At 62.3% G+C, this 55,217-nt stretch carries 57 protein-coding genes and 2 pseudogenes (2 of these 59 only partly in view); 47 read left to right on the top strand and 12 right to left on the bottom strand.

The features are described from left to right. Nucleotides 1–76 carry the final stretch of a type II toxin-antitoxin system prevent-host-death family antitoxin gene (locus tag C5J22_RS00570; protein WP_105436699.1) on the top strand. Its footprint begins 179 nt before the window's first position, so the window shows 76 of its 255 coding nt (coding positions 180–255); its start codon lies beyond the left edge, outside the window; the stop codon is at nucleotides 74–76. Continuing rightward, nucleotides 77–499, top strand: coding sequence for a type II toxin-antitoxin system VapC family toxin (locus C5J22_RS00565; protein ID WP_105436698.1), 423 nt, complete (start codon nucleotides 77–79; stop codon nucleotides 497–499). It abuts the gene before it with no gap. 21 nt (nucleotides 500–520) lie between these two features. Here C5J22_RS00565 and C5J22_RS00560 read toward each other — a convergent pair whose 3' ends face one another. Continuing rightward, entirely contained in the window at nucleotides 521–901 is a 381-nt protein-coding gene (locus C5J22_RS00560) for a VOC family protein (RefSeq protein ID WP_105436697.1), read from the bottom strand. Between the two features lie 199 nt (nucleotides 902–1,100). Between C5J22_RS00560 and C5J22_RS00555 the strand changes: the two genes are divergently transcribed. Both C5J22_RS00555 and C5J22_RS00550 read left to right on the top strand, forming a co-directional pair. Beyond that, on the top strand, nucleotides 1,101–2,912 hold the full coding sequence (locus C5J22_RS00555) for a methyl-accepting chemotaxis protein (protein WP_105437160.1): 1,812 nt from the start codon (nucleotides 1,101–1,103) through the stop codon (nucleotides 2,910–2,912). Between the two features lie 62 nt (nucleotides 2,913–2,974). Then, entirely contained in the window at nucleotides 2,975–3,481 is a 507-nt protein-coding gene (locus tag C5J22_RS00550) for a TIGR02444 family protein (protein ID WP_105436696.1), read from the top strand. Nucleotides 3,482–3,513: 32 nt separating this feature from the next. On the opposite strand, the gene C5J22_RS00545 is transcribed toward C5J22_RS00550, so the two are convergent. After that, on the bottom strand, nucleotides 3,514–4,098 hold the full coding sequence (locus C5J22_RS00545; protein WP_105436695.1) for a UbiX family flavin prenyltransferase: 585 nt from the start codon (nucleotides 4,096–4,098) through the stop codon (nucleotides 3,514–3,516). A gap of 420 nt (nucleotides 4,099–4,518) precedes the next feature. Between C5J22_RS00545 and C5J22_RS00540 the strand changes: the two genes are divergently transcribed. After that, nucleotides 4,519–5,010, top strand: a complete 492-nt coding sequence (locus tag C5J22_RS00540; protein WP_105436694.1) for a (2Fe-2S)-binding protein — start codon at nucleotides 4,519–4,521, stop codon at nucleotides 5,008–5,010. A gap of 17 nt (nucleotides 5,011–5,027) precedes the next feature. Further along, complete coding sequence (locus C5J22_RS00535) at nucleotides 5,028–5,843, top strand: xanthine dehydrogenase family protein subunit M (RefSeq protein WP_105436693.1); 816 nt, start codon at nucleotides 5,028–5,030, stop codon at nucleotides 5,841–5,843. Nucleotides 5,844–5,928: 85 nt separating this feature from the next. Here the strand turns inward: C5J22_RS00535 and C5J22_RS00530 are convergent, their stop codons facing one another. Both C5J22_RS00530 and C5J22_RS00525 read right to left on the bottom strand, forming a co-directional pair. Beyond that, on the bottom strand, nucleotides 5,929–6,429 hold the full coding sequence (locus C5J22_RS00530; RefSeq protein WP_172746464.1) for a MarR family winged helix-turn-helix transcriptional regulator: 501 nt from the start codon (nucleotides 6,427–6,429) through the stop codon (nucleotides 5,929–5,931). A gap of 231 nt (nucleotides 6,430–6,660) precedes the next feature. Further along, on the bottom strand, nucleotides 6,661–8,058 hold the full coding sequence (locus tag C5J22_RS00525; RefSeq protein WP_105437159.1) for an MFS transporter: 1,398 nt from the start codon (nucleotides 8,056–8,058) through the stop codon (nucleotides 6,661–6,663). 129 nt (nucleotides 8,059–8,187) lie between these two features. On the opposite strand from C5J22_RS00525, the gene C5J22_RS00520 reads away from it, so the two are divergent. From C5J22_RS00520 to C5J22_RS00405, 24 genes and pseudogenes are all read left to right on the top strand, one after another. Beyond that, the gene (locus tag C5J22_RS00520; protein ID WP_105436691.1) at nucleotides 8,188–9,150 is read left to right on the top strand and encodes a LysR family transcriptional regulator; all 963 of its coding nucleotides are present in this window, start codon (nucleotides 8,188–8,190) and stop codon (nucleotides 9,148–9,150) included. Nucleotides 9,151–9,279: 129 nt separating this feature from the next. Beyond that, a complete protein-coding gene (gene ggt / locus C5J22_RS00515; protein WP_105436690.1) occupies nucleotides 9,280–10,872 on the top strand; it encodes a gamma-glutamyltransferase in 1,593 nt (530 codons plus the stop codon). 108 nt (nucleotides 10,873–10,980) lie between these two features. After that, complete coding sequence (modA, locus tag C5J22_RS00510; RefSeq protein ID WP_105436689.1) at nucleotides 10,981–11,775, top strand: molybdate ABC transporter substrate-binding protein; 795 nt, start codon at nucleotides 10,981–10,983, stop codon at nucleotides 11,773–11,775. Nucleotides 11,776–12,071: 296 nt separating this feature from the next. Then, nucleotides 12,072–12,302, top strand: a complete 231-nt coding sequence (locus C5J22_RS00505; RefSeq protein ID WP_105436688.1) for a hypothetical protein — start codon at nucleotides 12,072–12,074, stop codon at nucleotides 12,300–12,302. 85 nt (nucleotides 12,303–12,387) lie between these two features. Continuing rightward, the gene (locus C5J22_RS00500; protein WP_105436687.1) at nucleotides 12,388–12,615 is read left to right on the top strand and encodes a hypothetical protein; all 228 of its coding nucleotides are present in this window, start codon (nucleotides 12,388–12,390) and stop codon (nucleotides 12,613–12,615) included. A gap of 214 nt (nucleotides 12,616–12,829) precedes the next feature. After that, on the top strand, nucleotides 12,830–13,531 hold the full coding sequence (gene modB / locus C5J22_RS00495; RefSeq protein ID WP_105436686.1) for a molybdate ABC transporter permease subunit: 702 nt from the start codon (nucleotides 12,830–12,832) through the stop codon (nucleotides 13,529–13,531). Then, entirely contained in the window at nucleotides 13,528–14,589 is a 1,062-nt protein-coding gene (gene modC / locus C5J22_RS00490) for a molybdenum ABC transporter ATP-binding protein (RefSeq protein ID WP_105436685.1), read from the top strand. Before modB ends, modC begins: the two co-directional genes overlap by 4 nt. A gap of 42 nt (nucleotides 14,590–14,631) precedes the next feature. Next, nucleotides 14,632–14,919, top strand: a complete 288-nt coding sequence (locus C5J22_RS00485; RefSeq protein ID WP_105436684.1) for a type II toxin-antitoxin system RelE/ParE family toxin — start codon at nucleotides 14,632–14,634, stop codon at nucleotides 14,917–14,919. A 1-nt stretch (nucleotide 14,920) separates the two neighbouring features. Beyond that, nucleotides 14,921–15,217 (top strand): addiction module antidote protein, encoded by a 297-nt coding sequence (locus tag C5J22_RS00480; protein WP_046632528.1) that lies wholly within the window; start codon nucleotides 14,921–14,923, stop codon nucleotides 15,215–15,217. 185 nt (nucleotides 15,218–15,402) lie between these two features. Then, on the top strand, nucleotides 15,403–16,749 hold the full coding sequence (locus C5J22_RS00475; protein WP_105436683.1) for an extracellular solute-binding protein: 1,347 nt from the start codon (nucleotides 15,403–15,405) through the stop codon (nucleotides 16,747–16,749). Between the two features lie 131 nt (nucleotides 16,750–16,880). Then, nucleotides 16,881–18,182, top strand: a complete 1,302-nt coding sequence (locus C5J22_RS00470; protein ID WP_105436682.1) for a carbohydrate ABC transporter permease — start codon at nucleotides 16,881–16,883, stop codon at nucleotides 18,180–18,182. A 2-nt stretch (nucleotides 18,183–18,184) separates the two neighbouring features. Then, entirely contained in the window at nucleotides 18,185–19,042 is an 858-nt protein-coding gene (locus tag C5J22_RS00465) for a carbohydrate ABC transporter permease (RefSeq protein ID WP_105436681.1), read from the top strand. Beyond that, complete coding sequence (locus tag C5J22_RS00460; RefSeq protein ID WP_105436680.1) at nucleotides 19,042–20,097, top strand: ABC transporter ATP-binding protein; 1,056 nt, start codon at nucleotides 19,042–19,044, stop codon at nucleotides 20,095–20,097. Before C5J22_RS00465 ends, C5J22_RS00460 begins: the two co-directional genes overlap by 1 nt. 11 nt (nucleotides 20,098–20,108) lie before the next feature. Beyond that, nucleotides 20,109–20,843, top strand: a pseudogene (locus C5J22_RS00455) (glycerophosphodiester phosphodiesterase); the annotation flags it as partial. 15 nt (nucleotides 20,844–20,858) lie between these two features. Then, nucleotides 20,859–21,848, top strand: a complete 990-nt coding sequence (locus C5J22_RS00450; protein ID WP_105437158.1) for a LacI family DNA-binding transcriptional regulator — start codon at nucleotides 20,859–20,861, stop codon at nucleotides 21,846–21,848. Next, nucleotides 21,849–22,673, top strand: a complete 825-nt coding sequence (locus tag C5J22_RS00445; RefSeq protein ID WP_105436679.1) for an inositol monophosphatase family protein — start codon at nucleotides 21,849–21,851, stop codon at nucleotides 22,671–22,673. A gap of 116 nt (nucleotides 22,674–22,789) precedes the next feature. Then, a complete protein-coding gene (locus tag C5J22_RS00440) occupies nucleotides 22,790–23,596 on the top strand; it encodes a class I SAM-dependent methyltransferase (protein ID WP_105436678.1) in 807 nt (268 codons plus the stop codon). A gap of 125 nt (nucleotides 23,597–23,721) precedes the next feature. Then, a complete protein-coding gene (locus C5J22_RS00435; RefSeq protein ID WP_105437157.1) occupies nucleotides 23,722–24,777 on the top strand; it encodes a LacI family DNA-binding transcriptional regulator in 1,056 nt (351 codons plus the stop codon). 89 nt (nucleotides 24,778–24,866) lie between these two features. Beyond that, nucleotides 24,867–25,535, top strand: coding sequence for an amino acid ABC transporter permease (locus C5J22_RS00430; protein WP_105436677.1), 669 nt, complete (start codon nucleotides 24,867–24,869; stop codon nucleotides 25,533–25,535). Nucleotides 25,536–25,551: 16 nt separating this feature from the next. Continuing rightward, the gene (locus C5J22_RS00425) at nucleotides 25,552–26,208 is read left to right on the top strand and encodes an amino acid ABC transporter permease (protein ID WP_105404968.1); all 657 of its coding nucleotides are present in this window, start codon (nucleotides 25,552–25,554) and stop codon (nucleotides 26,206–26,208) included. 52 nt (nucleotides 26,209–26,260) lie between these two features. Next, nucleotides 26,261–27,061, top strand: a complete 801-nt coding sequence (locus C5J22_RS00420) for a transporter substrate-binding domain-containing protein (protein WP_105425576.1) — start codon at nucleotides 26,261–26,263, stop codon at nucleotides 27,059–27,061. A gap of 43 nt (nucleotides 27,062–27,104) precedes the next feature. Beyond that, nucleotides 27,105–27,887, top strand: a complete 783-nt coding sequence (locus C5J22_RS00415) for an amino acid ABC transporter ATP-binding protein (RefSeq protein ID WP_105436676.1) — start codon at nucleotides 27,105–27,107, stop codon at nucleotides 27,885–27,887. A 68-nt stretch (nucleotides 27,888–27,955) separates the two neighbouring features. Continuing rightward, nucleotides 27,956–28,861, top strand: coding sequence for a 2-hydroxyacid dehydrogenase (locus C5J22_RS00410; RefSeq protein WP_105437156.1), 906 nt, complete (start codon nucleotides 27,956–27,958; stop codon nucleotides 28,859–28,861). A gap of 73 nt (nucleotides 28,862–28,934) precedes the next feature. Beyond that, complete coding sequence (locus C5J22_RS00405) at nucleotides 28,935–29,258, top strand: hypothetical protein (RefSeq protein WP_105436675.1); 324 nt, start codon at nucleotides 28,935–28,937, stop codon at nucleotides 29,256–29,258. Nucleotides 29,259–29,274: 16 nt separating this feature from the next. On the opposite strand, the gene C5J22_RS00400 is transcribed toward C5J22_RS00405, so the two are convergent. From C5J22_RS00400 to C5J22_RS00385, 4 genes are all read right to left on the bottom strand, one after another. Further along, nucleotides 29,275–29,697, bottom strand: coding sequence for a VOC family protein (locus C5J22_RS00400; RefSeq protein WP_105436674.1), 423 nt, complete (start codon nucleotides 29,695–29,697; stop codon nucleotides 29,275–29,277). An 84-nt stretch (nucleotides 29,698–29,781) separates the two neighbouring features. Next, entirely contained in the window at nucleotides 29,782–30,618 is an 837-nt protein-coding gene (locus C5J22_RS00395; protein WP_105436673.1) for an AraC family transcriptional regulator, read from the bottom strand. A 74-nt stretch (nucleotides 30,619–30,692) separates the two neighbouring features. Continuing rightward, nucleotides 30,693–31,532 (bottom strand): tryptophan 2,3-dioxygenase, encoded by an 840-nt coding sequence (kynA, locus tag C5J22_RS00390; RefSeq protein ID WP_105436672.1) that lies wholly within the window; start codon nucleotides 31,530–31,532, stop codon nucleotides 30,693–30,695. A gap of 24 nt (nucleotides 31,533–31,556) precedes the next feature. Then, nucleotides 31,557–32,210, bottom strand: a complete 654-nt coding sequence (locus C5J22_RS00385) for a glutathione S-transferase (protein ID WP_105436671.1) — start codon at nucleotides 32,208–32,210, stop codon at nucleotides 31,557–31,559. Between the two features lie 114 nt (nucleotides 32,211–32,324). On the opposite strand from C5J22_RS00385, the gene C5J22_RS00380 reads away from it, so the two are divergent. The 9 genes from C5J22_RS00380 to C5J22_RS00340 all read left to right on the top strand — a co-directional run bounded on the left by C5J22_RS00380 (nucleotide 32,325) and on the right by C5J22_RS00340 (nucleotide 44,032). After that, on the top strand, nucleotides 32,325–33,539 hold the full coding sequence (locus tag C5J22_RS00380) for a polyhydroxyalkanoate depolymerase (protein ID WP_105436670.1): 1,215 nt from the start codon (nucleotides 32,325–32,327) through the stop codon (nucleotides 33,537–33,539). Nucleotides 33,540–33,621: 82 nt separating this feature from the next. Then, on the top strand, nucleotides 33,622–34,995 hold the full coding sequence (locus C5J22_RS00375; RefSeq protein WP_105436669.1) for a malonyl-CoA decarboxylase: 1,374 nt from the start codon (nucleotides 33,622–33,624) through the stop codon (nucleotides 34,993–34,995). Then, the gene (locus tag C5J22_RS00370; RefSeq protein ID WP_105436668.1) at nucleotides 34,995–36,524 is read left to right on the top strand and encodes a malonyl-CoA synthase; all 1,530 of its coding nucleotides are present in this window, start codon (nucleotides 34,995–34,997) and stop codon (nucleotides 36,522–36,524) included. Before C5J22_RS00375 ends, C5J22_RS00370 begins: the two co-directional genes overlap by 1 nt. Nucleotides 36,525–36,612: 88 nt before the next feature. After that, on the top strand, nucleotides 36,613–38,280 hold the full coding sequence (locus C5J22_RS00365; protein ID WP_105436667.1) for a hypothetical protein: 1,668 nt from the start codon (nucleotides 36,613–36,615) through the stop codon (nucleotides 38,278–38,280). 2 nt (nucleotides 38,281–38,282) lie between these two features. Next, nucleotides 38,283–39,260, top strand: coding sequence for an NAD(P)/FAD-dependent oxidoreductase (locus C5J22_RS00360; RefSeq protein ID WP_105436666.1), 978 nt, complete (start codon nucleotides 38,283–38,285; stop codon nucleotides 39,258–39,260). Between the two features lie 4 nt (nucleotides 39,261–39,264). Then, nucleotides 39,265–39,954 (top strand): GntR family transcriptional regulator, encoded by a 690-nt coding sequence (locus C5J22_RS00355; protein ID WP_105420453.1) that lies wholly within the window; start codon nucleotides 39,265–39,267, stop codon nucleotides 39,952–39,954. Nucleotides 39,955–40,066: 112 nt separating this feature from the next. After that, nucleotides 40,067–41,116, top strand: a complete 1,050-nt coding sequence (locus C5J22_RS00350; protein WP_105436665.1) for an ABC transporter substrate-binding protein — start codon at nucleotides 40,067–40,069, stop codon at nucleotides 41,114–41,116. Nucleotides 41,117–41,213: 97 nt separating this feature from the next. Next, nucleotides 41,214–42,962, top strand: coding sequence for an iron ABC transporter permease (locus C5J22_RS00345; protein ID WP_105436664.1), 1,749 nt, complete (start codon nucleotides 41,214–41,216; stop codon nucleotides 42,960–42,962). Further along, nucleotides 42,962–44,032: an ABC transporter ATP-binding protein gene (locus tag C5J22_RS00340; RefSeq protein WP_105436663.1), complete on the top strand. Its 1,071-nt coding sequence runs from the start codon at nucleotides 42,962–42,964 to the stop codon at nucleotides 44,030–44,032. The genes C5J22_RS00345 and C5J22_RS00340 overlap by 1 nt, the downstream gene beginning before the upstream one ends. A 90-nt stretch (nucleotides 44,033–44,122) precedes the next feature. On the opposite strand, the pseudogene C5J22_RS31520 reads toward C5J22_RS00340, so the two are convergent. Beyond that, nucleotides 44,123–44,275 (bottom strand): annotated as a pseudogene (locus C5J22_RS31520) (EAL domain-containing protein); the annotation flags it as partial. Nucleotides 44,276–44,278: 3 nt separating this feature from the next. On the opposite strand from C5J22_RS31520, the gene C5J22_RS00330 reads away from it, so the two are divergent. Continuing rightward, complete coding sequence (locus C5J22_RS00330) at nucleotides 44,279–45,511, top strand: Xaa-Pro peptidase family protein (protein ID WP_105436662.1); 1,233 nt, start codon at nucleotides 44,279–44,281, stop codon at nucleotides 45,509–45,511. A gap of 109 nt (nucleotides 45,512–45,620) precedes the next feature. Beyond that, nucleotides 45,621–46,094 carry an Rrf2 family transcriptional regulator gene (locus C5J22_RS00325; protein WP_105437154.1) on the top strand — a complete coding sequence of 158 codons (474 nt, stop codon included), beginning with the start codon at nucleotides 45,621–45,623 and terminating at the stop codon, nucleotides 46,092–46,094. 43 nt (nucleotides 46,095–46,137) lie between these two features. On the opposite strand, the gene C5J22_RS00320 is transcribed toward C5J22_RS00325, so the two are convergent. Beyond that, the gene (locus C5J22_RS00320) at nucleotides 46,138–47,355 is read right to left on the bottom strand and encodes an SfnB family sulfur acquisition oxidoreductase (protein ID WP_105436661.1); all 1,218 of its coding nucleotides are present in this window, start codon (nucleotides 47,353–47,355) and stop codon (nucleotides 46,138–46,140) included. Nucleotides 47,356–47,626: 271 nt separating this feature from the next. On the opposite strand from C5J22_RS00320, the gene C5J22_RS00315 reads away from it, so the two are divergent. Both C5J22_RS00315 and C5J22_RS00310 read left to right on the top strand, forming a co-directional pair. Continuing rightward, nucleotides 47,627–48,946: an LLM class flavin-dependent oxidoreductase gene (locus tag C5J22_RS00315; RefSeq protein WP_105436660.1), complete on the top strand. Its 1,320-nt coding sequence runs from the start codon at nucleotides 47,627–47,629 to the stop codon at nucleotides 48,944–48,946. A gap of 172 nt (nucleotides 48,947–49,118) precedes the next feature. Beyond that, entirely contained in the window at nucleotides 49,119–49,301 is a 183-nt protein-coding gene (locus C5J22_RS00310) for a hypothetical protein (protein WP_105436659.1), read from the top strand. A 95-nt stretch (nucleotides 49,302–49,396) separates the two neighbouring features. Here the strand turns inward: C5J22_RS00310 and C5J22_RS00305 are convergent, their stop codons facing one another. Both C5J22_RS00305 and C5J22_RS00300 read right to left on the bottom strand, forming a co-directional pair. After that, nucleotides 49,397–50,056, bottom strand: a complete 660-nt coding sequence (locus C5J22_RS00305) for a peroxiredoxin (protein WP_037083730.1) — start codon at nucleotides 50,054–50,056, stop codon at nucleotides 49,397–49,399. A 317-nt stretch (nucleotides 50,057–50,373) separates the two neighbouring features. After that, complete coding sequence (locus C5J22_RS00300) at nucleotides 50,374–51,132, bottom strand: IclR family transcriptional regulator (RefSeq protein ID WP_245440239.1); 759 nt, start codon at nucleotides 51,130–51,132, stop codon at nucleotides 50,374–50,376. A 110-nt stretch (nucleotides 51,133–51,242) separates the two neighbouring features. Here C5J22_RS00300 and C5J22_RS00295 point away from each other — a divergent pair, with 110 nt between their 5' ends. The 4 genes in view from C5J22_RS00295 to C5J22_RS00280 are tightly spaced (at most 42 nt apart) and all read left to right on the top strand, a layout consistent with a single transcriptional unit that may run on beyond the window. After that, nucleotides 51,243–52,178, top strand: coding sequence for a polysaccharide deacetylase (locus tag C5J22_RS00295; protein WP_105437153.1), 936 nt, complete (start codon nucleotides 51,243–51,245; stop codon nucleotides 52,176–52,178). 42 nt (nucleotides 52,179–52,220) lie between these two features. Next, a complete protein-coding gene (locus tag C5J22_RS00290; protein ID WP_105436657.1) occupies nucleotides 52,221–53,714 on the top strand; it encodes an ABC transporter substrate-binding protein in 1,494 nt (497 codons plus the stop codon). An 18-nt stretch (nucleotides 53,715–53,732) separates the two neighbouring features. Next, complete coding sequence (locus C5J22_RS00285; protein ID WP_105436656.1) at nucleotides 53,733–54,653, top strand: ABC transporter permease; 921 nt, start codon at nucleotides 53,733–53,735, stop codon at nucleotides 54,651–54,653. 10 nt (nucleotides 54,654–54,663) lie between these two features. Beyond that, nucleotides 54,664–55,217, top strand: partial view of an ABC transporter permease gene (locus tag C5J22_RS00280; protein ID WP_105436655.1) — the 5' portion only. 310 nt of this gene lie beyond the right edge of the window; the window shows 554 of its 864 coding nt (coding positions 1–554); its start codon is at nucleotides 54,664–54,666; its stop codon lies off the right edge, out of view.

Genomic DNA, 55,217 nt, shown 5'->3' with positions numbered 1-55,217 from the left:
AGATCCGAACCCTGCAACCGATGATGATTTCGACCCTCCAAGGATGGACTTTGAGTGGCGAGAGGTCGAATTCTGAATGGCCTTCCTGTTCGATACCAATGTCGTTTCGGCTTCAAGGCGTCCGGAACGGCAGCATATGGAATTCCGCGCATGTCTGGACGGGATCGACAGCCAGGCAAGTTTTCTGTCGGCGATTACGATCATGGAGCTGCGCTTCGGCGCGCAACTGGAGCGGCATAGAAATCCGATTTTTGCAGATGATCTGGAAAAGTGGATCAACGAGGTCGTCCTTGTCGGCTATGCTGATCGCATTCTGCCTTTCGATACCATGATTGCTCTTCGTACCGGCACCCTCCCGACCCCGAATAAGCGCCCCTCTTCCGATGCAATGATAGCCGCGACAGCGCTGCATCACGGACTGACCGTCGTCACCCGCAACATCTCGGATTTCGAGCCGCTCGGCGTGCCCTGCCTCAATCCCTGGACTTTTCAAGGCTGAACCGGCCAGGCTTGCGCTCCACTACTCGGTGATCTCGACCGGATTGCCGTCGGGATCCGAGATCACCGCCTCGTAAAACCCGTCGCCGGTCATGCGCGCCGGGGAAAGAAGGATGCCCATGGCTGCCGCCTTGGTCGCCATCTCGTCGACCGCCTGCCGGCTGCCGAGCGAAATTGCCATATGTGCGTAACCGGCGCGCTCCCGCGGCGCTTCCGGCGCAATCCACGGGCCGCTCATGATCTCGATCGTCGCGCCTTCGGAAAGGGTGAGAAATTTCGAGGAGAAGCCAGCACGCCGACGGCTCTCATAGAGCGGGCTGGCGGTGGCGCCGAACATATCCTCAAAGAACGCGACGAGCCTGTCGAGTTCACTTGTCCAAAGCGCGACATGCGCAAGTTTCATAATCCATCTCCCTCATGCCAGATCCCGAACCGTTGCGGCCTGTCTTTCGTCAAACGCGGCATCGGTCCCGAGCGAAAAGACGCAACCGATGCCATCTCTGGTAGTGCCGTTAAACATATCCTCAGTATTTTCCGCAATCCTTAATCATAGCGGGCCAACAGGAATTGGCCATGACCTCAATGCAGCAATGGATCTTCCGATGACCATTAAATTGAAGCTTGTCGCCAGCGTCGTCGGCCTTGCGCTTGCACTTGCCGCAACCACGACCGTCGCCTTCATCGGAATGGATACGCTGTCGGCACGCACCCGCTCAATCGTCGAGGATCGGCTCGAGCCCGTGGCGCATATCAAGACGGTCTCCGACGCCTATGCGGTCACCATCGTCGATACCGCCCATAAGACGCGTAGCGGTGCGTTCAGCTGGGAACTGGGCGAGCAGACGGTCCGCGCGGCGCTCGTCACCGCCGACCGCGACTGGGCGGCCTATCAGGCAACCCACCTGACCGACCAGGAGAAAAGTCTCGTCCAGCGTTATCTCGGTGCTCGTACGGAAACCACAAAGGCGGTCGACGAGCTTCTGGCGATCATGGGCAAGCGTGATCAGGCGGCCCTCGATACCTATGTGACGAAGCGGCTCTACCCGGCGATCGAGCCGCTCGCCGAACCGCTGAACGCTTTGACCAAGCTGCAGCTCGATGTCGCCCACAAGAGTTTCGAGGATGGGTTGGACGACAAGGCCGCTCTCTCGGTTTGGATGACCGTGATCGGCGTGATTTCGCTGATCGTGGTCGGCTTCTCGATCCGGGTGGTGCTGTCGGGTGTCGTCGGCCCGCTGCAACGCCTGCAGGATTGCATGCGGCGCCTCGCGGGTGGCGAACTGACGCTGACCATCTTTGGCATGGACCGCAAGGATGAGATCGGCGGGATGGCGGCGGCAGTGGAGATTTTCCGCCAGGCGGCTATCGGCAACAAGCGGCTGGAAGACGAGGCGATCGAAGCCCGCAACCGGTCAGAAGGGGAGCGCATCGCTGCGCAGGAACAAGCCGAAGCCGACGCGTCCCAACGGCTCCGCGTCGCGACATCCGGCCTTGGCGGCGGCCTGCGCCGGCTCGCCGCAGGCGATCTCTCCTTCCAGCTTGACGAGACCTTCTCGGCGGACTTCGAAGCTCTGCGCCACGACTTCAACACCTCGATCGCCCAACTCGCCAGAACTTTGACACAGATCGCCGGCAGCGCCGAGGCGATCGATGGCGGAACCCAGGAGATCAGCCAGTCTGCCGGCGACCTGTCGCGCCGCTCGGAGCAGCAGGCAGCTTCGCTCGAAGAGACAGCCGCCGCACTCGATCAGATCACCGCGAATGTCAGCTCCGCATCGAAGAAGGTTGATGAGACCCGGAAGATTGCAGCGGAGGCCAATTCATCCGCCGCCCGTTCCGGAGAAGTTGTCGCCAACGCCGTCGAGGCAATGCGCCGCATCGAGGAAAGCTCCAACCAGATCTCCAACATCATCGGGGTGATCGACGAGATTGCCTTCCAGACCAACCTTCTGGCGCTGAATGCCGGCGTCGAGGCGGCGCGGGCGGGCGAGGCAGGCAAGGGTTTTGCGGTCGTTGCGCAGGAGGTGCGCGAACTCGCCCAGCGTTCGGCGAACGCGGCGAAGGAAATCAAGGCGCTGATCCAGAACTCGACCGTCGAAGTCGGCCATGGCGTGAAATATGTCCGCGACGCCGGCGAATCGCTGAAGTCGATCGAAGGCTATATCGTCACGATCAACAGCCATGTGGACGATATCGCCCGCTCGGCCCGCGAACAGTCGACCGGCCTTTCGGAGATCAATTCGGCCGTCAACCAGATGGACCAGGTGACCCAGCAGAACGCAGCAATGGTCGAGGAGACGACGGCTGCAAGCTCTGGCCTTGCCGACGAGGCATCGAAACTGCGCCAGATGGTCGGCCAGTTCCAGCTCGGCGCCGGCTCTTCCCAGCCTCAGCGGCGTCGCCGCGCCGCCTGAGGCGAAGCTTGCCTGTTTCTCCGCCAAACTGATAAGCCGTGGAAAGGCGATGGAGAGGCTGCATGGCTGCTGAGACCGGGCAGGGACTTTGGGATTTCGCGTTGCGGCTTTATGGTGCGCCCGGTGTCGGGGAAGCCTGCCTGCTGCTTCAGGACGAAAGCGGCGTCGACGTGCCGGTGCTGTTGTTCTCCGCCTGGCTGGCAAAAAATTCCGTGGCGCTTTCGCCAACAGAGGTCGCCCGCATCGACGGACTCGCCGCCGGTTGGCGCAATGAGGTGATCGAACCGCTGCGCGCCGTGCGCCGGCGATTGAAGAGCGGGCCGCATCCGGCACCCACCCAGGAGACGGAAACGCTGCGCAACAGCGTGAAGGCTGTCGAGCTCAGTTCGGAAAAGATCGAGCTGGCGGTGCTGGAGGCCGAAGGGCAGGCGCTGATAACAGCCGATGGTTCAACCGGCGATGCAGCTGGCAATCTCAGAAATGTCGTGATGTTTTTCCGTGGAGCGGAGCCGGACGGGCGGACCGCCACGGCACTTGCCGCGATCGAAAACGCGCTCTCGGCCCTTTGAGGTCAATGTCGGAGCACAAAATCAGTGCTGGATCAGTGCTGGCCGGGTGAACCAGGGCCGTCCTTCCAGCGCTTGACCATCGGCAAGTGGATGTCGAAGAGATCGAGCGCCCGGCCGACGGTCTGGGTCACCATCTCGTCCAGTGAGTTGGGCTTCGAATAGAAGGCGGGCACCGGCGGCATCACGATTGCGCCGTTGCGGGTTGCCTGGTCCATCAGGGCGATATGGCCGGCATGCAGCGGCGTCTCGCGAAACAGAAGCACGACACGCCGCCGTTCCTTCAGACAGACGTCGGCTGCGCGCACGATCAGCTCGTCATTGTAGCAATTGGCGATGCCGCTCAGCGTCTTTACCGAACAGGGTGCGACAAGCATGCCGGCAGTGCGGAACGAGCCGGAGGAGAGCGCCGCGCCGATATCCTTGTGATTATAGAGTACGTCGGCCAGGCTCTTGATCTCGTCGGCACTCATGTCGATTTCGTCGATCGCGGTGCGAAAGGCAGAGGGCGAGATCACCGCATGGGTCTCGATATCCTCGACTTGCCTCAAAAGCTGCAGGGCGCGAACGCCATAAACGACACCGGAAGCTCCGGTGATGGCGATGATGATGCGGCGCATGGGACTTTTCCCTGAACAATCTACCGCGACGCCTTAGCGCCACTTTCCGATGGGCGCAATGCGGCGATGGTCGATTGCTCGCATGTGTTCGGCCGCAGCCGCCCGGCGGTCTGATTCCATGGCAAAAACTCGCCCCTGAGTTCTCCGAAAAGCTTGCGATGCGAGGCGTGATGGTTGATCATGCGGCCGATGCCGGAGTAGCGGAGGCTATTGCGACGGCGGCTGTTGCCGCGCCAGTCATGTCAGCTGCACCATCGGCACCTATTTCCCCTGCGGCTCCTGAAGCTGCCGGACCGTCTGTCGCGCCTGCGGCAACGGCCGCGCGGCCTTTCAGCCGTGTGTCCTATATCGCCGCCGGCACCGCCGTCGCTGTCATTGTCATCGCGGCTCTCGCCGCCCGATTTTTAACAGGAGGGGCTCATGTCCCGCATCACCATCACCGTCAACGGCACGCCCCAGACGCGCGACGTCGAAGACCGGACGCTGCTCGTGCAGTTCATCCGCGAACATCTCGGCCTCACCGGCACCCATGTCGGCTGCGACACCACCCAGTGTGGCGCCTGTACGATCCATCTCGACGGCGTGGCCGTGAAGAGCTGTACGGTGCTTGCCGTCGCCGCCGACGGCTCCCAGGTGACGACGATCGAGGGGCTGGCCGAAGGCGGCAAGCTGCATGACGTGCAGCAGGCTTTCCGCGAACATCACGGCTTGCAGTGCGGCTATTGCACGCCGGGCATGATCATGGCCTCGGTGGACATGATCCGCCGCCATGACGGCATGCTCGACGAGCATACCGTCCGCCACGAACTCGAAGGCAATATCTGCCGTTGCACCGGCTACCACAACATCGTCAAGGCAGTGCTGGACGCCGCCGAGAAGCATCGCGCGGCGCACGCCGTCGCGGCCGAATAAGCGGGGAGGCTCACGCCATGTACGCAACGACCTACCACAAGCCGAAGACCCTGGCCGAAGCCGTCGAACTCTACGCCAATTCCGACGAGCCCTCCTATCTCTCCGGCGGCCACACGCTGATCCCGACGCTGAAGAGCCGGCTTGCCGCGCCCGCGCATCTGATCGACGTGCGCAGCATTCCGGAGCTTTCCGAAATCGAAGTCACCGCCGAGAGGGTGATCATCGGCTCGGCGACCAAACATGCCGTCGTCGCCGCTTCCAGGGAAATCAAGGCCGCCATCCCGGCGCTTTCAGGCCTTGCCGGCTCGATCGGCGACGTCCAGGTGCGCCATATGGGTACGATGGGCGGCTCGACCGCCAATAACGACCCGGCCGCCGACTATCCCGCCGCCGTGCTGGCGCTCGATGCCATCGTCCATACCGACCGCCGCGAAATCCCGGCCGAGGACTATTTCCAGGGCCTCTACACGACCGCATTGGAGCCAGGCGAAATTCTCGTCCGCGTCGAGTTCAAGATCCCGGATATCGCCGGTTACGCGAAATTCCGCAATCCGGCCTCGCGCTATGCGATGGCTGCTTCCTTCGTGGCCAAACATCGGGACGGTAATATCCGCGTGGCGATCACCGGCGCCGGCAACGAGGGGGTGTTCCGCTGGGCCGAGGCCGAGGCGTTGCTGACCGAGAGCTTTTCGGCCGAAGCGCTGGAAGGCCTCACCATGGACCCGTCGCGGATGATGGGTGACATGCACGCGCCGGCCAACTACCGCGCCCATCTCGTCGCCGTCATGACCCGCCGCGCGGTGCAGAACCTCGGCGGCACGCATATCCTTTGAGAGCAGATGCCCTGATAAAGGCCTGCGGAGCGATCCGCCGGCCAGAAACCGTTGCGGCAGGCCGCGCAACCGAAATACGGTATCCTCAACAATCCTGGGGCATGCCGAAGGTCGCGGCGATCCGGCCGAGTACGGCGATCAGAACCGCCTTGTCCTTGCCGGCGATCTCGTCAAGACGGCGGTCGTAGACGACGGCGATCGCGTGCAACTGCTTCTGCATCCTGCGGCCATTTTCGGTGAGCCGGACGCTGTAGCTGCGTTGATCGTCGGGGTTCGGCCGCCGTTCGATCAGTCCGCGATGGGACAATGCCTTGAGGCTTGAGGTGAGCGTCGAGCGGTCGCGACCGCAGATGCGGCTGAGCTCTGACGGCGTCATGCTCTCCCGTTCGGCAAGTACCGTCAGCAGCGAATACCACCCGGGCTTCAGATCCGCCTTGCCGGCCGCCCTGGCAAACGCCTGGAAGGAGGTCTCCTGCGCCACCCTCAGATGATAGCCGATCAGATTCTGGAACATGGCCGGGACAAGCATCTCGCCTTCCGCGGATGCCGCATGCGTGTCCGGCCGCGTCGATGTTTCCATCGCCATTTTTGCATTCCTCCCCATATGGAAACTAGTCGGAATGGGGGAGTGCAGCAAGATAGTTTGATATCAAATTACCTTGCTTTGACCCATTGTCCGACAAAGCCGGGCGGACTGCAAGCGAAGCGAGGGGCATAAGCCTGTCGCGGGACGATCTGTGACCGGGTCCAGGTACCAAAAGAAAAGCCGCGCCAGGCAGTGGCGCGGGGGGAGCGGGGTTCAGGTCGATGGGCAGATCTATTCGGCGGCCTGGTATCGATCGACGGCTGGCGAAGGTTTCGGCCCAAGTGCTGCGATCAGGGTGATCAGCACGGCGAGCGTCGCGACGAATGCGACGGCGGCGGAATAGGGTTCCCAGCCGAAGCTCGGAGCGCCGCTGAACACGGCAGACGTTGCCGCCAGCACCACGCCGCCGCCGATCTGGAAGGCGGCGAAGAACATGCCGGAGGCAAGGCCCGACTTATCCTCTTCGATATCGGCCAGCGCCGCGACCTGGATAGACGGGAAGGTCATGGCATAACCGAGGCCGAGCGGGATCTGCGACAGTATGACGAGCAGGATCGGGTCGATATGGCCGACCGACAGGACCCAGAAGATGTAGCTGATCGCCTGCAACCCGACGCCCGCCGTCATGAAGCCGGTCGTCCCGCGGTTCTGGGCAAGCGTCGCGAAACGAGGTGCGAGGAACATCACGAAGGCACCGGCGCCGGCAAAGCAGAAGCCGGTCGCAAAGGCCGACCAGCCATAGACGTCCTGGTAGTAGAGCGTCGCGGTGAACTGGAAGCCGATATAGGCGCCCTGGTAGAGAAAGCCGACGATATTGGCGTGGGTGAGCCTAGCCCGGCGGAACATCGCCAGCGGCACCATCGCGTCCTTATGGCGGGCTTCGATGGCGAGGAAGGCAATGATCAGCACGATTGCGGCCACCAGCGAGCCCCAGGTGAAGATATCGGCCCAGCCGGCGGAAGCCGCATTGGTGATGCCGAACACGAAAAGCAGCAGACCGGGAGTGATGGTGATTGCGCCGGCCCAGTCGAAGCCGGGACGCGGCCCAGTGCGGCGCGCGTCGAGCGGCAAGGCTATCGGCGCGAGAAGCAGGGTCAGGATTGCGACCGGCGCGCCCATCACCAGCGTTGCCCGCCAGCTGATCAGCGTCGCGGCCCCGCCGAGCACCATGCCGAGCACGAAACCGGCGGCCCCGGTGGAGGCGAAGAGGCCAAGCGCCTTGGCGCGCTGCGGACCTTCGCCGAAGACTGCCAGCAGAAGTGCCAGCGCTGCGGGTGCCGTGAAGGCTGCGGCAATGCCCTTGATAAGCCGGGCCGCGATCAGCGTCGGCCCGCTATCGACGAACCCACCGCCAATGCTGGCCGCCGCAAAGACCGCCAGCGACCAGAGGAAGACGCGGCGATGGCCGAAAATGTCGGCCACCCGGCCGCCGAGCAGCAGGAAGCCGCCGTAACCGAGCACATAGGCGCTGACCGCCCATTGCAGGGAGGTGGCTTGCATGCCGAGCTCGGCCTGGATGGCGGGCAGTGCGACGCCAATTGTGGAGACATCCATCGCGTCGAGAAAATTGGCGGTGCAGAGCAGCAGCAATGCAAGCCCCGCAGCCCCTCGGAATTGAGGATTGCTCATGGGATTGTAATCCTTGTTCATGCTGCCCCCGGAGCGGGGAGGTCGAACCGGGCCGGCAGAGGAACGAGAAATTGTCCATCTTCGTGACCTATTGCAAATTGATAATTGTCATGTCAGGTATTACTGGCGATGATGAATGATGCGACCCTTCGAAAGTTCGACCTCAACCTGCTTCTGGCCTTTGCGGTGCTGATGCAGGAACGCAACGTCAGTCGCGCCGCCGAGCGGCTGCTACTCGGACAACCGGGTCTGTCGGCGGCCTTGAAGCGGTTGCGAGAGGCGCTGGATGACGACCTGTTCGTACGTGTCGGACGTGGCTTGCAGCCGACGCCCCGAGCGCTGGCAATTGCGCCTGTGATCGAGGACGCGCTTTCAAACATCGAACGGGCGATCCGCCCGCCTGCCGCGTTCAATCCCAAAAGCTGGGAAGGCGAGTTCCGCGTCGGCATGTGCGACAATCTCGAATCGGCTTTCTTTGGCCCGCTCGCCGCCCGTCTGCGGCAGCTCTCGCCCGGATCGCGGCTGATCGGCGTCGCCTCGGAACGGCGTGACGTTTCGCGCATGCTGGATGACGGCGCCTTCGATTTCAGCGTCGCGGTGCATGGCGAGCCACCCTCCTGGCACGTCCGCGCGCCGCTCTTCACCCAGTCGTCCGTCTGCATCTACGACCCCGCGCAGATCAAGCTCAAGGCACCGCTCGGTCTTGACGCCTATGCCGATGCGCCGCATGTCGCTGTCTCCTTCGAGGGCAATTCCTCGACCAGCATTGACGTAGCACTCGCTGGTCACGGTAAAACCCGCAATGTCGTGGCGACGGTGCCGCGTTTCTCGGCACTGCCGACGGCGCTTCGGGCCATGCCGGCCATCGCCACCATTCCGGAATCGATCGCCCGCTGGATGGCCCAACTCCACAATCTGGCGATCGACCTGCCGCCGATCAACCTGCCGGCCGAGCCCGTGAGCATGCTTTACCGACGCGTCGACCATGCCGACAGCCGTGCCTCATGGTTCCGCGCCCTCTTCGTGGAAGTCGCCGGCGCGGCGCTCGAAGCCTCCGGCTGCAAGATGGGAATTTCGCAGATCGCGGCTTGAGCCCGGCAAGCGGCCAGCTTTCGGAAATCAAGACATGACGGCTTGATGCCAGGCGCCCGGCATGGTCTGTTGAGGAAAATGCTGTGCCGCCATAGGGCCTTGAGCCCGATTTTTCAGTGATGAGGTGATATGAGAGATTTCGAATTACCCGGCCGTTCACTCGCCGTCGGCCGCACTGCGATGGCCGCCACCTCCCAGCCGCTGGCGACGCTCACCGCCATCGACATCCTGCGTAGTGGCGGCAATGCCGTCGATGCGGCGGTTGCCGCCTGCGCCGTACAGTGCGTCGTCGAAGCCGGCTCGACCGGCATCGGCGGCGATTGTTTCGCTCTTCTCTCGCTCGGCGGCACGGACAAGGTGCTGGCCTATAATGGGTCAGGCAGGGCACCGGCTGCCGCAACCGTTGAACATCTCCGTTCGCTCGGCGTCACCAGCCTCACCCGCACCTCGCCGCACACGATCACCGTGCCGGGGGCGGTGGATGCCTGGACGCGGCTGGTAACCGATCACGGCCGCATGAAGATGGCCGATATTCTGGCCCCGGCCGTCAAGCTGGCGCGCGACGGCTATGTTCTGCCTCCGCGCACGGCACACGACCTTGCCGCCCAGGCAGGGATCCTGAAGGACGATCCGGCTGCGAGCCGTGTCTTCCTCGTCGACGGCAAGGCGCCGCCGGCGGGTTCGGTCCAGTATCAGAAGCAACTTGCCGATACGCTCGAAGCCATCGGCCGGGAGGGCAGGGACGCTTTCTATCGTGGCCCGATCGCGGAAGGCATGGTGAGCTACCTGAACGGCATCGGCGCGCTGCACACGCTCGAAGATTTCGCCAATGCCAAGGGCGAATACGTGACGCCGATCAAGACGACGTTCCGTGGCCACGAAATCCACGAATGCCCGCCCAACGGCCAGGGCATCATCGCGCTGATGATCCTCAACATCCTGTCGCATTTTCCGGGCAAAGGCGATCCGCTGGCGCCTGAGCGCCTGCATGTCGAGGTCGAGGCAACGCGCCTGGCCTATGCGGCGCGCAACCGTTTCCTCGCCGATCCGGCCAAGGTCGACGTGCCGGTCGATTACCTGTTCTCGGACGAACTTGCCAGGCAGTTGGCCGCCATGATCGATCCCGAAAAAGCGATCGACAACCTGCCGTCCTTCGACGAAGTGCCGCACAAGGACACGATCTATCTCTCGGTCGTCGACAGCGATCGCAATGCCATCAGCTTCATCAACTCGATCTTCTTCGTCTACGGCAGCGGCCACATGGATCCGAAGAGCGGGGTGATGTTCCACAACCGGGGCCTCAGCTTCTCGCTCGATCCGGACCATCCGAATGCGATCGCGCCAGGCAAGCGGCCGATGCATACGATCATTCCCGGCATGGTGACGAAGGACGGCCGTGCCGTCATGCCCTTCGGCGTCATGGGCGGCCAATACCAGGCCATGGGCCATGCCCATTTCCTCTCAAAGGTCTTCGATTACGGCATGGACCTGCAGAGCGCCATCGACCTGCCGCGCCTCTTCCCGCTGCCCGGGACCAATCAGGTCGAAATGGAAGCCCGGCTGCGCAACACGATCGGCCCGGAGTTCACCAGGCGCGGTTTCGAGGTGAAGGCGCCGGAATCGGCCATGGGCGGGGCCCAGGCAATCTGGATCGACTGGGAAACAGGCGTGCTGAAAGGCGGCTCCGACCCCCGCAAGGACGGCATGGCTCTCGGCATTTGAGCCAACCCCACCAACCGATCAAGATATCTTGCGGGATATAACGCTAGTCAAAACCTCGCCAGCGAGATATCCAAAGGAATATCTCGCTTAAGGATCGGAGAGGAAATCATGAACATTGATCGTCATTCCTGGATCAGGCTCGCGGTGAGGTCGGTGGCAGCCGCCTTCGTGTCGATCGCCTCGTTTGCCGCTCCCGCCGCAGCGCAGGAAAAAGTCACCGTCTTTGCAGCAGCCAGCATGAAGAACGCGCTCGACAACGCCAACAAGGCATGGGCGACCCAAGGAGGCGGGCAAGTCACCGTTTCCTACGCCGCAAGTTCGGCGCTCGCCAAGCAGATCGAAAGCGGCGCGCCAGCGGATATCTTCATTTCGGCAGATCTCGACTGGATGAAATATGTCTCCGACAAAAAGCTCGTCAAGGAAGACACCAGGTTCAACTGGCTTGGCAACCGGATCGTGCTGGTCGCCGCCAAGGACGCCGCCCAGCCGGTGGACATAAGGCCGGGCTTCGATCTCGCGGGCCTGCTCAAAGGCGGCAGGCTCGCCATGGGTGAGCCGAATGCGGTTCCGGCCGGCAAATACGCCAAGGCCTCGCTCGAAAAACTTGGGCTCTGGTCGTCGGTCGAAAAGAGCGTCGCAAGCGCCGAAAGTGCGCGCGCAGCACTCGCGTTCGTCTCGCGCGGCGAAGCTCCCTACGGCATCGTCTATCAGACAGACGCGGCGGCCGATCCGGGTGTTGCCATCGTCGGCACGTTCCCGACCGACACCCACCCGGCGATCATTTATCCGATCGCCATCCTGTCGGAATCGAAGTCCAAGGATGCGCCCGCCTATCTCGACTATCTGAAGTCGGACAAGGCAGCGCCATTCTTCGAGAAGCAAGGTTTTACGGTTCTGGAGTAACCGCAAGCACTCCGGCAATGCGCGTCGCAACGGCCCTTTCTGGGCTGTTTTTTGTTTTCGGCCGTGCCGTTGCCAACAGCGAGCTTCTCCCCCCCAGCGCTGTCCGAATCTCGATTTCAACCGGTCTCACGCGATCGTTTGTTCTCGAATCCCGAACATTCCGTTTGGAAATTATGCCCTAGCGACCTCGATTGGGTTTCCCCATCTCCATGACCGGAAGCAGACAACGCTTCCTAATACCACCTAGCGGATGCCGGCTCCCAAACGGCTCCGTTTAGCAACTGAGGAATACGATAATGAAGACAGTACTTTCCACTTTCGCCGCAGCCATGATCGCTTCGGCTTCCTTCGCCGGCGTCGCCCTTGCAGAAGGCGATTATTATCAGGGTGCGACCAAGGGACAGGCAACGGTGCAGACCAACGACAAGGTCGACAATGTCAGGACCGGCAGCATCGATCAGGTTCGCGCCAACGACAATCGCGGCGACCAGCCGATCTTCAAGCATGAAAGCCGCGACAATCGCTAACCGCAGCTCATTCAAGATACCGAACATCGTCCGGCAGGCAGGTCGCAAACTTGAGCCCCGGACGAACTCTGAAAGGACTAGGACAATGAAGACTTCCATCTCCGCTATCGCCGCCATGATCGCTGCTGCTTCCTTCGGAGGCTCGGCTCTTGCCGAGGGCGACTATTTTGAAGGCACCTCGAAGACGCATGCTTCCGCCCGGGTCAACGGCGGCAATGTGGACGACGTCCGCACCGGCAGCATCCAGATCCGCGATACCGATCGCCAGGAAAGCCGGTCGATCTTTGGCAACACGACCCGTGACAACCGCTAACCCGTCACGCATGAGAACCGAGGCTCCAGGGGCCTTCGTTCAGTAAATCATCTTGTGAATGCGATGGCGTAGGGAGAGCAACGGTAGACCCGGCGCTCTCCCTACGCCTTTTTCAGAACCCTCCAGTAACTTTTCCGCCAGGACCTAGCCATCAGACCCGTCTCGATATATCCAATGCGATATATTGCATGGCGGCTACGGATGGGATCGGCGTTTGGACTGGCTGGCATTGAGCGACGAGGAATGGACCGCGATCAGGCTCAGCCTGAAGGTTTCCGCCGTCGCGATGATCGTTAGCCTGCCGTTCGGCCTTCTCGTCGCCTACCTGCTCGCCCGCGGAAAGTTCTGGGGCAAGTCGATCCTGAACGGCATCGTCCACCTGCCGCTTATCCTGCCGCCGGTCGTCATCGGTTTCCTGCTGCTCGTCCTTTTCGGACGACGCGGCGTCGTTGGCGCCTTTCTCAACGAATATCTCGGCATCGTCCTCTCCTTCCGCTGGACCGGCGCAGCACTTGCGTGCGGCGTCATGGGCTTTCCGCTGATGGTACGATCCATCCGGCTGTCGATCGAATCCGTCGACCGCAAGTTGGAAGAGGCGGCCGGCACGCTCGGCGCAGGACCCGCCTGGGTTTTCATCACCGTGACGCTGCCGCTCATCCTGCCAGGCGTGATCGCCGGCATGATCCTCGCATTCGCAAAGGCGATGGGCGAGTTCGGCGCGACGATCACCTTCGTCTCCAATATTCCCGGTGAAACCCAGACCCTTTCAGCAGCGATCTACACGTTCACGCAGGTGCCGGGCGGCGATGCCGGGGCTATGCGGCTGACGCTGGTGGCGATCGCCATCTCGTTTGCAGCGCTGCTCGCCTCGGAGTTCCTGGCCTATCTGGTCGGCAAGAGGGTTGATATCGAATGACCCTCGTCGTTAAGGCACGGCAGGCGCTGGGAGAGTTTGTTCTCGACGCGGGCTTCACGTCGGATGGCGGCGTCACCGCGCTGTTCGGGCCTTCCGGCTCCGGCAAGACGTCGCTGGTGCGGGTGATCGCGGGACTGTCGAAGCCGGACCACGGGCGGCTGTTGGTCGATGGCGAAACGCTGTTCGACACCAAAAGCCGCATTTTCGTGCCAAAGCACAAACGACGTTTCGGTTACGTTTTCCAGGAGAGCCGGCTTTTCCCGCACCTCTCGGTGCGTCAGAACCTCGCCTATGGCCGCTGGTTCGCACCCAAGACTACGCGGCCGGAAAATTTCGATCGGATTGTCGAACTGCTGGGTATCGGCCTGCTGCTCGACCGGCGACCGGGGAAGCTTTCAGGTGGCGAAAAACAGCGTGTCGCGATCGGTCGGGCGTTGCTCTCCGCACCGCGTCTCCTTCTGATGGATGAGCCGCTCGCCGCGCTCGACGACCTGCGCAAGGCCGAGATCCTGCCCTATCTCGAACGCCTGCGCGACGAAACCTCGACGCCGATCGTCTATGTCAGCCATTCGGTCTCGGAAGTGGCGCGGCTTGCCGACAAGGTGGTGATAATGAAGGACGGCCGGGTCGAGGCCATCGGCACGCCGTCGGAAGTCCTCTCGATGCCTTCGGCGGATCGCCGCGATGCCGGCGCGGTACTGACCGGCACGGTCGAGACGATCGATATCCCGCACCGGCTGGCGACGATCCGGCTTTCGCAGGCGCAGATCGTCGTGCCCAACGCGCATGCCGAAGAAGGCCGGAGCGTCCGCGTGCATATCCCCGAACGGGACGTAATGGTCGCCACCCGGCGGCCGGAGGGCCTCAGCGCCCTCAATATCCTTGATGGTATAATCGCCGCAATCGAGCCCGACGGCGACGGCATGGCCCGCGTCCGCATCCGCTGCGGCGGAGATACCGTGCTCGCCCGCATCACCGCACTTTCCGTCGAACGGCTCGACCTCAAGCTGGAAAAGCCGGTTTTTGCGGTGATTAAGACGGTGGCGCTGGAACGGTAGGCGGGCATTGATCTTACGTCGAGTGTGAACTATAGATTACACATGGTCGAGGTTCGCAGAACGGCAACTTTCTCAAAGTGGTTCAGTTCGCTCAAGGACATTCGCGCTCAGGCCCGCATACAAACGCGGATCGACCGTCTCGGGCTTGGGCTGCTCGGAGATGCGAAGTTCTTCGACGGTATCGGCGAGCTTCGCATCGACTATGGTCCCGGCTACCGCCTCTACTTTGTGAAGCGAGGTAGTGAGATCATCATCCTCCTTTGTGGCGGCGACAAGAGCGCGCAGAGGAAGGACATCCAACTGGCCATCGAAATGGCGAAGGAGATCTGACATGGCGATTGAAACGAGCAAATGGGATCCGACCGAATTCCTCACCAGCGAAGAAGCAATCGCCGCTTATCTGGAAGCCGCCTTCGAGGATGGGGACCCGGCGGTCATTGCTGTTGTCCTTGGAAACATTGCACGAGCCAAAGGCATGACCAATGTCGCCAAGGAAGCGGGCATTACCCGCGAGGCGCTCTACAAGGCGCTGAGCGACAAGGGAGATCCGAAGCTCTCCACATTGCTCGGTGTCTTGAAGGCCCTCGGACTCCGAGTCACGGTGGTTTCCGCCAACGAAGCCGCATAGGGTCCTGTCCCAGCAGACGGCAGAACGATCCCGAAGAAATTTTGCACACGCGTACATTTGTCATCCGGGTGTTAAGGAGCCCCGCTAGACCGCTTCCTGTTGATGATCTTCAGCGCTTCCGCAGCCTCGGCCGACAGGTCTTTCAGGGTTCGGAAGAAGCCATTTCGCTCTTCGGGGAGTAAACCATGACTGTTCTTCCGATACTCAAGTCCGCCACGCTTGCGGCCGTTCTCTTTGCCTCGACCGCCGTCTTCGCGTCCGCCAAGGATGTCACCATTTCCGTCTGGTCCGGCGGTTCCGGGCCGAACGACAACTACCGTACCGATGCCTTCGATATCGCAGCCGATATTCTCGAGCGCGAAGCTGCCATCCGCGGCCAGCAGCTCAATATCATCGTCCAGAAGACGCCCTATTCCGGCTGGGAAGATTTCAAGCAGGCCCTGACGCTCGCCGCCGAAGCCAAGAAGGCTCCGAACATCGTCGCCACCGGCCATGAAGACATCGGCCCCTGGGCGCAAGCCGGCCTCATCGTTCCGGTCGAGAAGTTCATCGACCTCGACAGCTGGCCGATCAGCGACATCTATCCGAACCTGATGGAGATCACCTCCTTCAACGGTAGCGTCTACGGCATCCCGCAGGACGCAGAATCCCGCCCGTTCTTCTTCTGGAAGCCGTACATGAAGGCGATCGGCTATTCGGACGCCGATATCGAGGCACTGCCGGCCAAGGTCGAAAAGGGCGAATATACACTCAAGAACGTGCTCGAAGACGCCAAGAAGATGCAGGACAAGGGCCTCGTCCAGGCCGGCTACGGCTTTTATCCGCGCACCAATAACGGCCCGGACTACTGGCAGTTCTACACGTCCTTCGGCGGCGTGATGGAAGAGGAAGGCAAGCTCGTCTTCGACAAGGCCGCGATGAAGCGCACCTACCAGTATTTTGCCGATCTCGTGAAGGCCGGCGTCACCAAGAAGAACCATGTCGGCATGCCGGGCGACCAGTGGTGGAAGGAAGTTGCCACCGGCAAGGCCGGCATCTGGCACGGCGGCACCTGGCATTATGCCCGTCTCGTCAACCAGGAGGGCCTGAAGGACTTCTTCACCAACGTCCAGTTCACGCTGGTACCGGCCGGCGAGGGCGGCAAGGCCAATACGCTGACCCATCCGCTCGCTTACCTGCTGATGGCCGGCCATGCCGAAGAAGAAACCCAGATCGCTGCCGACCTGATCAAGATCGCCTCCGAGCCGCGCATCAATGCGCTGCATGCGATCAAGTCCGCCCATCTCGGCATCTCGCCGTCCGAAACGAAAGTCGACCTCTATGCGGCCGACCGCTGGGCTTCGGAAGCCACCGAACGCCTTCTGCCGCATGCCAACGCCATGCCGAACAATGCCGATTTCGGCAAGTACTGGACGATCATGTGGAAGAACTTCGAAGCCTCCTGGACGGGTGCCAAGACCGCCGATGCTGCAGTCAACGATGCCGAAACCGAGCTGAAGTCGACACTCGGCGCGGCGATCATCATCCGCTGATGCCAGGCGACTTACCCTGCTCGCACAGGGCGGGATAAGTCGTGGACTGTCCGGGCGAAACTCCTCGCCCCGAACCGTGGGCGGCGCTCGCTCCGCCGCCCACACCCGATCCGTCTCCCAAGGCTTCACCCATGCGAACGTCCCGAACGCTCGGACTGGTGATGATCGCGCCCGCCGCGGTCATGATCGTCCTGTTCTTCCTGATGCCGGTCGTCCTGACCGCCATCTTCGCCATGACCAATATGAGCACCGCGACCGGCATTTCCGGCGGCGCATGGCAGGTCACGCAAGGCGCCGTCAACCGCCTGAAGGCAGACATGCCGGACCTTGCGGGCGGGATTGCAGAGCCGCGTTTCGTCATCGATAAGGAGGGGCTTGCAGCGCTGGAGGCCCTGAAGCTCAAGGCAGGTTTCGGCGCTGAACTGCGTACCAGCCACATGGGCGAAGTTTTTCCCTCGCGCCGCGAGGCCGAACGCATGATCAAGGCGCTGAAGGACCGGCCCTCGACCCGAGAGGTCAAACAGATCTCCGACCTCTTCAACCGCTCGGTTCTGAATACCCGGTTCGAGACCCGCGACGAACTGATGGCGAGCCTCAAGAAGCTCGGCTTCACGCTGACGCCGGCCGAACAGGAGACGGTCGCCACGGCCACCTATACCGGCTGGGTGTGGACGACGGAAAATTTCAGGATCATCGGCAACTCACCGGACATGGCGCAGATCTTCCTCAACACCGCCTTCTACGTCTCAGTGACGCTGCTCTTGTTCAACGTCAGCTACGCGCTCTTCCTCGCCATCACGACCCACTACATGCCGGCTTCTACTGCATCCATCTTCCGCGCCATCTGGCTGCTGCCGCGCATCACGCCGGTGGTCATCTACGTGCTGATGTGGAAATGGCTGACCTGGGACAGCGGCTTTATCTCGATGTTCATGGGCCAGTTCGGTTATCCGCCGAAGAACTACCTGCTCGACAGCGCCTACAATGCCTGGTTCTTCGTGATCCTGATCAACGGCTTCATCGGCGCCTCGATGGGCATGCTGGTCTTCTCGTCGGCCATCAAGGCGATCCCGCAGACGCAGTTCCATGCAAGCGAGGTCGACGGCGCCAGCCGCTGGCAACAGGTCCGCCACGTCATCCTGCCGCAGCTTCGCTGGCCGATCCTGTTCGTCACCTGCTACCAGACCCTGTCGCTTCTCGCCTCCTTCAACGAAATCCTCCTCTCGACCCGCGGCGGGCCGGGGCGGGCGACCGAAGTATGGTCGCTCGCCGCCTACCACACCGCGCTCAACAACTATACCGGCAATCTGGAATACGGGCTGGGCGCGGCCATGGCCCTGGTGCTGGTGGTTGTCGGCATCGTCCTGTCGCTCATCTACCTGCGCATCTTCCGTTACGATACGCTGATCTCCAAGCCGCTGATCGAGGATTGAGCATGGCCGAAAAACCGCAAATCTCGTCCAACACGACCTCGGCGAATTTCTCGAGCCTCCCGGTGATCCTGCTGCTCGGCCTTTTCAGCCTGCCGCTGCTGGTGATGTATGCCTATCTCTTCATCGACACGATCAGTGACACGGAAGCCGGTTCGCTGATCCCGAACGAGTTCACGCTGCGCCACTGGAGTTTCCTCTGGGAGACTAAGACCGGCAAGCCGAACATCTGGCTCGTCACGCTCAACACCTTCATCTTCGCAAGCTGCATCACCGGCGTCATCCTCACGGTCTCGTCGATGGCGGGCTATGTGCTGTCGCGTCTCAACGTGCCGGCACGCGGTTTTTTCCTCGCCGGCGTCATGGTGCTGCACGCCTTTCCGTCGGTGACGCTGATCATCGCCATCTTCATCGTGCTGCAGTGGATCGGCCTCTACAATTCCCTGATCGGGGTGATCCTGGTAAAGGCTGCGGTCGAACTTCCGCTGGGCATCTGGTTGATGAAGGGGTTCTACGACACCGTGCCCTGGGAAATCGAGATGGCCGGTACCGTCGACGGCGCCTCGCGCTTCACGGTCTGGCGCCGGCTGGTGCTGCCGCAGATCAAACCGGCGGTAATGGCACTTGGCCTGTTTTCGTTCCTCACCGGCTGGAGCGAGTTCATCATGCCGCAGGTGCTGGCGCCGGGCGCGAAAGTGCAGGTCCTGTCGGTCTATCTGGCGGGCCTGATCATCGACGACAACAATTTCGATTTCGGCACCTTCAAGGCCGTCGGCGTCTTCTACGTCGTGCCGGTGCTGATCCTCTATGTCTTCTTCCAGAAGCATCTCATGAACATCTATGGCGGAGGCAGCAAGGGCTGATGCGTATCCTGCTCGACAAGTTTTCCAAGAGTTTCGGCTCCACCAAGGTCATCGAGGACATGGATCTCGAAGTGGGTTCCGGCGAAATGCTGGCGCTGCTCGGGCCTTCCGGCTGCGGCAAGTCGACGACGCTGTTTGCCGTCTGCGGCATTCATCGGCCGACCTCGGGCCGCATCCTGTTCGGCGACCGGGACGTCACCCATCTGCCCAGCCAGGAGCGCAATGTCGGCGTCGTTTTCCAGTCCTATGCGCTTTATCCGCATATGACGGTGGAGGAAAATATCGGCTTCCCGCTGATGGTGAAGCGGGTTGCCTCCGCCGACATCAGGAAGCAGGTCGCGGATATCGCGGCACTTGTCCATATCGAAGATCTTCTCGGGCGGCGCCCGGCGCAGCTTTCGGGCGGCCAGCAGCAGCGCGTGGCGCTCGCCCGCGCCCTGATCCGCCGGCCGGACGTGCTGCTTCTCGACGAACCGCTCGCCAATCTCGATGCGAAACTGCGCCTCGAAATGCGCTCGGAAATCCGGCGGCTGCAGAAGGAAACCGGCATCACCGCCATCCTCGTCACCCATGACCAGGTCGAGGCGATGTCGATGTGCGATCGCATCGCCATCATGAAATCGGGCGAGATCGTCCAGATTGCCACCCCGTCGGATATGTACAAGGATCCCCGGACGTCCTTTGTTGCCAGTTTCCTCGGCAATCCACCGATCTCCTTCCTCAAGGGCCGGGCGCAGCGGGGGGCTTTCGTGCTGGGCGGAAGCGGCTTGCACCTGCCGCTCGCCACCCTGACCGGCATTCCGGACGGAACCGCGCTCAGCCTTGGCGTCCGCCCGGAGCATTTCGGGACGGCGGCAGGTATACCGGTCGAAGGCAAGGTCGTGTTTGCCGAAACGCAAGGCCGCGAGAACCTATACGACGTCGTTCTGCCGGACGGTTCCGTGCTGCGCTCGATCCAGCCGGTGCGCGACGACGTGAAGCCGGGCGACAGCGTGCGCTGGAACCTCGACAGCGCCTCGACCTTCGTTTTCACCGAAGACGGACAGAGATTGTGACGGAGGCTCCGATGCGCGACTTTTCCGCCTTCTTCGGCAAATTCGGCTGGCCGGAAGGGAAGGGCCGGCTGCCATTCTGCATCGGCCATCGCGGCGCAAGCGGCCATGAACGGGAAAACACGCTCACCGCCTTTCGCCGCGCGGCTGAACTCGGCGCCGAGATGTGGGAACTCGACACCCAGATGACGTCGGATGGCGTGGTCGTCGTCTCCCATGACGACCATCTGCAACGCGTCTTCCAGCGGGACCTCCACATCTCGCACATGACCTTTGCCGAGCTGCGCGAGGCGGTGCCGGATGTGCCGAGTTTCGCGGAGGTCGCCGCACTCGGCCGGGAGACCGGTTGCGGCCTTTACGTCGAGCTGAAGCGGCCGGGCACCGGCCCGCTCTGCTGGCAGCACCTGAAGGACATGGACCAGCGTTTCGCCTGCCTCGGCTCCTTCGATGTCGTCCAGGTGCGCGAGCTGCGCGAGATGGGCTGCGATTATCCGCTTTCGGTGCTGGTCCGGGTCGGCCACGATCCGCATGCGGCAGGGGAGGCGGCCGGCGCCGACATCCTGCATCTCTGCTGGGAAAAGGCGAGCGACACGCCGCAGGAATTCGTGACCGAGGAACTGATCGACAGGGCTTTCGGCGATGGTAAGGAGCTCGTGCTCTGGCACGAGGAGCGGCCGGATGTCCTGAAGGACATCATGGCGCTGCCCGTGCTCGGCATCTGCACCGACCTGCCGGACCTGATGCGACCAAGGGAAACGAACGGCATGTCCCGCGAGCCACGCCGCGTCACCTCCTTCGACGTCGCCCGGGCGGCCGGCGTCTCCCGCGCCGCCGTGTCGCGTGCCTTCACCCCGGATGCCAGCGTTTCGGAAAAAACCCGGCAGAAGGTCTATCAGGCTGCCAAGGAACTCGGCTACCGGGTCAACTATCTCGCCCGCAGCCTTACCAACAAGCGGTCCGATTTCGTCGGCCTGGTGGCGGCCGGCCTCGACAATCCGTTCCGCACCCAGCAGCTCGAACATCTGGCCCGCGCGCTGATCGCCCGCAATTATCGGCCGATCCTGCTGCCGACCTCCAAGGAGGCCGACAGCGCGACCGTCATCGGCCAATTGCTGCATTACGCCGTTTCCGGCGTCATCATCACCTCGGATGCGCCGCCCTCGCATATTTTCGAGGAATGCGCGGTCGAGGGCGTGCCGATCGTGCTGGTCAACAAGGGCGAGGACTTCCCGTTCGTCGACCGGGTCGTCTCCGACGACCGGATGTCGGGTTACACGGCCGTCGATCATCTCGTCGAATCAGGCGCCAAAAAGCTTGCCGTCATCGCCGGCACGACTGTTTCCTATTCCTCGCGCCGCCGCGCCGAGGCTTTTCAGAGCCGCTGCCAGATGCTCGAGCTCGATGCGCCGCTGATCCCGGTCGCCATCAACGACTATGCCCATGGGCACGAGGCGGCGCAATCGCTGATCGACATGGGCATCGACGGGGTGTTTTCGGTCAACGACTACATGGCCTGTGGCGTGCTCGACGGGCTCGCCAAGGCCGGCCGGAGTTACGGTTCGGTCAAGGTCATCGGCCATGACGACATCCCTCAGGCAAGCTGGTCGGCCTATGATCTCACCACCTTCGTACAGCCCTGCGACGTACAGGCCGAACAGGTGATCGATCTCCTGACCAGCCGCATGTCCGAACCGGACGCCGTGGCTCGGGTGGAATTCACGCCGGTGACGCTGATCAAAAGAAGAAGTGCATAAATGGCATCTGCATTCGATCTCTCCTCCCTGCAATCGCGCGAAAGGACCGCAATCGCGGTCGCCCGCCGGGTCGGCATGGAGGCTGCCGCCTTCCGCGCCGAAGCTCTTCCCGAAACCCTCGGCGTCGAGAACAAGGGCCTGCAGGATTTCGTCACCGTCGCCGACAAACGGGCGGAGGAAGCAATCCGCGCATCCCTGCTCGGCGAATTTCCCGACGATTCCTTCATGGGCGAAGAGGGTGGGGGAGACTCTGGAGAACGCGGCACTTGGGTAGTCGATCCAATCGACGGCACCACCAATTTCATCCGCGGTTTTCGGCACTGGGGCGTCTCGATCGCCTTCGTCTGCGGCGGCGAAATCCTGCTGGGCGTGATCTATGACGCCGCACAGGACCGGGTTTTCCATGCGATACGGGGTGATGGCGCCTTCAAGGAAGGAAAGCCGATCACGGCGGCCAAGACCAGCGATCCCAACCATGCGATCGCCATTCTCGGCCATTCGCGCCGCACCGATTTCGAGGACTACATCACCGTCTCCCGCAAGCTTTACGAGCGGGGTATCGACTATCGCCGCATGGGCGCGGCCGCCATCGGCCTCATCCGCGTCGCCGAAGGCGTGTCCGACCTCTATTACGAACGGCACCTTTCCTCCTGGGACATGCTGGCGGGCGTGCTGATCGCCTCGGAAGCCGGTGCGACGATCGCCGTGCCGCCGCTCGATGAGCTGCTTTCGCGGGGTGGACCGGTGGTTGCCTGTTCCCCGGGGCTTGCCGGCGAGTTCGCCTTCCTGATGGAAATGGAAGGCCTGCTCGCTGCCGCGCAGTAGGGCGGGCAGATAGCCAGACGCATCGACGGCGACATAGAAGCAGCCTATGCCGGGGTGCAACTTTCACCTCAGAATGATATGAATAAGCGGATATCCACGATCCCTGGGGGGACACGATGGCAGGCGCTTCACGTCACGACGCATGGCAGGCGGGCGACAGTTACGAAATCTACATGGGACGTTGGAGCAGGCAGATCGCGCCGCGCTTCATCGAGTGGCTTGAACCCGACGATGATCTTGATTGGCTGGAGGTCGGCTGTGGGACAGGCGCGTTGAGCGCCCGCATCCTTTCGGATACCAATCCGAAATCCCTCATCGCCATCGATCCGTCTGAAGGGTTTCTGGAGAAGGCTCGCTCGACCATCGCCGATCCGCGCGTGGAATTTCAAGTCGGCAAAGGCGAGGCCCTGCCAATTCCATCGGGCACCAGGGACATGATCGTCTCAGGCCTGGCTCTAAACTTCATACCCGACCGCGAAAAGGCGCTTCTGGAAATGCAGAGGACCGCGCGCAGCAAAGCCACCATAGCCTTCTACGTCTGGGATTATCCAGGCGGTGGAGTGGAATTCATGCGGGCTTTCTGGACGGCGGCGACAGAACTGGACCCTGACGCACGCGACCTTACCGAAGATCGCCGCTTCCCCTTCTGCACTCTTGAGGGACTGACCGATCTCGCTCACCGAGCCGGGCTTTCCCACGTGGAGACGACGAAGATCGAAGCCCCCACACGCTTCCAAAATTTCGACGACTTCTGGCATCCATTCACGCTTGGTGCTGGCCCAGCGCCCGGTTACTGCACCAACCTGAAGACGGACGAACGGGAAAAGCTGCGGGAAAAGCTCCAGGAAAGTCTGCCGACGGCAGAGGACGGGTCCATCCCGCTTAAAGCGAGGGCATGGGCAATCCGCGGCAGAAAGCAGTAAGGGGCCTCCGGGGCAACTTGGGCGGCAACGCAAAATGAACGCGTCGGAGCCATTGCCTAACCTATTGTTTTTCCTGTCTATGCCGTTCACTGGTATTCGGATTTCACCTCTGCTAAGTGATGTTCATGCCATTCGAAGACAAAAAGAAAAGTCGTGTGACGCTTCTCGACGTAGCGCGGCGCGCCAATGTGTCCCGCGCCACCGCCTCGCTCGTCATCCGCAAGAGCCCGCTGGTCGGCACCGAGACGCGGGCGCGGGTCGAGGAGGCGATGCGCGAGCTCGGCTATGTCTACAACATGGGGGCCGCGCGGCTGAGGGCCGAACGCAGCCACACGGTCGGCGTCATCGTGCCCAATCTGACGAACCCGTTCTTCGCCGAACTGCTGTCCGGCATCGAGGCAGGGATCGATTCGGCCGGCATGGTGGTGATCCTCGCCAATAGCGGCGATCTGGTCGAACGGCAGGACATGGTGATGCGGCGCATGCGCGAGCACGGCGTCGATGGCGTCATCGTCTGCCCGGCGGCTGGCACCGAGCCTGCATTTCTTCACCAGCTTGCCGAATGGGACCTGCCGCTGGTGCAGGTGCTCCGCCAAATCTCCGAAGAAGTCGATTATGCCGGGGCCGACTATGCGGCCGGGATGCGCCAGGCGGTTGATTATCTGGCCTCGCTCGGCCACCGGACGATCGCGTTTGCCGTCCAGGGGCCGATCCATTCCGCCTATCGCGAGCGTGTCGAAGGGTTTTGCGACGCCATGCAGTCGCGCGGGCTCGATCCGAGCATGATCGTACGTGTACCGAACCAGATCGGCGAAATCGCCGACGCGGCGCATCTCTTGTTCGACGAGCACGAACAGCCGACGGCGGTGATCTGCTTCAACGACGTGATCGCACTCGGCCTTTCCGCCGGCCTCTACGACCGGGGCCTGAAGGTCGGCGAGAATTTTTCGCTGATCGGTTTCGACGACGTGACGGACGCGGAGGCGATGCGGCCGAGGCTCACCTCCGTTTCCACCGCACCCGTGACCATCGGTGCGAATGCCGCCAGGCTTCTCCTCGACCGGCTGCCCGATCCCATCCGCCCGGCTCGGAGGGTCGTGAATGAAACGGTTTTACATATCCGCCAGTCCTGCGGGCCGATCGCCATTTCGCCTGACAACAATCCGCCAGCTTCCGGTTGACGTCCGGATGAAAAGCTTTTAGATCGATCTAAATGGAAAGGCGCCGCAGAGGAGTGGCGCTCTTTCGACATCATTGGGGAGGTCCCAAGTTGTACGCTTTCAATTTCGAGCCCGTATTTGCGGGTTTCGACCAGCTTCTGCTCGGCGCCTGGCTGACGATCCAGCTTTCGGTGGCAGCGATGATCATCGGCTTGATCGTCTCAATCGCCTGTGCCGCGGGCAAGACCTCCGGTATCGCGCCGCTGCGCTGGGTCATCGACGCCTATATCGAGATCATCCGCAACACGCCGTTCCTGGTGCAGATCTTCTTCATCTTCTTCGGCCTGCCGTCGCTCGGGATTTTTCTGACCCCGAACAGCGCGGCGCTCGTGGCACTAGTCGTCAATTTCGGCGCCTACGGCACGGAAATCATCCGCGCCGGCATCGAGTCGATCCAGAAGGGGCAGATCGAAGCCGGCACGGCGCTCGGCCTCTCGAAGCTGCAGGTCTTCCGCTACATCATCCTGAAGCCGGCGCTGCGCACCGTCTATCCGTCGCTGACCAGCCAGTTCATCTACCTGATGCTGACCTCGAGCGTCGTTTCGGCGATATCGGCCGACGACCTTGCCGCCGCCGGCAACAATCTGCAGTCGCAGACCTTCGCGAGCTTCGAAGTCTATATCGTCATCACGATCATGTATCTCGTCATGTCGGTCGGTTTTTCTACGATCTTCTCGATGATCGAGAAGGCTGCCTTCAAATATCCGTTGAGCCGATAGGAGCCTGGCCATGCCATTGATCAGACCTTTCGGCATCAACGAATTCTGGATCATCGTGCTGGCCGCGCAATGGACAATCGCACTGTCGGCGATCGCCTTCGCTGGCGGGGGTATCGGCGGCCTGCTGATCGCGCTGCTGCGTGTCTCGGATGCGAAGCTGCCGCGGCTGATCGCCACCGGCTTCATCCGCGTCTTCCAGGGAACGCCGCTCTTGATGCAGCTCTTCCTGGTGTTCTTTGGCATGAACATCCTCGGCTTTGCCATCAATCCCTGGCTTGCGGCAACCGTCGCGCTCACCCTGCATGCGAGCGCCTTCCTCGGCGAAATCTGGCGCGGCTGCATCGAAGCGGTGCCGCCCGGCCAGCGGGAAGCCGCGACCGCGCTCGGCCTGCGCTACTACAACCGGATGCGCTACATCGTCCTGCCGCAGGCCTTAAAGATCGCGGTGGCGCCGACGGTCGGCTTCCTGGTGCAGCTCATCAAGGGCACCTCGCTTGCGGCAATCATCGGTTTTACCGAGCTCACCCGCCAGGGCCAGATCATCAACAATGCGACATTCAGCCCGTTCATGGTGTTCGGCACGGTGGCCGCGGTCTATTTCGTCCTCTGCTGGCCGCTTTCGGTGCTGGCACGACGCATGGAACTCAGATTTTCCCGCGCAACGGCACGTTGACGGGACCCGAGCCGGAGGGAGGAAAGCCGGCACAACAGAAAAGGGTAGGAACATGAATATTTCTAGACGCATGGTTATGGCCGTCATCGGCGCAGGCCTGATGATGGGCGCAGGCGCCTCCACCGCATCGGCACAGACCGTCGAAAGCATCAAGTCCGCAGGCACCGTCAAGATCGGCATGCTGGTCGACTTCCCGCCCTTCGGCATCATGAACACCTCGAACGAGCCGGACGGTTATGACGCCGACGTGGCAAAGCTGCTCGCCAAGGAATTCGGCGTGAAGGTGCAGATCGTTCCGGTTACCGGCCCGAACCGCATTCCCTATCTTCAGAGCAACCAGGTTGACCTGCTTGTCGCCTCGCTCGGCATTACCGAAGAGCGCGCCAAGAGCGTCGACTTCTCGCAGCCCTATGCCGGTATTTCGATCGGCGTGTTCGGCGCCAAGGCGACCGAGGTCTCCAAGCCGGAAGACCTGTCGGGCAAGACGATCGGTGTTGCCCGCGCCTCGACGCAGGATACCGGCGTCACCAAGATCGCTCCGAAGGATGCCAAGATCCAGCGTTTCGATGACGATGCCAGCGCCGTGCAGGCCCTGCTGTCCGGCCAGGTTCAGCTGATCGGCGTCTCGAACGTTGTTGCCGCCCAGATCGAAAAGGCAGCTCCCGGCCGTTTCACCCAGAAGCTGCAGCTCAGCCAGCAGGTTCAGGGCATTGCCGTCCGCAAGGGCTCGACCGAGCTGTTGACGGCTGTCAACGCCTTCATCGCCAAGGTCAAGGCCAATGGCGAGCTCGGCAAGATCCATGAAAAGTGGCTCGGCGCTCCGCTGCCGGACTTCGTCGCCAACGCCAAGTAAGACCAGAACCACGCCCAGAACTGAGATCGAAAAGGAGTTCCTCATGACGACTGAGGTGAACGCAAACGCATCGGCCGCGGCCACGCGAGGAGCTTCCGAACTCGCCGTCAGGATGGAAGGCGTCAACAAGTGGTATGGCGGTTTTCACGCACTGAAGGACGTCGAACTGTCGGTCAACCGGGGGGAGCGGATCGTCATCTGCGGGCCTTCCGGCTCCGGCAAGTCGACGCTGATCCGCTGCATCAACCAGCTGGAGACGATCCAGAAGGGCAGAATCGTCGTCGATGGCCATGACCTGACCGCCGGGGCTAAGAATGTCGATATCGTCCGCCAGGAGACCGGCATGGTCTTCCAGCAGTTCAACCTTTTCCCGCATATGACCGTCCTGGAAAACTGCACGCTTGCGCCGATGAAGGTGCGCGGCATTTCGAAAGTCGAAGCCGAAAAGATCGCCCGCAAGTACCTGGAGCGGGTGCGCATTCCCGAACAGGCGGAAAAATATCCCGCCCAGCTTTCCGGCGGCCAGCAGCAGCGCGTCGCGATCGCCCGCGCGCTCTGCATGAACCCGAAGATCATGCTGTTCGACGAGCCGACCTCGGCGCTCGATCCGGAAATGGTCAAGGAAGTCCTCGACACCATGATCGACCTTGCGAAAGAGGGGATGACCATGCTCTGCGTCACCCATGAAATGGGCTTCGCCCGCCAGGTCGCCGACCGGGTGATCTTCATGGACCGCGGCGAAATCCTCGAAACCGCCGCGCCGGGAGAATTCTTCGGCAATCCCAAGAACGAGCGCCTGAAGATCTTCCTCGGACAGATCTCCTGAGGCCGCTGTCAACTATTGAAATTTAAGGAGTTCCGGACGTGAAACCAGATATCCTGCTTGTGGAACCGATGATGCAGTTCATCGAGGACCAGCTCGACGCCGCCTATACCGTGCATCGGCTATACGACCCCGCGCAGAAGGAAACGCTAGAAGCAGCGTTGCCGAACATCCGCGCCGTCGCGACCGGCGGTGGCACCGGCCTTTCCAACGAATGGATCGAGAAGCTGCCGTCGCTCGGCGTCATTGCCATCAACGGCGTCGGCACCGACAAGGTCGATCTCAAATTCACCCGCAGCCGCAATATCGACGTCACCACCACGCCCGGCGTCTTGACCGATGACGTCGCAGACATGGGCATCGCGCTGATGCTCGGCGTGCTGCGCCATATCGCCAAGGGCGACGCATTCGTGCGGGCCGGCAAGTGGGGTGCCCAAGGATTTCCTCTCGGCAACAGCCCCAAGGGCAAGCGTGTCGGCATCCTCGGCCTCGGCCAGATCGGCAAGGCCTTCGGCCGCCGCGCCGAAGCCTTCGGCATGGACGTGCGCTTCTGGAACCGCTCGCCGGTCAAGGACACGACTTGGAAGGCCTGTGCCTCGCCGGTGGCCTTGGCAGAAGACAGCGACGTGCTGTGCGTCATCGTCGCGGCGAATGCGCAGACGAAGGACATCGTCAATGCCGAGGTTCTGAAGGCGCTGGGACCGAAAGGTATCCTGATCAATATCGCCCGCGGCAGCGTTGTCGACGAGAACGCGCTGCTCGCCGCCCTCAACGACGGCACGATCGGAGCCGCCGGTCTCGACGTCTATCTCGACGAACCGCGTATCCGCGAAGACTTTTTCACCGCGCCGAACACGGTGCTGATGCCGCACCAGGGCAGCGCCACGGTCGAGACCCGCGTCGCCATGGGGGAGCTGGTGCTTGCCAATATCGCCGCGCGCTTCGCCGGCGAAAAGCCGCCGACCACCGTCAATTGAGCAATTCCAGGAAAAGCGTGAAGCGGTTTTCCGTCCGGAATTGCGCTGCGCAAAAGTGAGCCGGAGAAAAGAGATGATCATCCGTCAGGCCTTTTTCGAAGGCATGATCCATGCCGGTCGGGAAGAGGCGTTCAAGACCTATGTGGCCGAGAAGCTTATGCCGATGTGGCTGGCTTTTCCGGGCATTAAGGAAGTGCGCGTGCTCTACAATGTCGAGCGCGACGAAGGTGCACCGTCCTACCCGATGGTGCTGTCGACCATGTACGAAAGCCGCGAGGCGCTGGCCGCGGCCTTGGAATCGCCGGTGCGCTACGAGAGCCGGGACATGACCAAGGGCTTGCTTGAGATGTTCGACGGCCACATCCATCACCACGTCTTCGATCTGGCGCTGTCCTGATTTCATCGGCCGCCGGTCACCCCCCGGCGGTCTTCGTGCCTGAGCCAGGCGCGCGATAAGCGGGCGTGTTCGGTTCGAACAGTTCGATCAGGTTGCCGGACGGATCTTCCAGTAAAATCTGCTTGCCGCCCGTCCCCTGGATGATCTCGTTGCGGAAGCCGCAGCCGGCCAGTTTCAGCCGCTCAACCATCCCATCCAGGTCGTCGACGGTGAGATGAATGCGGTTCCAGCCGCCGGGTGCCTGCTGCTCTCCAGACGGCATTGGCGCACCGCCGCCACCCCGCGGGTTCGGCTGAGACAGATAGAGATGCATGTCGCCGCGTGAAATTTCCGCAAAAGGCGGGGCAGGGTGCATCTCGAGCTTGAAGCCGAGGTGTGCGGTGTAGAAATCGATCGCTGCCTTTACATCGTTGACGATATATCTGAAACATGCGGACATGGTCTGCTCCCTCCCGGTGTCAGATGGATATCCGAAGACAAGCCTAACATTCCCGCAACAGAGGGCAAGCGTCGTCCGTCTTCCTCAGCAAGGCCCGCTGGACGCCCGCGGCGGACGCATGGAAACCGCATAAAGGTGCGGGGAAAGCCCGAAACTGCGGGTGAAGATGCGGGTCATGTGGCTCTGGTCGGCAAAGCCGCTGGCCAGCGCCGCCTCCGCAAGTCCCGCCCCGCCGGCGATCAGTTTTCGCGCCAGCTGGATGCGCCGCTGGATCAGGTAGGCATGCGGAGTGAACCCGATCACCTTGTCGAAAGCGCGCAGGAGCTGGAATTGGCTGACGCCGGCGAGGTCCGCCAGATCGGCAAGGCTGACCGCTCTGGCCGGATCGTCATCAATCCGCTCGCGCGCTGCCCGGATCCCTCGCGGAACCGGTTTCGGCTCCGGCACCTCCCGCATCACCTCGGCCAACAGCGTCAGCAGCAATTCCTGGCGGCGGAGTTCGGCGCCAGCTTGCTCGGCGGTCATCGCCGTGAACAGCTGCCGCATCGTCGCGGCATGCGGGGGTTGCCGCAGCACCGGATCGGCAAATTCGAAATCGCCGGGCCTGCCCTGGCGGATATCGGCGACGGCTCCGGCTATCACGTGCAGATCGAAATAGAGCATCTCCCAGAAACGGCCCTCGTCGCCGATCGGCGCGCCGTCATGCACCTCGCCGGGGTTGACGGTGATGACGTCGCCCGCTCCGGCTTCCACCGGACCGCGTCCGCTTGCGGACTTCTGGGCGCCGCTCTCGATCACGCCGATGCCGTACTGGTCGTGGGTGTGACGGGCAAAATGGTGGTCGGAGCGGGCCACGACCGCCTGCACGCCGGCCATGCCGCATCGAAACATCCGAAATCCGTTTCGTCCCTTCGCGCGCATCGGCTCCTCGCGTTCGAGCCAGCATAACCCGGCTCGAGAAGATCACCAACCGGCAGCTTCCAGCTTCACGCGGCTTATAGGACGGTGCGCACCCGCCAGAGTTCGGGAAACAGTTCGACGTCCAGCATCTTCTTCAGATACGACGTTCCCGACGTGCCGCCCGTGCCACGCTTGAAGCCTATCACCCGTTCCACAGTGGTGACGTGATTGAATCGCCAGCGGCGGAAATAGTCCTCGAAGTCGACCAGCTTTTCGGCGAGTTCGTAAAGCTCCCAATAGGTGCCGGGTGCGCTATAGACCTGTTTCCAGGCCTCCAGCACCTGTTCGTTCTCGGTGCGTTTTGTGCGCCAGTCGATTCTGGCCGCGTCCTCGCCGATATCGAAGCCGCGCCGGGAAAGCAGCATCAGCGCCTCGTCGTAAAGGCTCGGACGGGCAAGGATGCCTTCCAGCATCTCGGTAATATCAGGCCGATGCGCATGTGGCCCGAGCATCGCGACGTTGCGGTTGCCGGCGAGGAACTCGATCGCCCGGTATTGATAGGACTGGAAGCCGGAAGACTGGCCGAGCGAGGCCCGGAATTCCGTATATTCGCTGGGCGTCATGGTGCGCAGCACGTCCCAGGCATTGTTGAGCTGCTCGAAAATGCGGGCGACGCGGGTGAGCATCTTGAAGGCCGGCTGCGGATCGTCATTGCGGATGGCCTCGATCGCCGAGGTGATCTCGTGGATCGCAAGCTTCATCCACAGTTCGGACGTCTGGTGCTGGATGATGAACAGCAGTTCGTCATGCGCCGCCGAAATCGGCGCCTGCGCGTCGAGCACCTTTTCGAGATGCAGGTAGTCGGAATAGGACATCTTCTCGCGAAAAGACATTTCCGCGCCGTCTTCGCCGGGGTCGTAAGGTTTTGCGCTCATGATGTCCGATATGTCTTTCGCGGCCTAGAATTCCACTTCCAACTCGACGATTTCGTCCGGTTCCGCAAGTGCGCCTTCGGTCCATTCGAGCATCAGCGGCCAGGCAAGGACCATTTCCGCATAGGCGGCAAGCTTCGGCGAGAGCTCGACCGCGTAGGTACGGAAACGGCTACAGACCGGCGCATACATGGCATCCGCCACCGTTGGTTTCTTACCGAACAGCCACGGGCCGCCGCTTGCCTCCAGGCACTCGGTCCAGATCGTCTTGACCCGCTCGACATCCGGCCGGGCGCCCGAAAAGATCTTGAACCGCTCATGCCGCGCCTTGAGGTTCATCGGCAGGGCGGAGCGGAGATTGTGGAAGCCCGAATGCATTTCACCCGAGACCGCACGACAGCGGGCGCGATCGGCGATGTCGGCCGGCCAGAGACCGGCGTCAGGGGTGATTTCGTTCAGGTATTCGGCGATCGCCAGCGTATCCCAGACGATGACCTCGTCATGGGTCAGTCGCGGCACCAGCACGGAGGGCGACAGGAGCAGTAGTTCCTGGCGCGCATCGTCGTTCATCTCGACCAGCACTTCCTCGAAATCGAGGCCTGCCATGCGGCAGAGGAGCCATCCGCGGAGCGACCAGGAGGAATAGTTTTTTGACGAAATCGTCAGTGTCGCTTGTGCCATCGCTCAAAACTCCTGCCGGACAACCGTGCGTCCGATGACAATCTTCTCGCATCGCGAGACATATTGCACTAGCATTTTTGCACTGCCGCATTTTAGCGGCGCGGGGGTCCGTTCATGCTCTATCAGGCCTATCAATTTCATGATGACCTCCTCGCCCCGATGCGAGACCTAGCCCGACGCCTGCAGCTGATGTCCTCCACCCTGTTCTTCGGCGCCGGCACCGAAATGGGCCGGCATGCCGCTGCGGCACTCGAACTGATGTCGCGCTTCAAGATCACCCATGAGCGGCCGGAGTTCGAGATCAACTCGGTCACGATCGGCAATCGCGACGTGCCGATCGCTGTGGAAACGGCGCTCGACCTGCCCTTCGGCCGCCTGCTGCATTTCGTCGCCGACGTCGATACGCCCCGCCCGCGGGTGCTGGTGGTCGCGCCGCTCTCCGGCCATTTCGCGACGCTGCTGCGCGGCACCGTCCAGACGCTGCTGAAGGACCATGACGTCTATGTCACCGACTGGGCAAATGCGCGAGACGTTTCCACGGCCGCCGGCCGTTTCGGCATGGACGTTTATGTCGATTACATCATCCGTTTCCTCGAGGAGATCGGACCGCGCGGGCATATCCTCGCCGTCTGCCAGCCCTGCGTCCAGGCGCTGGTCGCCGTCGCGGTGATGTCGGAGGCGAAAAACCCGGCGACCCCGCGCACCATGACGCTGATGGCCGGACCGGTCGATACCCGCGAGAGCCCGACCAAGGTCAACGAACTTGCGGTCTCGAAGCCGCTGTCGTGGTTCAAGAGCGAGTTGATCACCGGCGTTCCGATGGGCTTTCCCGGTAGCGGGCGGCGCGTCTATCCCGGTTTCCTGCAGCTCGTCGCCTTCATGAGCATGAACATGGAGCGCCATGTCGAGGCGCATCGTAAGCTCTACCGGCATCTCGCCAAGGGCGAGACGGCTGAGGCGAACAAGATCAAGCATTTCTACGATGAATATTTCGCCGTGCTCGACATGACCGAGGAATTCTACATCGAGACGATCGACCGGGTGTTCCAGAGGGCGGAGCTGGCGAGCGGCACCTACACCCATCATGGCCGCAAGGTGGATCCGAGCCATATCCACGCCACGGCGCTTCTGACCGTCGAGGGCGGACGCGACGATATTTGCGGGCTCGGCCAGACTTCGGCCGCGCACGACCTCTGTCGCTCGCTGCGGCCGCATCTGCGCCGCCACCATCTGCAGGCCAATGTCGGGCACTATGGTGTCTTCAGCGGACGCCGATGGGAGAAGGAAATCTACCCTGTCGTGCGCAACCTGATCCTCGCAATGGAATGACGCCGAAGGCGCCAAGTCTCATGCCTCGGCTTGCATACGATCCTCTATCTGCTGTATGCAATAAACGGGTAGGAGAAAAGAGATGAGCAGCAGGGATCCAGTTTTTGGCTGGTGGGACGCTCCACCGTTTATCGGCGAGCTGATCCAGTCCTTGTCCGGCCGCGGCCGGGCCTTGTTCGGCCTGTCATCGCCGCCCGTGCAGAACCGCGATCTCACCGGCCTTGCCGAGATGATCCTGTCACGCCGCGGCGAAGTCTCCGGCGCCATTCTGGCCGAAGCCTTCCTCGAAGCCTACCGCCAGGCAAGTGCCGCGGACCGCGACGTGTTCATGCACGCGCTTCTGGATCGTTTCGGCCCCGACCGCACGGCCCTCGATGCGGCGGCCGCAGCCTATAACACCGAGCCGAGCGCAGAGAATATTGCCAGGCTGCACGAGGCGGCCGAACCGCGCCGGCAGGAGCTTTTCCGCCGCATCAATTTCGCCAAGCGCGGCACGGCGACGCTGGTCGAGATGCGCGAGCATCTGATGGACATGTTGTCCAAGGAGCCGGCGCTGCAGCCGGTCGACCTCGACTTCTGCCATCTCTTCTCCTCATGGTTCAACCGGGGCTTCCTGATGTTGCGATCGATCGACTGGACCACGCCCGCCAATATTCTCGAGGCGCTGATCCGCTATGAAGCCGTGCACGATATCGACGGCTGGGACGATCTGCGCCGGCGACTGGCGCCGGCCGACCGCCGTTGCTTCGGCTTCTTCCACCCGCAATTGGAAGACGAGCCGCTGATCTTCGTCGAGGTGGCGCTGACCGACCATCTGCCGGCTTCGGTCGATGCGCTTCTCGCCCGCGACCGCCAGCCTCTGGAAGTGCAGCAGGCGACGACGGCCGTCTTCTATTCGATTTCCAACTGCCAGCGCGGCCTTGCCGGCATTTCGCTCGGCAACTTCCTCATCAAGCAGGTGGTGAACGATCTGAAACGCGACCTTCCGCGGCTCGAAAATTTCGTGACGCTATCGCCCATCCCGGGCTTCAGTGCCTGGCTGCGCGGCGAAAGCCGCGTAACCGACAGCGAAGAAATCACCCGAGAAAAGCAGCGGCTTATCGCCAGACTTGAAGGTGATTGGGCATCTGCCGGCGAGCACGAACTCGACCAGATCCAGCGCGCCATGCTGCCGCTCGGGGCGCACTACCTGTTGAACGTCCGGCGCGGCAATGGCCGGCCGGTCGATCCGGTGGCGCGGTTCCATCTCGGCAACGGCGCGCAGGCCGAGCGGCTCAATTTTCTCGGCGACCGATCGCCGAAGGGCATGCGCCAGTCCTACGGCCTGATGGTCAACTATCGCTACCGGCTCGGCGAAATCGAGAAGAACCATGAGGCTTATGCCGAAAACGGCCATATCGCAGCCACGCCGGCGCTGCGCAAACTGGCCCAACCGGTTTCCCAGGAGGTGTTTTAATGGCTGGTAATCTCTATGACGCGCTGCTCGGCGGGCTCGACCGGGAGGATCGGCTGCTCCTGACGGACGAAACGGTCGGCGCCATAAGCTACCGCGCCTTTGCCGATCAATGCGCGCGGCTTGCCGGAGCTCTTCTTGCAGCCGGCCTGCAGCCGGGCGACCGGGTTGCCGTCCAGGCGGAAAAGTCGGTCGCGGCACTGGCGCTCTATCTGGCGACGGTCCGCGCAGGCGGCATCTACCTGCCGCTCAACATCGCCTACACACCGGCGGAAATCGAATATTTCCTCACCGACGCCGAGCCTGCGATCTTCATCTGCGATCCTTCGAAAATCGAGGCGCTGCAGCCGATCGCCAAGGCGGCCGGCGCGAAGATCCTGACGCTCGATCCCGCGGGGCAGGGGACTTTGACAGACGCCGCCGCCATTGCCACGCCGATTGCCGAAACCTCGGCGCGGGGAGGAGCGGATATCGCCGCGATCCTCTATACCTCCGGCACGACGGGGCGTTCCAAGGGCGCCATGCTCAGCCACGACAATCTCCTGTCGAACGCGACGTCGCTGGTGGACAGCTGGCGTTTCACCGACAAGGATGTGCTGATCCACGCGCTGCCGATCTTCCACACGCACGGGCTTTTCGTCGCCACAAATGTCGTGCTCGCCTCGCGCGCCTCGATGATTTTCCACGCGAAATTCGACCCGAACAAGATCATGGAGATCATGCCGAAGGCGACCGTGCTGATGGGCGTGCCGACCTTCTATACCCGCCTGCTGCAACATCCAGGGCTCGACAGGGACAGCACCGCCCATATGCGCCTGTTCGTCTCCGGATCAGCGCCGCTTCTCGCCGAAACCCACGCGGAATGGCAGGCGCGCACCGGTCACGCCATCCTCGAGCGCTACGGCATGACCGAGACCAACATGAACACCTCGAACCCCTATGACGGCCGGCGCGTCGCCGGCACGGTCGGCTTTCCGTTGCCGGGCGTCGAGGTGCGGATCACTGAGCCCGAAACAGGCGCCTCCCTCGGCACAGAAGAGATCGGCATGATCGAGGTGCGCGGCCCGAACGTGTTTTCGGGTTACTGGCGCATGCCGGAAAAAACCGCCGCGGAATTCCGCAAGGACGGCTTCTTCATCACCGGCGATCTCGGCAAGGTCGATACCGACGGTTATCTGCATATCGTCGGGCGCGGCAAGGACCTCATCATCACCGGCGGCTACAATGTATACCCGAAAGAGGTGGAGATGGAGATCGACGCCATGCCGGGCGTTACCGAAAGTGCCGTCTTCGGCGTCAAGCATGCGGATTTCGGCGAGGGCATCATCGCCGCAATCGTCCTGAAATCAGGTGCCCAATTGACCGAACAGGAGGTCATCAAGGCGCTCGACGGCCGTCTGGCCGGCTATAAACGCCCGAAAAAAGTGGCGTTCATGGCCGAACTGCCGCGCAACACGATGGGCAAGGTCCAGAAGAATATACTGCGCGATCGGTTTTCCGGAGTTTTCGAGCCTGCGGTGGCTGCAAAATAGGCGATAGAAATTTTAGGACTTGACGGCTGATGTATACGCGTGGACTATGAATTGCATACGAGCACGGATCATTTCGGGAGGAAATGGGATGTTGCAACAGGGAAAGCCGCAGAGCGTTCAGCCGCTCGTCACCGTCCACAACCCGATGGGTTATCCGCCGAAGGTCAGCCGCAAGCAGCCGGCCGCCCGACCCGCCAGCCTCGACGGCAAGGTCGTCTATCTCGTCGACAGCCGCTTTGACGATTCCGTCGAACTCCTGAAGGAGGTCGAGGCCTGGTTTGCGCGCAACATGCCGTCCGTGGACGTACGGATCCGCCAGATGGCGAACACCTATTCCAAGGATGACCCGCAGCTCTGGGAAGAGATCAAGGCGAGCGGCCATGCCGCGATTATCGGCGTCGGCCATTGCAGCACCTGCGCACCGGCCGTCACCACCCACGCGATCACGCTCGAAACCAAATACGGCGTGCCGACCGCGGCGATCCATACCGAAAAATTCGACAAGGTGGTCCGCTCCGTCGCCAAAATGGGCGGGCTTTCGCAGCAGCCGCTGGTCTTCGTGCCGCAGCCGGTGATGGGAAAGACACCGGAAGAGCTGCGCGCCTATGTGGAAGGCATCGATCCGATCAGCGGCAAGCCGGTGATGAAGGAAATCATCGAGGCCCTGACCGTCGGCCTTTCGGCGGGTGCCGAGGATACGCAGTTCGAGCGCAGCACGCCGCGCCTGATTGAACCAGACACGGAAGATAATCTCCACGTCGCCTTCCTGCGTAACAACTGGACCGACAAGCTGCCGATCATCCTGCCGACCGACGCCCGCGTCGCCGACATGCTGGCCGGCACAGGTCGAAAGCCGGACGAGGTCGTCGGCCATATGCAGCCGACCACCAATCGCGGCCTGTGGGAATATACGGTCGAGAAGGTCGCCGTGAACGCCGTCATGGCCGGCGCGTTGCCCGAATATTTTCCGGTCATCCTGGCGCTGGCGGCAGCACAAGTCTCCGCGCGCGGATCGACCTCTTCTTCGGCGGCGGCGATGGCCGTCGTCAACGGACCTGTTCGCAACGAGATCGGCATGAACTGCGGCGTCGGCGCGCTCGGCCCCTATAGCCATGCCAATGCCACGATCGGTCGCGCCTTCGGGCTCCTGTCGCAGAACCTGCAGGGCGGCTCGGTCGTCGGCGAAACCTTCATGGGGTCGCTCGGCAACAACTATACCTACAACAACCTCACCTTTGCGGAAAACGAGGAGCGCAGCCCGTGGGAGCCGCTGCATGTGCAGAAGGGGTTCGACGCCAAGGCGAGCACCGTCAGCCTCTTCCACGGCTGCCGTTCCACGACGTTCAGCCTCGGCCTGCGCAAGGAATATTGGCGCGAGCACGTGCGCGACATGCTGCTCGGCACCGATGCGATCACCGCGCCGACCCTGGTGCTCGACCCGATCTGCGCCCGGCAGTTCATCGATCGCGGCGGCTTCGTGAACAAGCAGGACCTGCTCGACTTCATCTACGAGACGGCGCAGATGCCGGCCGGCCGTTACTGGGACCTGCAGCTCGTCCAAAACTACATCTACCCGCGCGCCACCTTCGGCGAGGAGCCGATGGCGGGCAAGCTGAAGGCCGGCAAGGACGAACTCGTCCATATCTTCCGCCCGCAGGACATCAATGTCGTGGTCGTCGGCGGCGAGTCCAACGGCTACTGGCAGATTTACGGCGCGCATTACCGCACCACCGTTTCCGTCGACGATTGGCGCTGACGATGAGTGCCAACGACTATGACATCGTGGTGATCGGCGCCGGCGTGGCGGGGCTCAATGCCGCCATCGCCGCGGCCCGGCATGGCGCGCGCACGATGATCGTCGACATGCTCGGCGCCGGCGGCCAGGTGATCAATGTCGACCGCATCGACAATTTTCCGGGGCCTGCCGAGGGCATGTCCGGTTTCGAACTCGGCCCGATGCTGCAGATGCAGGCGGACGAGGCCGGCGTCGAATTCGCGCTTGATACGATCGAGACAATTTCGAAGACGGATACCGGCTTCCGCATCGCCGGCGCCGATCTCGATCTGACGGCAGGCGCAGTGATCATTGCCGCCGGCTCGGCCAAGCGCACGCTCGGCATTCCGGGCGAAGCGGAATTCGAAGGCCGAGGAGTGTCCCACTGCGCTTCCTGCGACGGGCCGCTGATGCGCGGCAAAGACGTGTGCATCATCGGCGGCGGAGATTCGGCGCTGGATGAGGCCTTGGCGCTCGTTCCGCATGCCGCGCGCATCACCGTTATCCATCACGGTTCACGTCTCACTGCCTCCGCCGCTCTGCTGGCGAAAGCGCGGGAAGCCTCCAATATCGAAGTAAGGCCCAACACGATCGTCACCGCCATCAGTGGCGAAGGCGGCGTCAGCGCCATAACTGTCCGCGATCTGTCGACCGGCTCAGAGAGCGATCTCCCCTGTCACGGCGTCTTCGTTTATGTCGGGCTCGAACCCAATAGCGCATTCCTCGGCCAATTGATCACGCTCGCGGCGGATGGCCGAATTGTCGTCGATCTCGACATGCAGACGTCGGTTCCGGGCATTTTCGCGGCCGGCGACATCCGCACGCGCTCGGTTGCGCATCTGGCAGCCTCCGCCGGCGACGGTGTGACGGCCGCGATTTCCGCCGTGCGTTATCTCGCGGAACGGGACGACGATACCCAACAGGCGGAGCCGCGTTTTGCGGCGGCCGCATCGGGAGGATAGGCCCATGAACGTGCAGCTCAAAGGCAAGCAGGGCAAACCGAGTGTTCGCGACGCGATCGAGCAGGATATCGTCACCGGCTTTTATTCCCCCGGCGACCGGCTCGACGAGGCAGGGCTTGCGACCCGCCATCAGGTGTCGCGTACGCCGGTGCGCGAGGCGCTGATCCAGCTCAGCACCATGGGCCTCGTCAAGATGGTGCCCAATCGCGGCGCTTTCGTCACCCAGCTGACGATCACCGAGCTTGTCGAAATGTTCGAGGTGATGGGTGAACTGGAGGCGATGTGCGCCCGGCTTGCCGCCCGCCGCATCCGCCCGGAACAGCTGAAACTGCTCGAAGGGGCGCAAGCCGCGTGCGCCGCGGCCCAGCAGGCCGGCAATTCCGACGACTATTATTATGCCAATGCGGAATTCCACCGGCTGATCTACGAGGCGAGCGGCAACGGGTTCCTCGCCGAGAACGCCCACGCGTTGCAGCGACGGCTGAAGCCCTATCGGCGCCTGCAGCTGCGGGTGCCCGGGCGCGTCAACAGTTCGCTGTCCGAGCACGAGGAGGTGCTTGCAGCGATCCGCGACCGAGACGACGCCCGCGCCCGTGATGCGATGCGTAACCACGTCGTCATCCAGGGCGAATATTTCAGCGACTTCCTGGCGCTGATGCGCCCGGTGGAACGCCAGCTGATCCCCGGCGAATGATGAGGAACATCGCCTCCGGGATCGATTGCGGCGGAAGGAAAATGTGAATTTTTAAGCTCGGGAGGGTCGAGCTTATCGCCGGCGATGGGCCGGATCAAAGGGAGGAGAGACGATGAAGCATGCCATTACCTATGTGGCCGGCCTGGTTCCGGCGTTCTTGCTGGCGGCCGGTCTTGCCGGTGCGGCTGAAATGACGGCCGGCGAAAAGCAGCTCTACGATGCCGCCAAGAAGGAAGGTTCGGTCACCTGGTACGTCTCCCAGACGACCACCGAGTTCGCCGACGGCATGTGCAGCCTGTTCAAGAAGAAATATGCCGGCGTCGAATGTAACGTCGTGCGCGCCTCCGGCCAGGTCATTTTCCAGCGCCTCGTACAGGAGCTGCAGGCCAAGGCCGTCCAGGGCGACCTGATGTCGACCAATGACGATGGCCAGATGGCGCAGTTGAAGGAACAGGGCGCGCTTGCCCAGTTCGCCCCGGAAAACCTCAAGGACATGGTGCCGGAGCTTCGGTCGCTCGCCGACAAGGAAAATTACTGGATCACCTCGGGCGTCTCGCCTCTGGTCATCGCCTACAACACCAAGCTGGTGACCGAGGCGGAAGCGCCGAAGAACTGGACGGATCTTGCCGATCCGAAGTGGAAGGGTCAGGTCGCTATCGGCCATCCGAGCTTCTCCGGCAGCGTCGGGCTCTGGACGGTGCTGATGAACGATCTCTACGGCTGGGACTTCTTCAAGAATATCGAGAAGAACAAGCCCCAGATCGGCCGCTCCGTGGCCGATGGTCATAACCTCGTCGCCTCGGGTGAACGCAAGGTGGCGCTGGCGCCGCTGCCGCTGATCCTGTCGGACTCGATGCTCAAGAAGGTGCCGATCGGCGTCGTCTATCCGACCGACGGCGCGCTCCTGCCGCCTTCGGCGACCGCCATCTTGAAGGATGCGCCGCATCCGAATGCCGCGAGACTGTTCGAGAACTTCCTGCTCGGGCCGGAAATCGCCGAATATTTCGCCAAGGATTACCGTTACCCGCTTCGGGCCGGCGTGCCGCTGGCGGAGGGCATGCGGCCGCTCAGCAGCTACAAGACGAAGTCGATCGCGACGGCCGACGGCATCAAGAAGCTACCCGAGGTCCAGGAGAAATTCCGCGACACGTTCGGGATCTGAACCGTAACCGGGAGGCCGGCATCTGCTGGCCTCCGCCCATCACGCCCGCTGGCGTGACCTGTTTCCGACGCCTCCAGTGACAAAGCGAGCGCCGATCATGACGAGTGTTTCCCATCCCGCGGCCTCCACCTGGTCGCAAGACCGGCCGGTGAAGGTGCGTGTGCCCTGGCACCAGCGGCTGCAGCCGGCCAATCTGCTGTGGCTTTTCCTGGCCGGCATTCTGGTCGTGCTGATCGTCGCGCCGATGTGGACGCTCGTCGTCTCCAGCTTCACCGACGCCAAGACCGGCGGCTGGACGCTTCAGAACTATGTCGAGGCCTATGGCAAGGAACGGCACATCACGGCGCTCACCAATACGCTGAAGATGGGCGCCGTGGTCGTGGTGCTGAAACTGGCCTTCGGGGTGCCGCTCGCCTGGGCCTGCACCCGCACCGACATGCCGGGCCGTAATTTCGTGCGCTACAGCGTGTTCGGCGCCTTCATCATGCCGCCCTATCTCGCCGGCGTCGGCTGGATCCTGCTGGCCGGCCCCAATACCGGCTGGATCAACCGCGTCTGGCACAGCCTTTCCGGTTCGACCGAACCGCTGGTCAACATCTTTTCCTTCGGCGGCCTGGTGCTGGTCACCGCGATCGGCGGCTTCTTCCTTGTCTTCGTGCTGGTAAGCTCGGCCTTCGAGATGATCAATTCGGAGATGGAGGATGCCGCCAACATCCTCGGCGCCGGCCCGTTCAAGACGGCGATGAAGGTGACGTTCCCGCTGGTCATGCCGGCGATCATCGGCGCAGCGCTTCTGTCCTTCCTCGGTGCGATCGCGCTCTACGGCGTCCCGGCCTTGATCTCGATCCCGGCGCGATATCCGGTCGTGGTGATCCAGCTCACCGAGTTCTTCTCGTTCCCGCTGCGGATCCAGGTGGCAGCCGCCTATTCGATCCCGCTGCTGCTGATCACCGCCGCGATGCTCGGGCTGCAGAAGCTGATCCTGCGCCGCAAGGGTTACGTCTCGGTGAGCGGCAAGGGCGGCGAGCGCCGTATCGTCAAGCTCGGCAGGTGGCGCTGGGTGCTGTTTGCCTATTGCTTCTGCGTCGTTGCGCTTTCGGTGCTGATGCCGCTGTTCGTCCTGCTTCTCGCCGCCTTTTCCGACTCCTGGACCACGGGCTTCTCGTTCAGCAACCTGACGCTTTCCAATTTCCACTATGTGCTCTTCGAGCATTCGAGTTCGCAAAAAGCGCTGGTCGGCAGCATCGGCCTCGGCATCGTGGCGGCGACGGTGGCGATCACGCTGGCGCTGTTCATCGCCTATATCGTCCAGCGCAGGCTGATCCCGTTCTCGGGCCTGCTCGCGTTCCTGGCGGTCTCGCCTTATGTCGTGCCCGGCATCGTGCTCGCCATCGGCTTTTATGCGGCTTACGCCCTGCCGCCGATCGCGCTCTACGGCACCTATACGATCATGGCGCTCGCCTTCATCACCCGTTTCCTGCCGATCGCCTTCACCACCAGCTCGGCCGGCGTACGCAGCATCCATCCGGAAATGGAGGAAGCGGTGCGGATTCTCGGCGGCGGGCGGGTGACGGCGCTGCGGCGTGTGGTCGGACCGCTCCTGAAGCGCACGCTCGCCGGCGGATGGCTGCTGATCTTCGTGCCGGCGGCACAGGAACTCTCGACCGCCATCTTCCTGGTCGGTCCTACCACGCGCGTCGTTTCCGTCGTGCTGCTCGATCTCAGCGAGGAGGGCGAGCTCGAAAAGCTCGCGGCGCTGGGCTCTCTGCTGTTGATCATCATTGTCGCAGTCGTCGCCCTCGGGATGAAATATCTCGGCCGCGACTTCATGTTGAGGAGAAGCTAATGGACGGACTTGTCCTCAGGAAACTCGGTCGCCGTTTCGGTGCGGTCGATGCGGTTCTCGATTTCGACCTGCATATCAAGCCCGGCGAATTCGTCTCGCTGCTCGGTCCTTCCGGCTGTGGCAAGACGACGACGCTTCGGATGATCGCCGGCTTCATCGACCCGACCTCCGGTTCGATCGAGCTCGACGGCAAGATCCTCTCGGCGCCTTCCGGCTCCGTGCCACCGGAAAAGCGCGGCATGTCGATGATCTTCCAGTCCTATGCGATCTGGCCGAACATGACCGTCTCGCAGAACGTCGCCTTCGGCCTCAACCTGCGGAAATTGCCCTCCGACGAGGTCAGGAAACGCGTCGGCGCCGTGCTGGAAACCGTGCGGATGAGCCATCTCGCCGACCGTTATCCGGCCGAACTCTCGGGCGGCCAGCAGCAGCGCGTGGCGCTCGCCCGCGCCGTCGTCATCCGCCCGGCGGTGCTGCTGCTCGACGAGCCGCTCTCCAATCTCGACGCAAACCTGCGCGAAGAAATGCGTTTCGAGATCAAGCGCATGCATGACGAGTTCAAGATCACCTCGGTCTACGTCACCCACGACCAGGGCGAGGCGATGGTGACCTCCGACCGCATCGCGGTGATGAACAACGGCCGTCTCGAACAGATCGACACCCCATACGCGCTCTACAGCCGGCCGAAGACACGGTTCGTGGCGAGCTTCATCGGCCGCACCAATTTCCTCTCGGGCAATTGCGGCAACCAGATGATCGACTTTGCCGGCTTCAGCGTGCCGCTTGCCCTGATCGGTGAGGAAGTAAAGGGCTCCGGACCGGTCACTGTCTCGATCCGGCCGCAGGCGATGAAGCTTTCGGCAACGGAGGCTCCCAAGGACAAGGCCATCAACCTCGAGGGCCTGGTTCGGCAGTCCGCGTTCCTCGGCGAGACCTGGGACTACGTCTTCCAGCCGAAGGACAGCGGGCTCCAGTTCCGCGTCGCGGCGCCGCCGGCCGATGTCTTCCAGGTCGGCGCTCCAGCCTGGCTGCAGATCGACCCGGCCCAGATCGTCCCGATCGTGGATTGAGGCCTGCCTCGCCCGCTATTTCACCTTGAAACCCATCCGTCGCACCACATCGAGCAGCACGTGCCGGCCTTTCAAGGCCGGTGCGTCGGCAATGTCGCCCGTCCGTTCGGTGAGTGAACGGATGAAGGACTGGTCGATCTTGACGATATCGACCGGGAAACGGCTCATATAGCTCAGCGACGAATAACCGGTGCCGAGCTCGTCGAGCGCGATGCGGCAGCCGAAGCGACGGATCTGGAGAATGCGATGAGTGATATCGACCGCCGCCATGCGGAGCGCCTGATGGTGCAAGCCGGCCTCGACGCCCTGGTAATCTTCCAGCCCGAAGCCTTTCGGTATGCGGTGGGGGCGCCGGCCGGTGTCGCGACTATGTGGGGCAGGGCGGGTGCCGCAATCGCGCTTGTGCCGGCCGATGCCGCGACCGGTCTGGCCGCAATCGCCAGCGACCACGCCGCCGGCTCGATCCGCAAGGCTGCGGCAGACGTGGACCTGCGCACCCATCGCGTCTGGATCGACATGCTCGATCTGACGGGAGCCGAGAGCGTCGAGCAGGTCAACGAGGCCTATCGCCGGCTCGGGTCTTTCGGACCCCGGCCGGAAACCTTCGATCGGTCCGCCTGTTTCGACCTGCTCGGCGATCTGCTGAACGAGCGTGGCCTTGATCGCGCTCGGATCGGCGCCGACCTGGAATTCATGCCGGCCGCCGATTTCGAAGCCCTGAAACTGGCTTTGCCGGCGGTGACCTGGACCGATGGGTCTGGCGTGCTGCGCCGCCTAAGGGCTGTCAAGACGCCGCGCGAGATCGAGCGGCTGCGTCGTGCCGCCAAGGCTGCGGAAGCCGGGCTCGCCCGCATGGCGGCGGCAGTGAAACCCGGCGCACGGCTCACCGAACTCTCTTGCGCCTGGAAGGCGGGCGCCCAGGAGGCCGCGGCGGAAGGCGGCTTCGGGCTGAGCGGCCACTGGGACTTCATCTCGGTCGGCGCCGATCTTTCGGACATGGCGGCGGTCGTGACGCCGGGCGCGCTGATCAAGGCCGATGTCGGAACGCTGGTCGACGGTTATTCCTCGGACGGCGCACGCACCTTCACCCATGGCCTTGCATCGCCACTGTCGCGGGAAATCTTCAAGGCGCTGGGAAACGCTTTCGCAGCCGGGCTCGGTGAACTTCGTCCCGGCAATACGTTCGGCGCGGTTCACGCGGCCATGCTCGCCTCGATGCGCAAGGACGGCTTTGCAGAATATGATCGTGGCCATTTCGGCCATTCGGTCGGCGGCAGCGTCGGCATCGAGGAATGGCCGTTCTTCTCCGCCGGCAATCCGGAAATCATCCAACCGAACATGGTGGTGGCGCTGGAGACGCCGTTCTACGGGCAGGGCATCGGCGCGCTGATGATCGAGGATCAGTTCCTGATCACCGAAACGGGAGCCGAATGCATGAATACGCTGCCGCGGACATTGCGCGATCTTTCGGCAGAATAGGGCAGACGAGCAAACCGACGTTGAACCTTTGGTGCCGGTCCTGTATCGGTGTCACACCTTCGGCGATCTCGCCGGGAAGGACACCAGTCAGGCGGAATTTCGATCCTCGATGCTTACGAAAAAGGGAAAATACGGGCTCAAGGCGCTTGTCCACCTCGCGCAGCTTGAACCCGGCAAGACCGCCTTCGTCAGCGACATCGCCCAACAGAACAATATTTCCAAGAAATTCCTCGATGCGATCCTGCTGGAGCTGCGCAAGGGCGGCATGCTGCGCTCCAAAAAAGGACCCGGCGGTGGTTATGCGCTGTCCAAGCCCGCGTCGCAGATTTATGTCGGCCAGGCCGTCCGCATCCTCGATGGTCCGCTTGCGCCCATCCGCTGCGCCAGCAAGACGGCGTTCGAGCCTTGCGACGATTGCGACCATCCGGAAGATTGCCAGGTCCGCCATTCGATGACGGAAGTGCGCGACGCGATCGCCTCGGTACTCGACAACATGACGCTGGAGCAGATGGTCGCCAAGCGCTCAAGCGGCCTTCTCGACGACGCCCAGGCAAGCAGCAATAGCCAGACAAGCAGCAAATAGATCGCGTGCCGCGGCCGCAAGCTGATGCATTCGGCCACAGGATTTAGAGCTGTCCATTCGGCCGCGGCACATTGCCGTTCAGGTGAAAATCGCCGATCGCGTGATGTTTCCAGCGCACCGGATCATGCACCGTATGGGTGCGGGCATTGCGCCAATGGCGGTCGAGATTCAGGTCTTCCTTGGTCGCGGAAGTTCCGGCAAGTTCGAACAGGCCGTTGGTCGCGTCGAGTGCGGCCTCCGTGGTCAGGATCTTTGCGGCCGCGACGGAAAGCGAGGCCTCGATCGCAGTCTCCGAGGACGGGTTGATCTGGGCGACATCGACCTTGCGACCGGCACGCTCGAGAACTGCGCTTGCCGCCTCCAGCTTCACGGCGATCGAACCGGTCCGCGCAATGGTCAGCGGGTCGGCGCTGGCGGTCTCAACGCCGACATTGCGGATGCCCCGGGATTTGCTGCGCACGAAGCCGATCATGTCGGCAAAAGCGGCTCGTGCGATCCCAAGGTCGACGGCGGCGTGCAGCAGCTGGCCGAGCGATCCCAGCGGCGCATGTCGTTCGAAACTCCGGTAGTAGCTGATGACCGAGTCCGGCGAAACGTTAACGTTATCTATCACGACGGTGCCGCTTGCGGTGGTTCGTTGACCGAACCCATCCCAGTCGTCGACGATCGACAGTCCTTCGGCATCGCGCGGCACGATCGCCATGACTGCTTTTCCTTCGGGATCGAGACCGAAGACCGCCACCCAATCGGCAAACAGCGCACCGGTCGAATAATATTTGCGGCCGGTGATGCGATAGCCGAGCCCATCGGCCACCAGCCGGGTTTCGATGTCGCCGGCCGCCTTCGTTCCGGACTCGGCAAGGGCATTGCCGAAATGTTCGCCGGCCAGCGCCCGCGCGAAGAAATATTTCTTCTGCTCCTCGCTGCCGGAAAGGCGCAGCGCTTCGAGAATGGAAAAATGGTTCTGGGGGATCTGCCCCACCGATGCATCGGCCTCGGACAGAATGGCGATCACCTCCGCCAGGAAGGCGTTGGAAATGTCGGCACCACCATATTCGGCGGGCACGGTGATGCCAAGCAACCCCGACCGGGCAACCAGTTCCATCTCGTCATGCGGCAAAAGCCGCTCCCGGTCGCGAAGACTCGAACCTTCGGCGATGCGCGCCGAAAGCCCCGTCGCCACCTCGATCGCCTGGTCCTCTGTCGCGAGATATGGAGCCACTGCTCTGATCTTTCCTGCCAAATGGAAAACCCTGCTCATGTGCGCCTCCCGGATCAAGCCCGTCATTCAGCCACGTCACGGAGTCGGTGAGAAGGAATAAAGCTTCAATTGCACGGGTCGAACGACGTGAATTTTCTCTTTTTGGCGGCCGCACCGAGAGATTTGCGGATTGTCACGCCAAGTTGAGCGGAAGGGGAGAGAATTTCTCCGGGGCGACGGGATCAACGCAACAACTTTCCTTAGCGCGCCGAACAGGAATGCCTAGTTTAAGGAAACGAGCCCGTTTTTCCTCTCAGCAGAGCGTCGTCCGATGGCAAGATCACTACACCTTACCGCCTTCATGCGTCCCGTCAGCCTGCATACCGGTGCCTGGCGTTATCCCGGCGCCTATGCGGACGCCAATTTCAATTTCGGGCATATCAAGTCCTTCATCCAGAAGCTGGAGGCCGCCAAGTTCGACGCGTTCTTCATGGCCGATCACCTGGCGGTGCTGAACATGCCGGTCGAAGCGCTGAAGCGCAGCCACACGGTGACGTCGTTCGAGCCGTTCACGCTGCTGTCGGCGCTTGCCGCGGTCACCGAGAAGATCGGCCTTGCGGCGACCGCCTCGACAACCTTCGACGAGCCCTATCATGTGGCCCGCCGGTTCGCATCGCTCGACCATATCAGCAACGGCCGCGCCGCATGGAACATCGTCACCACATCCAATCCGGATTCCGCCCGCAATTTCGGTCTCGACGAGCATGTGGAGCACGGCGAGCGCTACAAGCGGGCCCGCGAGTTCTATGACGTCGTCACCGGGCTGTGGGACAGTTTTGCGGACGACGCCTTCATCCGCGATCAGCAGAGCGGCATTTTCTTCGATCCGGAAAAGATGCACGTGCTCGATCACAAGGGTGACGAACTCAGCGTACGCGGGCCGCTCAACATTGCCCGCCCGGTACAGGGCTGGCCGGTGATCGTGCAGGCGGGGCAGTCGGAACCGGGACGCCAGCTGGCGGCCGAGACCGCCGAACTGGTCTTCTGTTCGCCGCGCGATCTCGCCGCCTCCAGGGCGCTCTATGCGGACATCAAGGGCCGTATGGTCGCCGCCGGACGCAATCCCGACCACCTGAAGATCCTGCCGGCCGCCTTCATCGTCGTCGGCGATACGGTGGAAGAGGCGAGGGCGAAGCGGGCGGCGCTCGACAGCCTGGTGCATTACGATAGCGCCATCGCTTCGCTGTCGATAGCCCTCGGCCACGATGCGTCCGGCTTCGATCCGGACGCTCCGCTGCCGGACATTCCGGAAACCAATGCCAGCAAGTCCGGCCGCGCCCAGGTCCTCAAACTCGCCGAGCAGGAAAAACTGACGGTGCGCCAGCTTGCGCAGCGTTACGGCGGTTATTCCGGCCTGGCCTTTGTCGGCACGCCGCAAACCATCGCCGACGAGATGCAGGCCTGGCTTTCGGAAGAGGCGAGCGACGGATTTACTGTCGTTTTCCCCTACCTGCCGCAGGGTCTGGACGACGTGACGCAGCGGCTTATTCCGGAACTCCAGCGCCGCAGGATCTTCCGCACCGACTATGAAGGAGCGACGCTTCGCGACCATCTCGGCCTGCCGCGGCCGGCCAACCGCTTTTTTACCTGAGGGCATCAACCGGAAGCGGGCAGGGATCGCTATTTCGCCGACTGCCACATTTTGGACATAACAATTTCAAATGTATCAACGAATTAGTATAGTGTTTTGATAGACTACATTGACCGAAACGGGGTTTGGCCTGAAAGTTGGGAGGTAGGACGCAACCAACTGGAGGCTGACGATGATCGCTTGTGGCTTATCCCTGTTTGGATTTGATCTGTTCGGACTGGCCCGACGCGCGCCGGCCAAGGCGGGTGCCGACAGCACGGAACGCAAGACGTTCGAAAAGGATCGTGAGGAACTTCGCGATCCTGATCACGAACATTCGGAAAGCTTCTTCTGGGGCATGTATCCCGTCTATTGACCGGCCCTCCGGCACGGGGGCGATTATCCGGAATACAAAAAAGCCGGCGAAGCGATCCGCTCCGCCGGCTTTTTATGTTCGAATAGACGAGCCGATCAGGCCGTGGGCTGCTTGGTCTTGCGCAGATAGGGCAGGACCGTATCGAACGAACCGAAGCGGGTGATCGCGTCCTCGTTGGAAACCGCGGCGGTGATGATCACATCCTCACCCTGCTTCCAGTTGGCCGGCGTCGCGACCTGGTGTTTGGCGGTGAGCTGGATCGAGTCGATCGCCCGCAGGATTTCGTTGAAGTTGCGGCCGGTGGTCATCGGATAGGTGAGGATCAGCTTGATCTTCTTGTCCGGGCCGATCACGTAGACTGAGCGGACCGTCGCATTGTCGGCAGGCGTGCGGCCCTCCGAACTTTCGCCGGCTGCGGCCGGCAGCATGTCGTAGAGCTTGGCGACCTTGAGGTCGCGGTCGCCGATCAGCGGATATTCCACCTCGAAACCGGTCGCGGTCTTGATGTCGTCCTTCCACTTGCCGTGGCTTTCGACCGGATCGACGGAGATGCCGATGATCTTGACGCCACGCTTTTTGAATTCACCCTCCAGCCCTGCCATGGCGCCGAGCTCGGTCGTGCAGACCGGCGTGAAGTTCTTCGGGTGGGAAAACAGCACCGCCCAACCGCTGCCGATCCAGTCGTGGAAATGAATCGTGCCCTGGGTGGTCTCGGCAGTGAAATCCGGTGCTATGTCGTTGATACGAAGGCTCATGTTTCAGCTCCCTTGAATTGTTGTGTCTGCAGCGATCGGGACTTCGAAGCCGGCCCGATCAAGCGGCCGCTTGGGTCGCCTCTCAGTTATAGAGTATTTCGCGGATACCTGCCTGCTCTTCCGGTTACCCGCTTTCCACGCTGGGCCAAAAGCAGGAGCTGCCATTGAAAACTCCGGATCCGTGTCGTCAAGAAGGATATAGCCGCTTCAAGATTGCGGGCCGACGCAGTTTGTTCCAAAATGCCGGCGGGAAAGAGTGTAGCTTTCCAAATATCCTGCACCGCATCCGGTTCCATCACCCGTGTCAGGAATGAGCCTCAGCGACGGTAGCCAAGCGCCCGGCTGATATCGTCGGCTGCACTGCGGACCATCAGCAGAAAGCCCTCGCGCTGCTCGTTGTAGCGCACGGTCGGAACGCCGAGATTGAGGGCCGCGACGACCGCGCCGTTGCCATCGAAGATCGGGGCGGCAATGCCCGTCGAGCCGGTGACGAATTCCTGGTCGTTCAGTGCATAGCCATCCCGGCGGATCTTCACGAGCATCTCGCGAATGCGCTCGATGTCGGTGACGGTGTAGCGGGTATAGGAGAGCAGTTGGACACGGGAAAGATAGTGTTCCAGCGCCTCCTTCGGCGTGAAGGCGAGCAACACGCGACCGGTCGCGGTGCAATAGGCGGCGATCGCTGCGTCAAGATTGACGTCGTAACGAACCCGATGCCGGCTGACGCATTTCGCCAGCCGTCTTATGTCGCAATGAGCGTTCATCGTTGCGAGCAGGATCGTCTCGCCGGACTCGTCGCGCAGCTTTTCCATGAACGGTTTTGCCACCACGACCAGCGGCTCTTCATGGCGCCTGAACGGAAAGCCGTGCCGGCTCGCCTCGACCAGCATGTAGCGGCCGGCATCGTCCTGAACCACGTGGCCACGGGCAGCCAACGTCTGGACGAGGCCGTGCGCGCTGCTTTTCGGAAAAGAAAGATCGCGCACGATCTGCGCCAGCGGAACCGCTTCCCGGCGGGAAGCCATGTATTCCAGGAGATCGAGAATCCGGCCGGCGCTTTTGATTTCGGAGTTCATATATGTGAACGAAACCCCCATTGATGGTTATCGGATCGGCTCATAACAATTCTGCCTAGAAAGCAGCCACTCACATTTTCGAGTGTCGCGCTGATAGGATGAACGATCTCATGAATGCGCCGAATAAGCAAAATGATGTCTCCGAACCCTGGACCTGGCCGGATAGTGTCTGGCAGCAGAAGGTTCAGAAGGTGCGCGCCGGGCGTTCCCTTAAGCCTGCGAAATGGAAAAACGGCGCACGCATGGCAGTCGCATTGTCGTTCGATTCCGATCACGAGACGATGGAACTGCGCAATGGCGGCACTTCCTTCGGCACGATGAGCCGCGGCCAATACGGCGCCCGCGCCGGCATGCCACGCATCCTGCGGCTGCTGGAAAAATACTCCATTCCGGCCTCCTTCTTCATGCCGGCGGTCTCGGCGATGATCAATGCGGACGAAGTGAAGACCGTGGTTTCGTCAGGCCACGAGCTCGGCATCCATAGCTGGATCCATGAATTCAATTCCCGCCTTGACGAGGTGACCGAACGCGACCTGGCGCTGCGCGCCTCGGATACGCTCGAACGCCTGTCCGGCATCCGCCCGGTCGGCATGCGCACCGCGTCCTGGGATTTCAGCCCCTATACGCTGAAAATCGCCCGCGAGATGGGTCTGCTCTACGATTCTTCCCTGATGGCCGACGAGGAGCCCTACGAACTTTTGGAGGACGGCGAACCGACCGGCGTGGTCGAGATCCCCGTCGAGTGGATCCGCGACGACGCACCTTACGTGGCGATGGACCGGATGACCGGCGCGCGACCTTACGGCGGCCCGGCCATGGTTTTCGACATCTTCGCCCGCGAGCTCGAAGTAGCCTGGGAAGAGGGCGGGCTGTTCCAGCTCACCATGCACCCGCATCATATCGGGCACCGTTCACGCATCTTCATTCTGGAAGAGATCATCCGGCTCGCCAAGTCAAAGGGCGACGTCTGGTTCTGCACCCATGCGGAACTGGCGCGCTACTGTGCCAACGAGGCCGGGCTCAAGACCGGCGCGAAGGCGGCGTAAACAGTTCTTGAATACAGCAGCGACAACAATGAGGGTAAGGGAATGTCTGCCAAATTCGCATCCATAGCCGCCGTGCTACTGGCGCTCACCGCGTCGACTGCGCTTGCGCAAACCAGGGAAACGCTGACCATCGACCTGCCGAACGATGCGGCAACGCTCGATCCGCATCTGCAGTGGAACACCGACAGTTATTCGATCTACCGCAATATCTTCGACAACCTGCTGACGCGCGATGTGAAGGGCGAGATCGTCCCGCAGATCGCCAAGTCCTGGAAATACCTCGACGACAAGACGATCGAATTCCAGATCCGCGACGACGTGACCTTCCAGGACGGCTCGAAGCTGACCGCCGAAGACGTCGCCTTCTCGATCAACCGCATCATCGACCCGAAGCTGAAGAGCCCGCAGCTTTCGCAGTTCGATCAGATCGCCAAGGCCGAGGCGGTGAGCCCGACCGTTGTCAAGATGACGACCAAGTCACCTTATCCCGCGCTGCTCGCCCAGCTGGTCAAGCTTTCGATTGTGCCGAAAGCCTATGTCGAGAAGGTCGGCGACCAGGAATTCAACCTGAAGCCGCTCGGCTCCGGCCCCTACAAGATGGCCAAATGGCAGAAGGGCGTGCAGACCGAGCTCGAGGCGTATTCGAGCTACTGGCGGGCAAAGCCGCCGTTCCAGAAGGTGGTCTTCCGCACCGTTCCGGACGTCTCGACCCGTATCGCCGATCTGAAGACCGGCAAGGCCGACCTCGTCCGCGACGTGCCGCCGGATCAGGCCGAAAGCATCAAGAGCGACAGCAATTCGCAGGTCCTGTCGGTTCCGACCGAGCGCATCGGCTATCTCTTCATCAATGCCCAGGGCGGCGTCACCAAGGACGTCCGCGTCCGCCAGGCGATTGCCTACGCGATCGACCGCCAGGCGCTCGTCGAGGCGCTGCTCGAAGGATACGGCAAGCCGGTCGAAGTCCTCGGCGCCGAGCCGGTCTTCGGCTACACCGACAAGATCAAGGGTTATGAATATAACCTCGACAAGGCGAAGGAACTGGTGAAGGCTGCCGGCGCGGAGGGCGCGACCGTCGAATTCCTGACCTCTCCCGCCTATAGCCGCGCCACCGTCGAAGCCATTCAGCAGATGGTCAACGAAGCCGGTCTCAAGGTGGAGATCTCGTCCAGCGACCAGGCGACCTTCCTGAAGCGCCGCCAGGGCGATCCCGCCAATGCCGGCGGTCTTGCCTTCGGCGCCTGGTCCTGCGCCTGCCAGGACGTCGATGGCGTGATCTTCCCGCTGTTCCGCACCGGCAGCATCTGGGCCAAGTACTCGAACCCGAAGTTCGATGAAGCGGTCGACAAGGCGCGCGTCATCCTCGACCAGAAGGAGCGTCTGAAGCTCTACGAACAGGCCTACCAGGTCCTGAAGGACGACGTTCCGGGCATGGGCCTTTATCAGGCCTATGCGCTCTACGGAGCCGCCAAAAAGCTGAAGTGGCAGCCGACCGCCAATGAAGCCATGTTCGTCATGGACATGAGCTGGCAGCAGTAAAAGACAGGTAACAGGATCATGTTGAGATATGCCGTCGAGCGTTTGATACAGGCGATCATTGCGATCTTCGGCGTTCTCACCATCGTCTTCGTCGTCATGCATCTCTCGGGCGACCCGACCCTGCTGCTGGTGCCGCAGGATGCATCGGCCGAGATGATCGCCCAGCTGCGCAGCCAGCTCGGTTTCGACCGGCCGATCTGGGTGCAATATCTGGAATATCTGGGCGGTCTTGCGCATTTCGACTTCGGCATTTCCGTCGTCCAGCGTGTGCCCGCATTCGATATCGTCGTTTCGCGTGTGCCCTATACGGCGATGCTCGCCACCGGCGCGCTGGTGGTGGCGATCGGCATGGGCATTCCGGCCGGCATCATCATGGCGACCAGGCGCGGCGGCTGGCTCGAACGGCTTCTGACGGCGATCGTCGTCACCGGCCAGAGCGTGCCGACCTTCCTGTCGGGCATCGTGCTAATCTTCCTCTTCGGCGTGACGCTGCGCTGGCTGCCGACCTCCGGTTCCGGCGATTTCGCCTCGCTGGTCATGCCGTCGATCGCACTCGGGGCAATCTCGATGTCGACTTTCGCCCGCATGACCCGGATTTCGATCATCGACGAGCTCGGCAAGGACTATGTGCGGGCAGGGCGCGCCCGCGGCCTTTCGCTCGGCTCCGTGGTGTTCCGCCATGTGCTGCGCAATGCCGCGATCCCGGTCATCACCATCGCTGCGCTCGAAATCGGTAACCTGCTTGCCGGTGCTGTCATCGTCGAGACGGTATTCGCCTGGCCGGGCATCGGCCAGCTCGCCATCCAATCCATCCAGTCGCGCGACTTCCTGGTCGTCCAGGTGATCGTGCTTTTGATTTCCTTCGTTTATGTGCTGACCAGCGTGATCGCGGATTTCGTCTACGCGCTCGTCGATCCGCGCATCCGTCTGGTCCGATAAGGAGAAGGCTTTGAGCACCGCCGTCCTCGCCCTTAGCCAACGCCTTCGCCGGGTCCCCATCTCGGTCATCGTGGTATCGGTCATTTTCCTGGTGATCGTGCTGCTGGCGGTCTTCGCGCCCTGGGTGGCGCCAGCCGATCCCAACCGGCAGAACCTGCTCGGCCGCCTGAAGCCGCCGGGCTTCGAGATGCGCGGTATCACCTACTGGCTCGGCACCGACGACCTCGGCCGCGACCTGCTGTCACGCACGCTCTATGGGGCAGGGGTATCGCTCTCGGTCGCGGTACTCTCCGTGGTCGTCTCGTCGCTGATCGGCGTCACGCTCGGCATGATCGCCGGCTGGTTCCGCGGCAAGATCGAGATCCTCATCATGCGCCTCGTCGACATCATGATGTCGATCCCGGCGATCCTGCTGGCGGTGCTGACCGTCGCGGTGCTCGGCCCTGGCTTCCTGAAGCTGGTCCTGGTGCTCGGCCTGACCCGCTGGCCGCGCTATACCCGCGTCGCTTATGCCCAGACGCTGCAGGTGGCGAACCTGCCGTTCATCAAGGCCTCCGAGCTTGC

Origin of the sequence: Neorhizobium sp. T25_13 (genome assembly GCF_002968675.1) — a bacterium.
Classification (GTDB): Bacteria; Pseudomonadota; Alphaproteobacteria; order Rhizobiales; family Rhizobiaceae; genus Neorhizobium; species Neorhizobium tomejilense.
The sequence above is the reverse complement of the archived record's forward strand: the minus strand, read 5'-3'. Positions and strand labels throughout refer to the sequence as shown.

What these genes read in the sequence shown, in the direction of transcription:
- C5J22_RS00550 (WP_105436696.1), top strand. Translation starts at nt 2,975, where the DNA reads ATGGCTGCTGAGACCGGGCAGGGACTTTGGGATTTCGCGTTGCGGCTT.
- kynA (WP_105436672.1), bottom strand. Translation starts at nt 31,532, where the DNA reads ATGAGCGCAAAACCTTACGACCCCGGCGAAGACGGCGCGGAAATGTCT.
- C5J22_RS00410 (WP_105437156.1), top strand. Translation starts at nt 27,956, where the DNA reads ATGATGCAGTTCATCGAGGACCAGCTCGACGCCGCCTATACCGTGCAT.
- C5J22_RS00460 (WP_105436680.1), top strand. Translation starts at nt 19,042, where the DNA reads ATGCGTATCCTGCTCGACAAGTTTTCCAAGAGTTTCGGCTCCACCAAG.
- C5J22_RS00355 (WP_105420453.1), top strand. Translation starts at nt 39,265, where the DNA reads ATGAACGTGCAGCTCAAAGGCAAGCAGGGCAAACCGAGTGTTCGCGAC.
- modC (WP_105436685.1), top strand. Translation starts at nt 13,528, where the DNA reads ATGACCCTCGTCGTTAAGGCACGGCAGGCGCTGGGAGAGTTTGTTCTC.
- C5J22_RS00285 (WP_105436656.1), top strand. Translation starts at nt 53,733, where the DNA reads ATGTTGAGATATGCCGTCGAGCGTTTGATACAGGCGATCATTGCGATC.
- C5J22_RS00505 (WP_105436688.1), top strand. Translation starts at nt 12,072, where the DNA reads ATGAAGACAGTACTTTCCACTTTCGCCGCAGCCATGATCGCTTCGGCT.
- C5J22_RS00345 (WP_105436664.1), top strand. Translation starts at nt 41,214, where the DNA reads ATGACGAGTGTTTCCCATCCCGCGGCCTCCACCTGGTCGCAAGACCGG.
- C5J22_RS00365 (WP_105436667.1), top strand. Translation starts at nt 36,613, where the DNA reads ATGTTGCAACAGGGAAAGCCGCAGAGCGTTCAGCCGCTCGTCACCGTC.
- C5J22_RS00290 (WP_105436657.1), top strand. Translation starts at nt 52,221, where the DNA reads ATGTCTGCCAAATTCGCATCCATAGCCGCCGTGCTACTGGCGCTCACC.
- C5J22_RS00540 (WP_105436694.1), top strand. Translation starts at nt 4,519, where the DNA reads ATGTCCCGCATCACCATCACCGTCAACGGCACGCCCCAGACGCGCGAC.
- C5J22_RS00310 (WP_105436659.1), top strand. Translation starts at nt 49,119, where the DNA reads ATGATCGCTTGTGGCTTATCCCTGTTTGGATTTGATCTGTTCGGACTG.
- C5J22_RS00525 (WP_105437159.1), bottom strand. Translation starts at nt 8,058, where the DNA reads ATGAGCAATCCTCAATTCCGAGGGGCTGCGGGGCTTGCATTGCTGCTG.
- C5J22_RS00300 (WP_245440239.1), bottom strand. Translation starts at nt 51,132, where the DNA reads ATGAACTCCGAAATCAAAAGCGCCGGCCGGATTCTCGATCTCCTGGAA.
- C5J22_RS00485 (WP_105436684.1), top strand. Translation starts at nt 14,632, where the DNA reads ATGGTCGAGGTTCGCAGAACGGCAACTTTCTCAAAGTGGTTCAGTTCG.
- C5J22_RS00450 (WP_105437158.1), top strand. Translation starts at nt 20,859, where the DNA reads ATGTCCCGCGAGCCACGCCGCGTCACCTCCTTCGACGTCGCCCGGGCG.
- C5J22_RS00315 (WP_105436660.1), top strand. Translation starts at nt 47,627, where the DNA reads ATGGCAAGATCACTACACCTTACCGCCTTCATGCGTCCCGTCAGCCTG.
- C5J22_RS00360 (WP_105436666.1), top strand. Translation starts at nt 38,283, where the DNA reads ATGAGTGCCAACGACTATGACATCGTGGTGATCGGCGCCGGCGTGGCG.
- C5J22_RS00305 (WP_037083730.1), bottom strand. Translation starts at nt 50,056, where the DNA reads ATGAGCCTTCGTATCAACGACATAGCACCGGATTTCACTGCCGAGACC.
- C5J22_RS00340 (WP_105436663.1), top strand. Translation starts at nt 42,962, where the DNA reads ATGGACGGACTTGTCCTCAGGAAACTCGGTCGCCGTTTCGGTGCGGTC.
- C5J22_RS00500 (WP_105436687.1), top strand. Translation starts at nt 12,388, where the DNA reads ATGAAGACTTCCATCTCCGCTATCGCCGCCATGATCGCTGCTGCTTCC.
- C5J22_RS00375 (WP_105436669.1), top strand. Translation starts at nt 33,622, where the DNA reads ATGAGCAGCAGGGATCCAGTTTTTGGCTGGTGGGACGCTCCACCGTTT.
- C5J22_RS00560 (WP_105436697.1), bottom strand. Translation starts at nt 901, where the DNA reads ATGAAACTTGCGCATGTCGCGCTTTGGACAAGTGAACTCGACAGGCTC.
- C5J22_RS00395 (WP_105436673.1), bottom strand. Translation starts at nt 30,618, where the DNA reads ATGCGCGCGAAGGGACGAAACGGATTTCGGATGTTTCGATGCGGCATG.
- C5J22_RS00465 (WP_105436681.1), top strand. Translation starts at nt 18,185, where the DNA reads ATGGCCGAAAAACCGCAAATCTCGTCCAACACGACCTCGGCGAATTTC.
- C5J22_RS00530 (WP_172746464.1), bottom strand. Translation starts at nt 6,429, where the DNA reads ATGGCGATGGAAACATCGACGCGGCCGGACACGCATGCGGCATCCGCG.
- C5J22_RS00325 (WP_105437154.1), top strand. Translation starts at nt 45,621, where the DNA reads ATGCTTACGAAAAAGGGAAAATACGGGCTCAAGGCGCTTGTCCACCTC.
- C5J22_RS00475 (WP_105436683.1), top strand. Translation starts at nt 15,403, where the DNA reads ATGACTGTTCTTCCGATACTCAAGTCCGCCACGCTTGCGGCCGTTCTC.
- C5J22_RS00405 (WP_105436675.1), top strand. Translation starts at nt 28,935, where the DNA reads ATGATCATCCGTCAGGCCTTTTTCGAAGGCATGATCCATGCCGGTCGG.
- C5J22_RS00380 (WP_105436670.1), top strand. Translation starts at nt 32,325, where the DNA reads ATGCTCTATCAGGCCTATCAATTTCATGATGACCTCCTCGCCCCGATG.
- C5J22_RS00350 (WP_105436665.1), top strand. Translation starts at nt 40,067, where the DNA reads ATGAAGCATGCCATTACCTATGTGGCCGGCCTGGTTCCGGCGTTCTTG.
- C5J22_RS00520 (WP_105436691.1), top strand. Translation starts at nt 8,188, where the DNA reads ATGATGAATGATGCGACCCTTCGAAAGTTCGACCTCAACCTGCTTCTG.
- C5J22_RS00535 (WP_105436693.1), top strand. Translation starts at nt 5,028, where the DNA reads ATGTACGCAACGACCTACCACAAGCCGAAGACCCTGGCCGAAGCCGTC.
- C5J22_RS00565 (WP_105436698.1), top strand. Translation starts at nt 77, where the DNA reads ATGGCCTTCCTGTTCGATACCAATGTCGTTTCGGCTTCAAGGCGTCCG.
- C5J22_RS00545 (WP_105436695.1), bottom strand. Translation starts at nt 4,098, where the DNA reads ATGCGCCGCATCATCATCGCCATCACCGGAGCTTCCGGTGTCGTTTAT.
- C5J22_RS00555 (WP_105437160.1), top strand. Translation starts at nt 1,101, where the DNA reads ATGACCATTAAATTGAAGCTTGTCGCCAGCGTCGTCGGCCTTGCGCTT.
- C5J22_RS00440 (WP_105436678.1), top strand. Translation starts at nt 22,790, where the DNA reads ATGGCAGGCGCTTCACGTCACGACGCATGGCAGGCGGGCGACAGTTAC.
- C5J22_RS00330 (WP_105436662.1), top strand. Translation starts at nt 44,279, where the DNA reads ATGAGTGATATCGACCGCCGCCATGCGGAGCGCCTGATGGTGCAAGCC.
- C5J22_RS00415 (WP_105436676.1), top strand. Translation starts at nt 27,105, where the DNA reads ATGACGACTGAGGTGAACGCAAACGCATCGGCCGCGGCCACGCGAGGA.
- C5J22_RS00480 (WP_046632528.1), top strand. Translation starts at nt 14,921, where the DNA reads ATGGCGATTGAAACGAGCAAATGGGATCCGACCGAATTCCTCACCAGC.
- modA (WP_105436689.1), top strand. Translation starts at nt 10,981, where the DNA reads ATGAACATTGATCGTCATTCCTGGATCAGGCTCGCGGTGAGGTCGGTG.
- C5J22_RS00435 (WP_105437157.1), top strand. Translation starts at nt 23,722, where the DNA reads ATGCCATTCGAAGACAAAAAGAAAAGTCGTGTGACGCTTCTCGACGTA.
- C5J22_RS00445 (WP_105436679.1), top strand. Translation starts at nt 21,849, where the DNA reads ATGGCATCTGCATTCGATCTCTCCTCCCTGCAATCGCGCGAAAGGACC.
- C5J22_RS00370 (WP_105436668.1), top strand. Translation starts at nt 34,995, where the DNA reads ATGGCTGGTAATCTCTATGACGCGCTGCTCGGCGGGCTCGACCGGGAG.
- C5J22_RS00295 (WP_105437153.1), top strand. Translation starts at nt 51,243, where the DNA reads ATGAATGCGCCGAATAAGCAAAATGATGTCTCCGAACCCTGGACCTGG.
- C5J22_RS00470 (WP_105436682.1), top strand. Translation starts at nt 16,881, where the DNA reads ATGCGAACGTCCCGAACGCTCGGACTGGTGATGATCGCGCCCGCCGCG.
- C5J22_RS00385 (WP_105436671.1), bottom strand. Translation starts at nt 32,210, where the DNA reads ATGGCACAAGCGACACTGACGATTTCGTCAAAAAACTATTCCTCCTGG.
- C5J22_RS00420 (WP_105425576.1), top strand. Translation starts at nt 26,261, where the DNA reads ATGAATATTTCTAGACGCATGGTTATGGCCGTCATCGGCGCAGGCCTG.
- C5J22_RS00400 (WP_105436674.1), bottom strand. Translation starts at nt 29,697, where the DNA reads ATGTCCGCATGTTTCAGATATATCGTCAACGATGTAAAGGCAGCGATC.
- ggt (WP_105436690.1), top strand. Translation starts at nt 9,280, where the DNA reads ATGAGAGATTTCGAATTACCCGGCCGTTCACTCGCCGTCGGCCGCACT.
- C5J22_RS00320 (WP_105436661.1), bottom strand. Translation starts at nt 47,355, where the DNA reads ATGAGCAGGGTTTTCCATTTGGCAGGAAAGATCAGAGCAGTGGCTCCA.